This is a genomic window from Xanthomonas sp. NCPPB 1754, from assembly GCF_041475725.2.
GTDB lineage: Bacteria > Pseudomonadota > Gammaproteobacteria > Xanthomonadales > Xanthomonadaceae > Xanthomonas > Xanthomonas euvesicatoria.
Genome location: NZ_CM192982.1, coordinates 2,241,202 through 2,298,872, shown reverse-complemented (window position 1 = coordinate 2,298,872; position 57,671 = coordinate 2,241,202). Strand labels below are relative to the sequence as shown.

Here is a 57,671-nt window from a genome sequence, read left to right as displayed (position 1 = left end):
CCAATACGGTGGTCGGCACCGGCACCTACAAGGAGGGCGAAGACATCAACGCCGCCGGCGTGCGCATGCGCATCAGCGGCGCCCCGGCGGTGGGCGACAGTTTCCAGATTGGCGCCTCCGGCACTAAGGATGTGTTCTCCACCATCGATGACCTGGTCGGCGCGCTCAACTCCGATACGCTGACCGCGCCGCAGAAGGCTGCGATGATCAACACGCTGCAGTCGTCCATGCGCGACATCACCCAGGCGTCTTCGAAGATGATCGATGCGCGCGCCTCCGGCGGCGCGCAGTTGTCGGCCATCGACAATGCCAACTCATTGCTTGAATCCAACGAAGTCACGCTCAAGACCAGCCTGTCGTCGATCCGCGACCTGGATTACGCCTCGGCGATTGGGCAGTACCAACTCGAGAAGGCCTCGTTGCAGGCCGCTCAAACGATTTTTCAGCAGATGCAGTCCTCGTCGTTGTTCAACATCATCCGCTGATTTTGCCGCAGAAAACCTGGGTTTTCTTCGCTCCTGCGCGTGAGCGCTTGCGCAGGCGGACGGAGTTTATTTTTCGAAGAGTTATACCAACGCTAAAGATTGGCGGGGTGCTGCCGAATAAACCAAACCCCTTGATACACAACGCTTACGTATTTCGTCCCGACGCAGAAAGACAGTAAAAAATACTGAATTTCGCTAAAGGTTCCCGACGCAACGCCGTTATTCATCTCAGCAGCGGCAACGGCCAACTTGATGGCCCCCCTGCGGAGGCTCCAGGCAAGTCCCCCTTGCCGGAAAAATCGCTTAGGAGAAATCAAAATGGCACAGGTAATCAACACCAACGTAATGTCGCTGAACGCTCAGCGGAACCTCAACACCAGCAGCGCCAGCATGTCGACGAGCATCCAGCGTCTGTCGTCTGGTCTGCGCATCAACAGCGCCAAGGACGACGCCGCAGGTCTGGCGATCTCCGAGCGTTTCACCACGCAGATCCGCGGCCTGGACGTTGCCTCGCGCAACGCCAACGACGGTATCTCGCTGGCCCAGACCGCCGAAGGCGCGATGGTGGAAATCGGCAGCAACCTGCAGCGTATCCGCGAGCTGTCGGTGCAGTCGTCCAACGCCACCAACTCGTCCACCGACCGTGACGCGCTGAACTCGGAAGTCAAGCAGCTGACCGCGGAAATCGACCGCGTTGCCAACCAGACCAACTTCAACGGCACCAAGCTGCTGGACGGCTCGTTCTCCGGCGCGCTGTTCCAGGTCGGCGCCGACGCCGGCCAGACCATCGGCATCAACAGCATCGTCGACGCCAACGTCGATTCGCTGGGCAAGGCCAACTTCGCTGCCGCCGTCTCCGGCGCCGGCGTCACCGGCACCGCCACCGCTTCTGGTTCGGTCAGCGGCATCAGCCTGTCGTTCAAGGACGCCAGCGGCTCGGCCAAGAGCGTCACCATTGCCGACGTCAAGATCGGCGCCGGCGACACCGCTGCCGACGTCAACAAGAAGGTCGCCTCGGCGATCAACGACAAGCTCGACCAGACCGGCATGTACGCCTCGATCAAGAGCGACGGTTCGCTGCAGATCGAATCGCTGAAGGCTGGCCAGGACTTCACCTCGCTGTCGGCTGGCACCTCCAGCGCCGCTGGCATCACCGTCGGCGCCGGCATCACCACCGCTTCGGCCGCTTCCGGCTCCACCGCTTCGACCCTGAGCAGCCTGGATATCTCCACGTTCTCCGGCTCGCAGAAGGCCCTGGAAATCGTCGACAAGGCGCTGACCGCGGTCAACTCCTCGCGCGCCGACATGGGTGCGGTGCAGAACCGCTTCACCTCCACCATCGCCAACCTGAGCGCAACCTCGGAAAACCTGTCGGCCTCGCGTAGCCGTATCCGCGACACCGACTACGCCAAGGAAACCGCCGAACTGACCCGCACGCAGATCCTGCAGCAGGCCGGTACCGCGATGCTGGCGCAGGCCAAGTCAGTTCCGCAGAACGTGCTGAGCCTGCTGCAGTAACTGGCAGTGACCTGCCGCCGCAACGCGGCAGTGCTCCGCATCACGTCCAAAGCCCCTCTTCGGAGGGGCTTTTTTTTGTGGCCGCGGCCCGTCCACGCCCGCCATGGACGGTTTGTTGACGCGCGCCGCCGGCCACCACGGGCATGGAACTTGCATCGATAGTCGTCGTGCGCGTGACCCCTCGCCGCCGCTAAAGTCCTCGCGGATGCGGCCGATACCCGTCACGTAATCCCATGCGTCCGTCTGTTTCGGGCGCCCAGACGAGGAATGCAACATGGCATCGGTGATCAGCACTTCTGGCTCCGGATTGGACATCCCTACCGTGGTGTCCACCCTGGTGTCCCGGCAGAAAGACCCCGAGCAAGCACGCATCAACAAGGCCGGCACCGCCGCAACCACGCAGTTGTCGGCGATCAGCCAGATCAAGAGCAGCATGACCACGCTCAAGTCTGCGCTGGACAAGGTGATCAGCAGCGCCGACACCAACGCCTACAAGGCCACGGTGCCGACCGATGCCGGCTTCACCGCCACCACCACCAGCTCGGCGGCGCCGGGCAACTATTCGGTGGAAGTGGTCTCGCTGGCGACCTCGCAGAAACTGGCCTCCGGTGCATTCGCTGCCGATGCCACCGTGGGTAGCGGCACGCTGACGATCGGCTATGGCGATCAGAGCGTCACCGTGGACATCAGCGGCACCGACAAGCTCACCGACATCGCTGCAGCCATCAACAAGGCCGCCGGCGGCAAGGGCGTGACTGCCAGCGTGGTCACCGCCAACGATGGCCAGCACCTGGTCTTCAATGCGGTCGACTCCGGTACCAAGGGCGCCCTGACCATCAGCGCCAGCGACCCCAGCCTGAGCAGCCTGACCTACGGCCCCGGCGTCACCGGCGGGCTGAACCAGACCGTCGCTGCCGCCGACGCGCTGGTACGCGTGGACGGTTTCGAGCGCACGTCCAGCTCCAACACCGTCAGCGACATCGTGCCCGGCGTGGTGCTCACCCTGACCAAGGCCGCTGAAGGCACCAAGTTCAATCTGGGCGTGGCCGCCGACACCAGCGGCCTCAAGGGCAACCTCACCGCGTTCGCCGCGGCCTACAACACGGCCAACACGCTGCTGGCCAAGAGCAGCAGTTATGACGCCACCACCAAGACCGCCTCGGCGCTGACCGGCGATTCGCTGGTGCGCAATCTGCAGCAGCAGCTGCGCGGCCAGGTCAGCGGCAACGTCAACGAACTCAAGGCCCTGGGCCTGACCATCGACAAGGATGGCGTGATGAGTTTCGACGGCGCCAAGTTCGACACCGCCATCGCCTCCGACGGTGGCGCCGCGGCCGAGGTGTTCGGCAAGGACAGCAAGTTTAGTGGCAACCTGACCAAGCTGCTGGACAGCAACGTCAATGCAACCAACGGCACGCTGACCCTGCGCTCGGACAGTTTGAACAAGACCATCAAGGGCTACGAATCGGACCTGGACGATCTCGATGCGCGCATGGAAAAACTCAGCGACCGCTACACCGCGCAGTTCGCCGCGATGGACGCCATGATCAGCAAGTTGCAAGGCAGCACCAGCTCGCTCAGCGGCCTGCTGACAAGCTGATTTCCGTGATGACGATCCTCAAGTCCTGTCAGGGTATTGCCGATACAAGTAAGGCCTATCGTGATTTCGGCCTTGCCTTCCGGCAGGAGCGTCGTCGCAGGAGCGCAGCGCTCCGGGACCAGCGAAGGTCAGCCCATTGAGGAGTCATCCATGTACGGTTCCAATCGTCAGTATGCCGAGCAATATCGCAAGGTCGGCGTGTCCACCAGCGTGACCGAAGCCGATCCGCACAAGCTGGTCTCGCTGCTGTTTGCCGGCGCTTGCCAGCGCATTCGTCTGGCCCAGGCCTGCCTGGCGCAGGGCGACCAGGCGCGCAAGGGCAAGGCCATCGGCGAGGCTTGCGCGATCGTCGGTCACTTGAACGGCTCGCTCGATCACGAAGCCGGTGGCGAGATCGCTGGTAACCTCTCGGCCCTGTACGACTACGTGATGCAGCGGCTGACCGCGGCCAACCTGCACAACGACGAGACCGCGTTGACCGAAGCGCTGGGGTTGCTCAGCGAAATCGACTCGGCGTGGAACTCCATCCCCCTCGAACAACGCGGCCTTTCCGCCGTTTCGTGAGTCCTGCCATGCATAGCGTGCAAAGCCTTCAAGCAGAAATCGCCGACCTCCGCCTGGCCATGGCGCAAGAGGAGTTCGAGGCGATGCCGCAGATGCTGGACAACCACGACCTGCACCTGCGCGAATACGCGCAGCAGGTGGACATCCAGCAGGACCGCGACGCGCTGCAGGCCTTGCTCACCATGCATCAGGACTTGATGCGGATGATGCGCGAACGGCAGCGCAAGCTGCTGGAACTGATCCGCGCACAGCGCACCTCATCGTCGGCCAGCCGCGCCTACGCGCGGGTCGGACGGATCTGATGAGCGCGCTCGGCACACTCGCGCCATCCGCCGATGCCGAGCTGTTTGCCGACACGCTCAGTTGCCAATTGCAGTTGCCGGCCGGCTTCCGCGCCGGGAGCGATGCGGGCGCGCACAGCGCCGCTGAAACCCTGTTGCGCAGTCTTGGCCAGGTCGAAGACCTGCGTATCGAAGAAACCAGCGAGGACCGCGGCGAACTGCCGCTGCTGGTGCAGCGCATGGACGCCAAACTGGATTTGTTGCTGGCGCTGATCGGCCGCCTGGTGCGCCAGGGCGACAGCGGCCTGAGCCAGGGAATGGTGCACTGGTCGGTGCGCGGGATCCGCCTGAGTTGCGCAACCAGTCACCCGCCCGGCACAACCGGCGCCGTTTGCCTGCAGCCGTCCGACTGGCTTCCTGAACTTGTACAGCTTCCTGCCACCGTGCTGGCGAACGCGAGCGATGGCCACGATGTCTGGCTGTGGCTGCGGTTTACCCCGCTCGCGCCAGGCCTGCAGGATGCGCTGGAACGCCACCTGTTTCGCTTGCACCGCCGTCAGATCGCCGACGCCCGCCGCCAGCGTTGATCCGATAGTTGGCGCCGGGCGCCGGGTCAGCTAAGGTGCCCTTTACTGAAAAAGGTCTCTTCTGCGCCGTGCGAGTCATCATCGTCGACGATCACACCCTTGTCCGTGCCGGCCTGTCCAGGCTGCTGCAAACCTTCGCCGGCATCGATGTCGTGGGCGAAGCCAGCAATGCGCAACAAGCCCTGGACATGACGTCCCTGCACCGGCCCGACCTGGTGCTGATGGACCTGTCTTTGCCCGGCCGCAGCGGCCTGGATGCCATGACCGACGTGCTGCGCGCCGCGCCGCGCACGCACGTGGTGATGATGTCGATGCACGACGACCCGGTGCATGTGCGCGATGCGCTCGATCGCGGCGCGGTCGGCTTCGTGGTCAAGGACGCCGCACCACTGGAACTGGAATTGGCGTTGCGCGCCGCCGCCGCCGGGCAGGTGTTCCTGAGCCCGCAGATCTCGTCCAAGATGATTGCGCCGATGCTGGGCCGCGAAAAGCCGGTCGGCATTGCCGCGCTGTCGCCGCGTCAGCGCGAGATCCTGCGCGAAATCGGCCGCGGCCAGAGCAACAAGGAAATCGCCGCCGATTTGGGCATCAGCGTCAAGACCGTGGAAACCCACCGCGCCCGCATGATGGAATCGCTCGGATGCCGTCGCGCCAACGATCTGGTGCTGCTGGCCGCCAAACATCACAACGAGTTGGTCTGACGCGCCATCCGGGCAAGCGTGGGCCAGCGACGCTGAAAACAGTGACGGGATTCCGGCGGGCACGCTTGAGCCCGCCTGCAACGTCAGGAAGTTCCTGACAAACTGTCGGGAAAATCATGAGTCACCTCACCTGACTCCCTGATTAGAAACCCGTCGCGTTGTCCTGCAAGATGCATTCCATCGCTGCTGCGTGCAGCGCCCATCGGAAGCGCTTCCATGAAGACGACCATTTCCGCCCAGCTTGGCCAGCAACTGCACCTCACCCCGCAGTTGCTGCAGTCGATCCGTCTGTTGCAATTGGACGGCATGCAATTGGAACTGGAAATCCGTCGTGCCCTGGAAACCAATCCGTTGCTGGAGTTGGAAGAGCTGGCCGATAACGGGGATCAGGCCGCCACCGACAACGATGGCGCCAGCGATATCGCCGCGTTCGACGAACTGCCGGAAAGCACGATGTGGGACGTGCAGGGCGGCAGTTGGAACGATGGGGACGACGATCGCATGCAGCGCGTGGCCGCCGGCGAGTCGACCGACCCGCATGTGCGCATCCTGCGTGAGCTGGCGCTGGACCTGGACGAGGCGGCATTGGGGGCCGCTGCGTTCTGGCTGGAGCAGACCGACGACGCCGGTTATCTGACCGAAGCACTGTCGACGCTGCAACAGCTGGGCGCCACCCGTCTGGGCATGACCGTGCAGGCGGTGGAAGCGATCCGGCAGCGGTTGCTGCACGGCGACCCGGCCGGCTTGGCCGCCTGCGACCTGCGCGAGTGTCTGCAGGCCCAGTTGAGCGCCCTGCCCGGCCGCGTGCCGGCACGCCACCTGGCTGCGCGCATCCTCGACGGCGATCTGGAGCTGCTGGCCGCGCACGACTACACGGTGCTGGCACGCGCACACGATGCCGAAGTGGACGATGCCCGCGAAGCGGTGCGGCTGATCCTGTCGCTGCAACCTCGCCCCGGCGACGACCTGCTGCAGGAAAACAATGCCAGCGTGATTCCGGATGTGCTCGCCTGGCACGCCGACGACAGCTGGCGCGTCGCACTCAACCCGGCCACCACCCATCGCGTCAGCATCAATCCGGTGCACGAACGCGCGCTGGCCGACGCCGGCGAGACCGCGCAGCCGTTGCGCGACATGCTGCAGGAAGCGCGCTGGCTGACCCGCGGGCTGTCGATGCGCTATGAGACCCTGCTGCGCGCCACGCGTGCCATCGTCGAACGCCAGGCCGCCTTCCTGGCGCGTGGCGAAGAAGCAATGGCACCGCTGACGCTGAAGGAAATCGCCGACGAGATCGGCATGCACGAATCGACCATTTCGCGCATCACCACCGGCAAATACATCCAGACTCCACGCGGCACCTTCGAGCTCAAGCACTTCTTCGCCGTGCGGCTGGAAGGCGCCAGCGTCTCCGGCCAGGCCGTCAAGGCGATGGTGCGCCGCTTGATCGAAAGCGAGCCGGCCGGCCGGCCGCTGGCCGACGAGGCGATTGCCGGATTGCTGTCGCGGCAAGGCGTTAACATTGCGCGCCGCACCGTGGCCAAGTACCGCGAACAACTTGATATCGCACCGGCACGCGAGCGCCGCCGCACCACTAAACCGCTGCTTGCCCGGGCAGGATAAGGACTACTATGAGCAAACTCACCGTGCTGCTGGTCGACGACCACGAGGGCTTCATCAACGCTGCGATGCGTCATTTTCGCAAGGTCGATTGGCTCAATATCGTGGGCAGTGCCGCCAATGGGCTGGAAGCGATCGAGCGCTCTGAGTCGCTGCGCCCCAATGTCGTGCTGATGGACCTGGCCATGCCGGAGATGGGCGGGCTGCAGGCCACGCGTCTGATCAAGACGCAGGACGATCCGCCGTATATTGTCATCGCGAGCCACTTCGATGATGCCGAGCATCGTGAACACGCTCTTCGCGCGGGTGCTGACAATTTTGTCAGCAAGCTGTCCTATATCCAGGAAGTCATGCCAATCCTGGAGGGCCTGACGGAAGGAGCCAGGAATGAGTGAGTCCCGCATTCTGTTGATCGACAGTGACGCCGTGCGCGCCGAGCGCACCGTGTCGCTGCTCGAGTTCATGGACTTCAATCCCCGCTGGGTCACCGACGGCGCCGACATCAATCCTGGCCGTCACCGCCACGATGAGTGGATGGCGGTGATGGTGGGCTCGGCGCAGGACGCCGCACAGGCCGACAAATTCTTCGACTGGCTGGCCGATGCCAAGCTGCCGCCACCGGTACTACTGATGGAGGGCAGCCCGAGCGCGTTTGCGCAATCCCACGGCCTGCACGAAGCCAATGTGTGGGCGTTGGACACTCCCCTGCGGCATGCGCAGCTGGAAGCGTTACTGCGCCGTGCCAGCCTCAAGCGGCTGGACGCCGAGCACCAGGCCGGTGTGCAGCAGGACTCCGGCCCGACCGGCAACAGCGAGGCAGTGACCCGCCTGCGCCGGCTGATCGACCAGGTGGCCGCGTTCGACACCACCGTGCTGGTGCTGGGCGAATCCGGCACCGGCAAGGAAGTGGTGGCGCGCGCCATCCACCAGCATTCGCCGCGGCGCGACGGGCCGTTTGTGGCAATCAATTGCGGCGCGATCCCGCCGGATCTGCTGGAAAGCGAACTGTTCGGGCACGAAAAAGGCGCCTTCACCGGCGCGCTGACCACCCGCAAGGGTCGCTTCGAGATGGCCGAGGGCGGCACGCTGCTGCTGGACGAAATTGGCGACATGAGCCTGCCGATGCAGGTCAAGCTGCTGCGCGTGCTGCAGGAGCGCAGCTTCGAGCGCGTTGGCGGCGGGCAGACCATCCGCTGCAACGTGCGCGTGATCGCCGCGACCCACCGCAATCTGGAATCGCGCATCAGCGATGGCCAGTTCCGCGAGGACCTCTTCTATCGCCTGAATGTGTTTCCGATCGAAATGCCGGCACTGCGCGAGCGCGTGGACGATCTGGCCATGCTGGTGCAGACCATTGCGGGCCAGCTGGCACGCACCGGTCGCGGCGAAGTGCGCTTTGCCGACGAGGCCCTGCAGGCGCTGCGCAGCTACGATTGGCCGGGCAATGTGCGCGAACTGACCAATCTGGTCGAGCGCCTGGCGGTGCTGCATCCCGGCGGGCTGGTGCGGGTGCAGGATCTGCCGGCGCGTTATCGCGGCGATTTCGCTTCGGCCATTCCGGTCGAGCTGCCGCCGGAGCCGGCGTTGGTGGCAGCACCGGTCGAAGTCAGCGCCCTGCCGAGCAATGTGGTGACGCTGCAACCGAAGACCGCCGATGCCGAACCGGCCGCCACGTCCAGCCTGCCGGACGATGGCATCGATTTGCGCGGGCATATGGCCAATATCGAGTTGGCGTTGATCAACGAAGCCCTGGAACGCACGCAGGGCGTGGTGGCGCATGCCGCTCAGCTGCTGGGCCTGCGCCGCACCACGTTGGTGGAGAAGCTGCGCAAGTACGGCATCGATCGCGAGCAGACCGAGCTGGCCAACTGAGCCAGCACACGCTCGGGTTCCGCTCGCTGGCATAGCGCTTGCTTCAGCAGGATCACTCCGTTCGCAGCTGCCGGCTGCGGCGGAATCCCGACATCCACCCGCACCAGCGAGGCATTGATGCCCATTCCCGTCACCAGTCCGCTGCTGCCGCCGCTGGAAGAGTTCCTGCCCTATCTGGAACGGATCTGGACCAGCCGCATCGTCAGCAACGGTGGCGAGATGCACCGGGCGTTGGAGCAGGCGTTGTGCGATTACCTGGGCGTTCCGCACCTTGCACTGCTGACCAATGGCACCACTGCGTTGATCACCGCCCTGCAGGCGCTGCGCATCACCGGCGAAGTGATCACCACGCCCTACTCGTTCGTGGCTACCGCGCATTCGCTGCTGTGGAAAAGCATCACCCCGGTGTTCGTGGACATCGATCCGGTGACGCTCAACATGGACCCTTCGAAGATCGAAGCGGCCATCACCCCGCAGACCACCGCGATCATGCCGGTGCACTGCTATGGCACCGCCTGCGATACCAGCGCAATCACCCGCATCGCCGATATCTATAACCTCAAGGTGATCTACGACGCGGCGCATGCCTTCGGGGTGCGCGATGACGGCGGCTCGATCCTGCGCCACGGCGACCTGAGCGTGTTGAGCTTCCATGCGACCAAGGTCTTCAATACCTTCGAGGGCGGCGCGATTGTCTGCCCCGACGAAAGGACCTATCAGCGCATCGGGCATCTGAAGAACTTCGGCTTCGTCGACGAAACCACGGTGGTGGCACCGGGCATCAACGGCAAGATGAACGAGATCAGCGCAGCGTTTGGTCTGCTGCAGCTCAAGCACATCGATGAGGCCATTGCGCAACGCAGTACCATCGATGCGCAGTACCGGCAACGGTTGAGCGATGTGCGCGGCATCCATTGCGTTGCGCGGCTCGATCACTCCACGCCCAACTACGCGTACTTTCCGATTCTGGTGCAGGACGACTACCCACTGGCGCGCGATGCGCTATACCAATTGATGCGCGAGCACGGCATCCTGGTGCGGCGCTACTTTTATCCGTTGATCAGCGACTTCCCGATGTATCGTGCCCTACCCTCGTCGGCGCCGGCATGGTTGCCGGTGGCGCGCTCAGTGGCCGCGCAGGTGCTGTGCCTGCCAATCTTTCCTGGCTTGAGCAGCGATCAGGTGGATACCATCGCCGATCTCATCGCCGGCCAACAGGCGACGTGACCGTATAACGCTGCAGCTGCATTTCAACCTCACATCTCTACAACAGGCAACCAGGCGAGCTCGCATGACCCAGGCAACATTTATCGAGAATTTCCTCTCCGCCACCGACTTCCAGGAGCCGGTGGAAGTGACGATGGACACCGTGCTGCTCGAGCTCCCGGAATGGGATTCGCTGGCGGCGCTGGGCGTGATCGTGATGTTCGACATGGAATACGGCAAGACCATCACCGGCGAAGATCTCGCCGTTGCCATCACCGTCGGCGATCTTTACAAACTGACCGAGGCGTAAGCACCATGCCGACCTCCACGCTGCATAACGTCCGCTTTGCCGGCATGGCGACATGCGTGCCAAAGCGTGTAGTGTCCAATCTCACCGATTGCCGTCCGCAGATTCGCTCCGAGCGCGAGCGGCTGGTGCGCAACATCGGCATCGAGACCCGGCGGATGGCATCGGAATGGCAGTGTTTTTCCGACCTGGCCTTCGATGCGACCGAGGTGCTGCTGGAAAAGCTGCAGTGGAAGCGCGAGGAGATCGATGCATTGATCGTGGTGACCCAGTCGCCGGATTACCCGATTCCGGCCACCGCCATCATCCTTCAGGACAGGCTGGGGCTGTCGCATGCCACGGTCGCCTTCGACGTCAACCTGGGCTGCTCGGCCTACCCGTTTGGCATCAACCTGCTCGGCTCGATGATCGCTGCCGGTGGCGTCAAGAAGGGCCTGCTGCTGGTCGGCGACCGCAGCGCCAACCTTGAAGACCCGATCTTCTCCGACTCCGGCACCGCCACGGCGCTGGAGTTCAGCGCCGACGCGCCGCCGATGTATTTCGACCTCAACAGCGATGGCAGTGGCTACAAGGCCATCATCCTGCCGGTGGGTGGTCACCGCGAACCGGTCGGCATCCAGCACTTGGTGCCGTATCGCGACGAGGCGGATGGTGCCTGGAAGCGTGGCGTGGACCTGATCCTGGACGGCGTGGCAGTGCTGAGCTTCTCTACCCAGCGCATTCCACCTGCCGTGCAGAAACTGCTTGAGTACACCGGCGTGGCCAAGGAAGACATCGATTACTTCGTGTTTCACCAGGCCAACCGCATGATCAACGAGACAATTCGCAAAAAGCTCGGCCTGCCGGTGGAAAAGGTGCCTTCGACACTGCGCGACTTCGGCAACACCAGCGGCGCCTCGCTGCCGGTGACCATGACCGCGCGCATTAATAAGGAACTGGAATCGGGCCGCAAGCGCGTGCTGCTATGCGGCTTCGGCATCGGGCTGTCGTGGGGCACCTGCCTGGTGGATATCGAGGGCGCGGTGTTTCCTGATTTGATCGAGTCATGACGGCCACACCTGCAGCAACCACTGATGCGTTCGGGCTGCAAAACAAGACCGTTCTAGTGACCGGCGCGTCGTCGGGCATTGGCGCTGCAGTCGCCACGTTGTGCGCGCGTCTGGGCGCGAGGGTGGTGCTCACCGGCCGCGATATTGCGCGACTGGATGCGGTTGCGGTCGCGTTGCAGGGCAATGGGCATGCGGTGGTGGCCGGCGATCTGACCGAAGAAGACACCCGTACACGTCTGATCAACGCTGCAGAACGGTATCACGGGCTGGTTTCCTGCGCAGGCATCGCGGCGCTGGTGCCGTTCCGCATGGCCGCAGAAAAGCATCTGCAACAAATGCTGTCGGTGAACTATCTGGCACCGATCGCGCTGACGCAGCAGTTGCTGGTCAAGCGCCGCCTGAGCGAAGGCGCATCGCTGGTCTATATCTCGGCATTGTCCGCACGCGCGGCGCCTCAGGCCGCCGCCGGCTACGCAGCATCCAAGGCAGCGCTGGAAGCTGCGGTCCGCACGCTGGCGCTCGAACAGGCCAAACACGGCATCCGCGCCAACTGCATCGCGCCAGGCTACGTGGACACGCCCATGCTGAAGAAATTGGGCGCCGCAGCAGACCTGGACGACAAGATCGGACTGACGCCGCTGGGGCGCATCGACCCGGACGACATCGCCAAAGGCGCGGTGTATCTGCTGTCGGGGGCCAGCCGCTGGATTACCCGCAGCGCCTTGACCATCGATGGCGGGATTTCCCTGCCCATCCGCCTATGAGCATTGACACTACCATGGCAGCAGAAGATCCTGTTTCCGCGCTGCTGCGCGACCTATATGGCCTGCACGGCAAGACCGTATTGGTGACCGGCGCATCCAAAGGCATCGGTGAAGCGGTCGCACGTGCATGCGCCGCCGCAGGGGCACGCCTGATCGTCACCGGGCGCGATGCGGAACGTCTGCAAACCACGCTGGCATCGCTGCACGGCGATGGCCATCGCCTGTTTGCTGGCGACCTGAGCGATGCGGCTGTCGTGCAACAACTCGCTGCCGATTGCGGGCCCGTCGACGGTGTGGTGCACAGCGCCGGCATTCGCGGGCTGTCGCCGATGAAGCTGGTAAGCGAAAAATTCCTGCGCGAGATCATGGACATCAACTATCTGGCGCCGGTGATGCTGACCCGCCACCTGTTGGCGCGGCAATCACTGCGCTCCGGTGGCTCGGTGATTTTCCTGTCGTCCATCGCCGCGTTGACCGGTACTGTCGGCGTTGGTCCGTATGCAGGCTCGAAGGCCGCATTGCTGGGTACTTTGCGACCGTTGGCGCTGGAGCTAGCACGTCGGAAAATCCGCGCCAACGCGTTGTGCCCCGGCCTGGTCGAGACCTCATTGATCAACGAGGACAAGGCCTGGTTCGAGGAAAGTCGCAAGCGCTATCCGCTGGGCATCGGGCAGCCGGAAGACGTTGCATTGGCATGCCTGTACTTCCTCTCCGATGCCAGCAGCAAGGTCACCGGACAAGCCTTCAGCATGGACGGAGGCGTGGAATTCGCATGACATCCGCTACTCCCGCACCGCCTTATCACCTGCTGATCGTTGGCGCAGGTGGCTACGGAAGAGATATCGCATCGCTGGCATACCATGAGGATCCGGCTTTCGGCGTCGAATGGGACATCAAGGGTTTTCTGGACGACCGCGCGCATCTGCAGGGTACATCGCGGTGGCCGATCGTCGGCGACCCTGTCACCTATCAACCCGTCGAAGGCGATATTTTCATCTGCGCGATCGGCAACCCGGTGGAGCGACGCCGCTACGCTCAGGCGCTGATCGAAAAGGGCGCGGACTTCATCGTGTTCCACCCACCTCCTTCGCGCGAGGCATCTGCCGGTTACATCGGGCGCGGCGGCGTTTTCGATTCGCGCGTGTCCATCGGCTCGGGCAGCCGGCTCGGTGAGTTCGTCACTGTGCTCTCTACCTCGATCATCGCGCACGAAGTCAGCATAGGCGACTACGTACAGATCGGCAGCTTCGTCTTCATTGGTGGCGGCGTGGTCATCGGCAACGAGGTGACAATTCATCCGCATGCCACCATCATTCCCGGCATCACAATCGGCGACGGCGCCATCATCGGCGCCGGCAGCGTGGTGGTAAAAGATGTTCCCTCCAACAGCACCGTGGCTGGCAATCCTGCGCGCGTCATCTTCAGTAGGTAGCGCGCAAATATGCACTTCAGGAGGTAGGAGATGAGACGCCACGCACTTGACGTCAAACACTACACCAGCCCGCATACCTTCGAGCTGGAGCAGGCGCGGCTGTTCGGCCGATTGTGGACATTTGTCGGTTTTTCATCATTAGTGGCCAAACGTAATCAGTTCTTCGCGCGCCAGGTTGCTGGTGTGCCAGTGCTGGTGCAGCGCACCGATGCCGGAATTCGCGCCTTTATCAATCAGTGCCCGCATCGTCAATCGGCGATCCAGATCGACAGCCATGGCAAGCGGCCGTTGGTGTGCCCGTATCACGCATGGTCGTTCGGACCGGAGGGCGAGTTGCGTGGCCTGCCCAACCCAGGTCTGTACCAATTCACCGCCGAAGAGAAGGACGCCATCTGTCTGCGCAAACTGCACCTAGAGCAGGTCGGCCAGCTGTTGTTCGTCAATCTCTCCGAACAACCCTTGCCGCTGACCGAACAGTTTTCACCCGAGTACCTGGAGCAGCTGCGCCTGGCGTCCTCGCATCTGGACTCGCAGATCATCTACAGCTGCCATCGGGTGCGCTACAACTGGAAGTTGAACATGGAAAACGTCAAGGACTATAACCACGTCCCTTTCGTTCACCCCAAGACCTTCGGCCCGTTGATGACGAGTACGGACAAGGCGGCACGCACCCAGGAGTCTGGGTCCGACGCTGCTTCGCCGGTGAAACAACTACTACAGTCCAAGGCCGTTCCCGCATTGAGCGAGCTCAGCTTCCCGGTCAAGGCGCATATCACAGCGCAAAGTAGCTGGTTTCGTTCGCTATGCGACCGCTACGGCGAGGATGAGGCCTACTACAACTGGTTCGTCTACCCTAACGTCAACTTCTGCAGTGTGCGCGGCGACTATTTCCTGCTTCAGCAATACGATCCGGTTTCGTCATCGGAAACCGACTACCACCTGTGGGTAATGACAGCGCAGCGCAAGCACGAGCGCACCGACTTCACGGCCCTGTTGAGCGATCTGATCCGCGGCGAGCGTACCGTCATCGCGGAGGATACTGTCTTGTTGGAACGCATGCAGGCCGGTTTCGGACCGCACTCCGACCACATCACGCACGGCGATTACGAGATTCAACTGGTGCGCCAGCATCGTTGGTACCGCGGCGCGGTGCTGGAGGAAACGCATTGACCTCACTCATCCTGCTGGGTCAGGACGATGCGCTAACGCAGGCGGTACGCGCGGCAAACGCATGCGGATTGGTGCACACCGTGATCGAACTGAAATCGGCCGACCGTCACAACTTCGAGCTGGACGACATCTTCGCGCGCTTCCCGACGGCAGACAGCGAAGTTTTTGTCGCGCTGGACGCACGGGCGGTGAACTACGCACGCCACAAGCTGGTCGCGCAGCTGCGGCTTGCCGGCTATCGATTGGCGAACCTGATTTCGCCAACGGCCATAGTCGATGACGATGTGCGTTTGGCAGGCAATGTCTACATCGGACCCGGGTGCAACGTTGCTCCTGGCACGCGCATCGGCGTCGGTTGTTGGCTCGATCGCCAGGTCGTGATCGAGTCCGATGTCCGCCTGGGTGCCTGCACAACTCTACATGCAGGCGTCTCGATTGGGCGAGCTGTGGACATCGGGCAAGGCAGTACACTGGGCAGCGGCAGCATCGCAGGCGCTGGCACGAAAATCGGCCGTCATTGCGAGTGGCTGCTGCCCGGCGTATTGCCCATCACCCTCCCGGACCGTTCCTTCTACGATGCGCTGATGCCCCAGGGAGCACGCATTTTGTGATTGACCTAATCATTCAAACAGCCCAACAAACTTTGCCTTTCCCGAGAACATGTAATGACGCTGGATGAGTACCAACGGATGAGCATCAATCCCGACGGGGACGACCGCATCCTGCGTGAATGCCTTGTTGCCTGCGCGGACTCGTATGCGCGCGAGCCGAACTTTTGCGTGCCGAAAGAGGCGCGTCGGGTGTTGGAAGAGAAAGGAAAGAGGGTGCAGGTGGTCCTGCTCGGCAGCAAGCTGTTCGGGAGCGTATTCGTACGAGAGGCAGCATCACGCGTCGACATCGTCGGCGTCGTGGACGACTACAAGGTCGATAGCGGCCAGACCTTCCACGGCATCCCTTTCATTACGTCCGCGACTCTGATCCATTGGGCACGCACCCGCCAGATTGTCTGTGTTAACACGTGTCGCTTCGACTACTCGCGTCGTTACTTCAAACACCTCACGTTTGCAAACAGCATTCCTCTACTCAACTACGAGCAGGCCATCCGTTGGCTAGGCATTACGGCATGCAGCGATCACCGGGTAGACGACTGGGGCAGTTACATCGTCCGCAACTTGCCGCGCTTCGATGCCCTGGCTACGCGCCTCGGCGATCCATACTCTCGCTTCACGCTGTTCAGCGTGCTGCTGGCGCATTTGAGCTGCAATCCGGAATGGCTCCTCCACGCAGCCAAGCCATATTCGAGTCTGTATTTTCGATCAGGTCTGTTCGTGCCTGGTTTGAAGGAATGCTTTGCCGACTGCGGTGCGTCGATCGCCGAATCAAGCCGCGCCTTCCTGGATAGCGTGGATGAACGATTTGAAAAAATATGGATGATCGAGCCCGACCAGATCAATGGCAGCACACTCCGTGAATTCATCCAGACCCGTTCTTCTCTGTCCGGCGATAATTGCAAAATTGAGTTAATTGCGTGCGCTTTGGGAGAAGCAGATGGCGAACTGCCGTTCCTGCATGAAGGCGGACATGGCGGCCAACTGGTGCCGGTGCCGTCTGGGCAGGCACACTGCCACAACGTGTCGGTACGCCGCCTGGACGACCTGCTCGATCGCACACCGACACTCATAAAAATGGACATTGAAGGAGCGGAGCTGGGGGCCTTGCGCGGTGCCAGTGCGCACATCGCAACGGGACGTCCAACGTTAGCGATTTCCGCGTATCACCGCTCCTCGGACTTACTTGATCTGGTCGACGCAATTGAAAACATCCGCGACGATTATCGTATCGGCCTGCGCCACCACACCGAGGACCGATGGGATACCTGCCTTTACTTCTATTAGGTCATCCGCCTCAAGCAATCTGACCTTTCCCAATAAACAAAGCAGCCTCTTTCCTCATGCGTAATGGCTGCAAGACGGAATTGAATGTCGAGAACAGCTGCACTTTTATACGAAGGTCGTCATACGGAATTGTCATATACCCACAGCGGATACCACATGCAGCCTTGAATAGGAACCAAGCCAAATGGCGTTAGCAATCGGTTCGATCGAGCGAGCCACCATCAAGTACCCTGGACTGGATCCGGCGTGTACTAAGCTTGTCGGTTGGGGAGCCGGACAGTTCTTCCGCGATTTCTATCCGGCCATCGCCGAACGGTTGAACCTGGCGTACACCATCTGTCCGCGGCAGGAAAATCAGGGCGCGACGGTCCATGGAATCCAAGTCAGGCCGCCCTCTGCGCTGAATGACGAATCCACCGACGATGTGCTGATTGTCATCTTCTCTAATCACTACCCGGAGGTGATGAATCAGATCGCAGCGGCGCATGGCCACTTCCGCACGGTGCGCGCAGTCGATTACGACCAGAGCAGCATCGTGACGCTGCAGGAGTTGCAGAAGCTTGCCGGCCTGTTGCCGGACCTGCGCATCTCGCGTCGGCTGATCTCGCCGGAGGCGGGAATTTTCGTCCAGGGTCTTGCGTCCGACTTCACACCACTGGTGCTGGCCTGGAATCGGCTGCATTTTCCTGATGTCTATCAGTGCATGGTGACATGGGACCATCAGTCCGAGGAGCTCCTTGATCGCTGCCGTCCCTGGCTGGACAAACTGATCCTGGTGCCGCAGCCGGAGAACCTTGGCCTGCATTACCGCAACGCCGTACTCAGGTCGGCGCGGTTGGGGGCCGAGCACCTGGCCGAGCATGGAATACCGGTCGCCGTGCGCTGCCGCAGCGATAACGTGCTTACCGGATCGGTCCACAAGGTCATCGATACGTACTTTCGCGCCAAACGCAACCAGGGAAAGATTGCTGTGTCGTTGGCGGCTTCCTGGCAGCACATGCCGTTCCACTTTTCGGAAAAAGCCATGTTGGGCAGGACCGATGACATGGTGGCGTTATGGTCGACCCTGGAAGACCCGCGGCCAGCCAGTTATGCGGACGATGAATTGTCGCCGACACTTGAACTCGCACCGGAACGACATTTCCAGGAGCTCAGCCAGTACACCTTCGAGTCTTCGTTGTGGCGGGACTATGCACGCCGTCTCGGATTCCCTACAGACACCTTGGCCGACGGCTATCGCTTTGCGCAGTCGCGGCTGCTTGCCCTGGAACCGCATATGAGTTGGAGTTCGCTGAAGTTTGTGCCTTTGTTCAACGTGGTGCGCGACACCAGCTATTCCTTCTCGATGGACAGCTGGAACCGCCTGTTAACAGATCCCGAGGCGGCGCTGGAGGCTGCGGAAGCAGTCAGCCGGCTGGCGCTCAATTCGACCGACTTCTGGCAAGGACGAGCGGGCTGACCGCTCCGAACGGCCAATATATCGGTTGCCAGGAGGCTTCCATGACTTACGCCATCATCATCCCCGCGCGGCGCGACTCTTCGCGCCTGCCCGGAAAACCGCTGATCGAGTTGGGCGGCGTGCCCATGATCGTGCGCACCTATCAGCAATGCGCCAAAGCGGCGCCAGCCGAGCGCATTCTCGTCGCCACCGATTGCGATGTGATTCAACGTACCTGCGAGCAGGCCGGCATCCGCACCTTGATGACCTCCAGCGACTGCCTGACCGGCACCGATCGTGTTGCCGAGGTCGCGCAGCAGCTCGATGTGGACACCTATATCAATGTGCAAGGTGACGATCCGCTATTCAATCCGCAGGACGTGCGTCTGCTGATCGACGCTGCGGCAGCTTCACCGAATGATGTCATCAACGGTTACTGCCCTGTCGCCAACATCGACGAGTTCCGTAACCCGAGCGTGCCCAAGGTGGTGGTTCGCCCGGATGGGCGTCTGCTGTACATGTCGCGCGCGGCGATCCCGGTCACCAAGCAAGGCGAGTTCCGGCGCGCCTGGCGGCAGGTGTGTGCGTACGCGTTTCCCAAACAAGCCTTGCAGGCGTTTGCGTCGGTATCTTGCAAGACCACGTTGGAAGACATTGAGGACATCGAGATCCTGCGTTTTCTGGAACTTGGCTTTGAAGTGCGTATGGTGCAGATGAGCAACCAATCGATCGCGGTGGATACGCCGGCTGATGTCGTGCGGGTGGAAGCAGCACTACGCATGACGCAGCTCGGCGAGCGGAACGCGCCATGACGCAGGATAAGATGCCCCACACGCCGCCCGGCGTGCATTCGCCCATCTGTGGCACTTCCGATCTCAGAAATGAAGAACATGCCCGGGCGTATTCGCCACGCCGCTTCTTCGACCAGTTACTGACGACCAACGCCCCATTGATAGTGGACGTGGGCGCGCATCGCGGGGAGTCGATTCAGCACTTCAAGTCGATCTATCCGGATTGCCAGTTGTATTCGTTCGAACCGGACCCGCAGAATTTTGCCGAACTGGAAAAAGTGGCTGCTCAGTTCGGCACGACCACCATGTGCGTTGCGTTGGGCGAGAAGGAAGAAGTCGGTCATTACTACCGGCAGAGCATCTCGCACCTGGGCGGGTTGCTGCCGGTCAATGCGGATTCCACCGACTCGCTTGGCTATGCGCGGCAGGCGTCGAACGAGGAGATTGTGGTCAGCAAGACCACTCTCGACAACGCCTGCGCCGCGCTGGGAATCGCACAGATAAATATTCTCAAGATCGATGTGCAGGGGTTTGAGCGTCAGGTGCTGGAAGGCGCGACTGCGATCCTGCAACACACCGACTGCGCAGTGATCGAGATCGGCCTTTACGATTTCTACGGCAAGACCAACAGCTTCGTCGAGGTGGTCAACCTGATGCAGGCGGCCGGCTTTTCGTTGTGGGACATCGCCAAGCTGTCGAAGAATCCTAAGAGCTTGCGCACTGATTGGATCGAAGTGGTTTATCGCAAGGAATCAGCACAGTCGCAATATCTGCCGCAGCCATGAACGCAGCCGGAAACCTGCCAGGCGGTCTATGCCGACGTCGACGTGTGCAAGCATGCTAACGATCAGTCATTTAACGTCATGAGCCACGCTGTTGACGCGGCGAAAAATTCGACTTGCCAGCCTATCCTATCCTGGGCAGTGTCATGGTTTGGTGTGCGCGTCGTGCATCGAAACGTCCTTTAGATCTCGACGGATATCATCCTATCGACGCATCTCAGCAGTATTCTGAAGCGAGGAAACCACCATGGAAATCTCGGGCAAGACAACGATTGTTCCGGTAGGAACTCAATTTGCGAATGTCGGCGTTGCAGCCAACGTTGTTACGCAAATTGTCTCTCCTGCCACCAACCAGTACGGCCTCGTGATTCGCACATGTAGTCTGAGCGGCGCTTCGTCCGCAATAGGCCTTGCCGTCTACGCAGATACTTCGGCACCATCCGGATATGGGGACGGAACCAAAAGGGTGATATTTCTCGGCGTTGCTCCTCCCTCAGACCACTTCCCCTACCAGGTCTACCTACCTCCCGGCTATGGCGTTTGGCTGGTAACGAACGGAAACGGCAGTATCAACATAACCTATGACGTCCTGGATAGACTGCCCACCGGCCTTTGACTGTTCACCGGCCCAGATCTCGAGTGCATTGCGCTATCAATGCGTCCATCGTTGACATGCAGGAGACCTGGATCACAGCACTCGTAATCCTGCAACCTTGTCTGGACATCACCACTCACCGGTCGAGGGTATTTTCATCGCCCACACCCGTTCAGGCGAGCAAGCCAGGCACGGGGCATTGATGTGGCGTTCTTCGTTGGACGATCCATCTGCCGCGCAAGCGATGGGCTTGATGAGTGCTGCCGAATTCCGGTGGCACGCCGCCAAACGCCACTGCCTGCTCTTGAATGCCAAATGGCCCGTAACCAAGCGCGTTGCCTACTTCAGGAGCCAGGCAGGACGGAAATGGTCGCCGATGGGCAGCACGGTAGCAGCGCAGCCATTCCTCCCGATAACGACGCGTCATGCTTCGAGCGGCATGCATATTGCATCGGTTCGGCCAATCCGATGCTCGCTGCCTTCCGCGTGATCGGACCAATTCGCGTTGGCACTGCATCCAGCATCGGATAATTCTTGAATGATCAACTCGAACCACCACCCGTGAGCTCTCCTGCCCTAGTCAGCATCGTCATGCCGACCTACAAGCCACGCTATTTCGCGCAGGCGCTGGACAGCGTGCTGGCGCAGACTTACACGGTGCTGGAGCTGGTGATCTGCGACGACAACGCCGATGGCGCCATCGAGGCCGTGCTGGCTTCGAGGCTGGCTGACGCCCCATTTCCGATCCGCTACCACCGCAATACCCCCCGCCTCGGCGAACTCGGCAGCACGGTCAAGGGGATCGGCCTGGCGCAGGGCGAGTACGTCAAGTTCCTGCACGACGACGACGTGCTGGAGCCGGACTGCGTCGCGCAGCTGGTGGGCGCAATGGAGCGCAACCCCGGCACCGCGCTGGCGTCCTCGCGCCGGCTGCGGATCGACGACGACGGTGCGCCGTTGCCGGACATCCTGGCCACCAGCTTCCCGTTTGCCGAGGATGTGCTGATCGACGGGCCCGAGCTGGTGTCGTTCCTGGCCGACCACGCCATTAACTTCATCGGCGAGCCGAGTTGCGTGCTTGCACGGCGCGCCGACCTGATGGCGCTGGGTGGCGAGCTGATGATGTTGAACGGCAAGGCCATCCACTGGGTTGGCGACCTGGCGATCTACGTCAAACTGCTGCGTCGCGGCAACCTGGCCTTGCTGTCCAGCCCGCTCACGCAGTTCCGCGTGTCCAGCGCGCAGTTCAGTCAGGCCGGCCGCGATCAGCCCGGTATCGGCGATCAAGGCCACGACGACCTGCGCCAGGGCATCCGCCAACTCGGCTGGCGGCGCGAGGGCGGCGACAACCGCCAGGTGCGTGTCGCCCCGCTTAGCCCGCACAAGGCGCGGGTGTTCAAGTCGGTGGATCTGGTCAACGCCTTGATGCAGAGCGCAGGAATGGCCGAGCGCGTGTCGCCGGCCACCTGGCTGGGCGTGCGCCATCCCAGCGATGTGCAGCGCGCGTTGATCGAGGCCCGCTTGCAGGCGCATGCGGGCGGCCCGCGGATCGCAGTGATGGTGGTCGACAGCGACGGCGATGCGGCAGCGGTGGCCGCAACCCAGGCCAGCCTGGCGGCGGTGGCGTGTTATCGGAACCAGCAGACCTGGGTGATCAGCAGCTCGCCGCAGCAGGCCGCCGACCACGGCGGGCGCGGTGTGCTGATCGGTCCGGACGGCTTGGTGCCCGCGCTCAATCGGACCATCGCCACGCAACAGTCCATCGACTGGGTGCTGCTGGTCCAGGCCGGCAGCCTGTTCACCGCCAGTGGCCTGCTGATGCTGGCGCTGGAGATGCTCGCGCTGCCTGACACGTGTCAGGCCATCTACGCCGATGAAGTGGTCGCGCTGGACGGCGGTCAACTGGGGCTGGCGATGCGGCCGGCGCTGTATCTGGACATGTTGCTCAGTTCACCGTCGACGATGTCGCGGCATTGGCTGTTCCGGCACCAGACGCTAGTGGCCGATGGCGGCTTTGCAACCGAAACGAGCGACGCCTTCGAACTGGATTACCAGCTTGGGCTGGTCGAACGCTACGGCCTGGCCTGCATCCAGCACATCGCCGAACCCTTGCTGGTGGCATCGGCCACCACGCGGCATGGCGACGAAGACGAGCAGCGCGCCATCAGCCGCCATCTTGCCGCGCGCGGGTACGTGGACGCGGTGGTGAGCAGCAACGGCCCCGGCAGGCACGCGGTGGACTACCGTCATGCACAGCAACCATTGGTCAGCATCCTGGTGCTGGTGGATGGACGCCTGGCGCAGGTGCAGCGCTGCCTGGAAAGCGTGCTCGCCAACACCGGCTACCCGCACTACGAGCTGCTGTTGCTGGATCGCGGCGACAGCGCCGAGCCGGCGCTGTGCGACTGGCTGGCGGGCATCGACAACCTCGGCCTGCAGCAGATCCGCGTGCTGCGCTTCGAAGGCGACCCCTCGCGCGAGGCAGCCTGCAATGCGGCAGCCGAACAGGCACGTGGGGAGGTGTTGCTGTGGTTGGCGGCCGGTACGGCAGCGATCAAGGCTGATTGGTTGGCGCAGCTGCTCAACCACGCGCTGCGCCCGGAGGTCGGCGCGGTGGCCGGCAAGCTGCTGCGCGGCGACGGCACCGTGCATCACGCCGGCCTGCTGCTGGGCCTGGGCGCACCGGCAGCACGCGCCTTCGCAGGTGCGGCGTTCGACGAATCGGGCTATCTGCAGCGCCTGCAACTGGATCAGAACTACAGCGCGCTCAGTGGCGAATGCCTGATGCTGCCGCGCCAGCTGTTCCTGGACGCCGGCGGCTTTGCGCAGGAACCGGCATTGGCGCAATGGAGCGACGTCGACCTGTGTCTGCGCCTGCAGCAGGCCGGCTATCTCAATGTCTACGCCGCGCGCGCGCAGCTGTTGATCGACCCGCCCGACGCGACGCCCGCCACTGCACTCGACGAAGAAGCGATGTATGCGCGTTGGCTGCCGGTGATGGCCAACGACCCGGCCTACAACCCGGGATTTTCGCTGGACCCGGGCGCCGGCTTCCAGCTGGCCGACCCGCGCGCCAGTTGGCGGCCGCTGCAGTCGTGGCGACCGCTGCCGACGATGATCGCCCTGCCCGCCGATATCGAAGGCTGCGGCCACTACCGGGTAATCCAGCCGCTGCGCGCCCTGCGCGAAGCCGGCATGGTCGAAGGCGTGCTGTTCAACGGCTATCTGGAGATCAGCGAGCTGGCACGCCAGGATCCCGACGTGGTGATCCTGCAACGCCAGGTCGGCGAGCCGCGACTGGAAGCGATGCGGCGCATGCAGGCGCTGTCGCGTGCGTTCAAGGTCTACGAGCTGGACGACTACCTGCCCAACCTGCCGCTGAAGAACGCGCATCGCGAGCACATGCCCAAGGACATCCTCAAGACCGTGCGGCGAGGGCTGGGCATGGTGGACCGCTTCGTGGTGTCCACCCCCGCCCTGGCCGAGGCGTTCGCCGGGTTGCATGGCGATATCCGCGTGGCCGAAAACCGCCTGCCGCCGCATTGGTGGGAACAGCTGCCCGTGCGGGCCGAACGCCAGGGTGGCAAGCCGCGGATCGGCTGGGCTGGCGGCGCCAGCCATACCGGCGACCTGGAGCTGATTGCCGACGTGGTGAAGGAGCTCGCCGGCGAAGTGGAATGGGTGTTCATGGGGATGTACCCATTTGCGCTGCGCCAGCATATTCACCAGTTCCAGCCGGGTGTGCCGATCGATGAGTACCCCGCCGCGCTGGCGGCGCTGGACCTGGATCTGGCGCTGGCGCCGGTGGAGCAGAACCTGTTCAACGAATGCAAGAGCAATCTGCGGCTCCTGGAGTACGGCGCCTGCGGTTACCCGGTCATCGCCAGCGACGTGCGCTGCTACCAGGGCAGCCTGCCGGTGACGCTGGTGAAGAACCGCTACCGCGACTGGATCGGCGCCATCCGCGAGCACTTGGCCGACCTGGACGCAGCACGCGCCAAAGGTGCGGCCTTGCGCGAGGTGGTGCGGCGCGACTGGATGCTCAGCGGCAGCAATCTGGACACCTGGCGAGCCGCCTGGTTGCCGGACTAATGCGGATGCGCTGCTTCAGCTGACCACCCACCGGGTTGCCCTCATCCGGCGCTGCGCGCCACCTTCTCCCGCAGGCGGGAGAAGGAACACCTGGCTGCGGGAGAAAACAAGCCAATCGCTGCGACGCGGCCGCGACCGGAACGCCCCCGCGCCGGAATCCCGGCGCCATTTCGGCACGCCGCTTGCATTGGTGTGGATGCCTCCCTGGCTGACCGCACCCATGAGCGATTCCGTCACCTCCATCCTCTCGCAGATCCGCAGCTACCAGACGCAGATGGGCCAAGGCCCGATGGGCGCGGTGGGCGATGCGGCGCGTAGCAACCAGATCCAGGGCCTGGCCGGCGCACAGGGAACACCGGCGACGCAGGCACCGAGCTTCAGCGAGACCTTGCGCGGCGCCATCGGCGGCGTCAACGAGGCCCAGCAGAAGGCCGGCGCGCTGTCCAAAGCATTCGAAATGGGCGACCCCAATGCCGATCTGGCACGGGTCATGGTCGCCTCCCAGCAGTCCCAGGTGGCCTTCCGCGCCACCGTGGAAGTCCGCAACCGTCTCGTCCAGGCTTATCAGGACGTCATGAACATGCCGCTGTAAAGGTTGACGACACATGGCACTCGCGATCAGCAAAGAAAACATGAACCAGAACGCCGAAAAGGCGGGGCAATGGTTCGACCGTGTCCGCAGCCTGCAGATCACCCGCAAGCTGACCATGATGGCGATGATCGCCCTGGCGGTCGCGGCCGGTCTGGCGGTGTTCTTCTGGTCGCAGAAGCCTGGCTATCAGTCGCTGTACACCGGCCTGGATGAGAAGGGCAATGCCGAAGCGGCCGACCTGCTGCGCACCGCGCAGATTCCCTACAAGATCGACCAGGCCACCGGCGCCATTTCGGTGCCGCAGGACCGTCTGTACGACGCCCGCCTCAAACTGGCCGGCTCCGGCCTGACCGGCAAGGAAACCGGCGGCGGTTTCGAACTGATGGAAAAGGACCCGGGCTTCGGCGTCAGCCAGTTCGTGGAAAACGCCCGCTACCAGCACGCGCTGGAAACCGAACTCTCGCGCACCATCGGCACCCTGCGCCCGGTCCGCGAGGCCCGTGTGCACCTGGCCATTCCCAAGCCCAGCGCCTTCACCCGCCAGCGCGATGTAGCCAGCGCCTCGGTGGTGCTGGAATTGCGCGGCGGCCAGGGCCTGGAGCGCAACCAGGTCGATGCCATCGTCAATCTGGTGGCGTCCAGCATCCCGGACATGACCCCCGAACGCGTGACCGTGGTCGACCAGAGCGGCCGCATGCTCTCCATTGCCGACCCGAACAGCGACGCGGCCCAGCACGCCGCCCAGTTCGAACAGGTGCGCCGCCAGGAAAGCTCCTACAACCAGCGCATCCGCGAGCTGCTGGAGCCGATGACCGGCCCGGGCCGGGTCAATCCGGAAACCAGCGTGGACATGGACTTCTCGGTGGTCGAAGAAGCCCGCGAGCTCTACAACGGCGAGCCGGCCAAGCTGCGCAGCGAGCAGGTCAGCGACACCAGCACCAGCGCCACCGGCCCGCAGGGCCCTCCGGGCGCCACCAGCAATAGCCCCGGCCAGCCGCCGGCACCGGCCGTGGCCGGCGCGCCGGGCACCCCGGCGGCCGCCAATGGCCAGGCCGCGGCCCCGGCCACGCCGACCGAAAGTTCCAAGAGCGCCACGCGTAACTACGAATTGGACCGAACCTTGCAACACACCCGCCAGCCGGCCGGTCGCATCAAGCGCGTCTCGGTGGCGGTGCTGCTGGACAACGTCCCGCGCCCCGGCGCCAAGGGCAAGATGGTCGAACAGCCGCTCACCGCTGCCGAGCTCACCCGTATCGAAGGCCTGGTCAAGCAGGCAGTGGGGTTCGATGCGGCACGCGGCGACACGGTGTCGGTGATGAATGCCCCGTTCGTGCGCGAAGCGGTGGCGGGCGAGGAAGGCCCGAAGTGGTGGGAAGACCCGCGCGTGCAGAACGGTCTGCGCCTGCTGGTCGGTGCGGTGGTGGTGCTGGCGCTGTTGTTCGGTGTGGTGCGCCCCACCCTGCGTCAGCTCACCGGCGTGACCGCGGTCAAGGACAAGCAAGGCAAGGCTGGCAAGGATGGCACTCCACAGAGCGCCGACGTGCGGATGGTCGACGAAGACGACGACCTGATGCCCCGCCTGGAAGAAGACACCGCGCAGATCGGTCAGGACAAGAAGACCCCGATCGCTCTGCCAGACGCCTACGAAGAGCGCATGCGCCTGGCGCGCGAGGCCGTCAAAGCCGATTCAAAACGTGTCGCACAAGTCGTGAAGGGATGGGTCGCCAGTGAAGCCTGATACACAACCGATGACTGGAGTGCAGCGCGCCGCGGTGCTGTTGCTGTCGCTGGGCGAGAGCGACGCGGCCGAAGTGCTCAAGCACATGGACCCCAAGGAGGTGCAGAAGATCGGCATCGCCATGGCCACCATGACCGGCATCTCGCGCGACCAGGTCGAGAAGGTGATGGACGAGTTCAACGGCGAACTGGCCGGCAAGACCTCGCTGGGCGTGGGCGCCGACGACTACATCCGCAACGTGCTGATCCAGGCGCTGGGCGCCGACAAGGCCGGCGGGCTGATCGACCGCATCCTGCTGGGCCGCAACACCACCGGCCTGGACACCTTGAAGTGGATGGACCCGCGCGCGGTCGCCGACCTGGTGCGCAACGAACACCCGCAGATCATCGCCATCGTCATGGCGCATCTGGACAGCGACCAGGCCGCCGAGGCGCTGAAGCTGCTGCCCGAGCGCACCCGCGCCGACGTGCTGCTGCGCATCGCCACCCTGGACGGCATTCCGCCGAATGCGCTGAGCGAGCTCAACGACATCATGGAGCGTCAATTCGCCGGCAACCAGAACCTGAAGTCGTCCAACGTGGGCGGCATCAAGGTGGCGGCCAACATCCTCAACTTCCTGGACACCGGCGCCGACCAGGGCGTGCTGGGCGAGATCGGCAAGATCGACGCCGACCTGGCCGGCAAGATCCAGGACCTGATGTTCGTGTTCGACAACCTGGTGGACCTGGACGACCGCGGCCTGCAGACGCTGCTGCGCGAAGTCTCCGGCGAGCGCCTGGGGCTGGCCTTGCGCGGCGCCGACGTCAAGGTGCGCGAAAAGATCACCCGCAACATGTCCCAGCGCGCGGCCGAAATCCTGCTCGAGGACATGGAAGCGCGCGGCCCGGTGCGCCTTGCAGACGTGGAAGCGGCGCAGAAGGAAATCCTCACCATCGTCCGCCGCCTGGCTGACGAAGGCGCCATCAGCCTGGGCGGCGCCGGTGCGGAGGCCATGGTATGAACGAGGTGGTCACCCGCTGGCTGGCCCCGGACCTGCAGCTTGTCCCAGCCCTGCCGGAACCGGACTACGAAGAACCGGCCATGCTCGAGCCGGTGCTGCGCCCGCCGACCCTGGAAGAGATCCAGGCCATCGAAGATGCCGCCCAGCACGAAGGGTTCGCGCGTGGGCATGCCGAAGGCTTCGCCCAGGGCCAGTCGGAAGTGCGCCGCCTCACCGCGCAGATCGACGGCATCCTGGACAACTTCACCCGCCCGCTGGCGCGGCTGGAAAACGAAGTGGTCGGCGCGCTCGGCGAGTTGGCCGTGCGCATTGCCGGCCAGCTGGTCGGCCGTGCCTACCAGGCCGACCCGCAACTGCTGGCCGACCTGGTCGGCGAGGCGGTCGATGCGGTTGGCGGCGCCGGCCGCGAGGTCGAAGTGCGCCTGCACCCGGACGACATCACCGCGCTGCTGCCGCATCTGGCGCCCAGCAGCACCACCCGCGTGGCCCCGGACATGAGCCTGAGCCGCGGCGACCTGCGTGTGCACGCCGAAAGCGTGCGCATCGACGGCACCCTGGACGCGCGCCTGCGGGCTGCGCTGGAGACGGTCATGCGCAAATCCGGAGCGGGCCTGTGAGCGCCCTGTTCGGTGCCACCCCGGCCGATTGGCTGGATGCACGCAATCTGCGCCTGGCCACGCGCCTGGGCACCCTTGGCCTGGAGCCCACCGCCGGTCGCACCCTGATCCGCGAAGGCATCCTGCGCCGCGCGGTCGGCCTGACCCTGGAAGCGACCGGCTGCGAAGCGCCGATGGGCGCGACCTGCAAGGTCGAGGTCGATGGCGGCTGGGTCGACGCCGAAGTGGTCGGCTTCGCCGGCGAACGCACTTACCTGATGCCCAGCGCCGAACTGCATGGCCTGCTGCCCAATGCCCGGGTGGTGCCCTCGCGGCGCCGCGGCGGCGTGGAAGTGGGCGAAGGCCTGCTCGGCCGCGTCATCGACAGCGACGGCACCCCGCTGGACGGCAAGGGCCCGATCCGCGCCGAAGGCAGCATCGGCATGGCCGGCGTGTCGATCAACCCGCTGGCGCGCGAGCCCATCACCACCTCGCTGGACGTCGGCGTGCGCGCCATCAACGCCATGCTGCCGATCGGCCGTGGCCAGCGCGTAGGCCTGTTCGCCGGCTCCGGCGTCGGTAAATCGACGCTGCTCGGCATGATGACCCGCTTCACCTCGGCCGACGTGATCGTGGTCGGGCTGATCGGCGAACGTGGCCGCGAAGTGCGCGATTTCGTCGAAACCACCCTGGGCGAAGAAGGCCTGCGCCGCGCCGTGGTCGTGGCCGCACCGGCCGACCGCCCGCCGTTGGCGCGCCTGCATGGCGCCTACCGCGCCACCGCCATCGCCGAATGGTTCCGCGACCAGGGCTTGAACGTGCTGCTGCTGATGGATTCGCTGACCCGCTTCGCCCAGGCGCAGCGCGAGATCGGCCTGTCGGTGGGCGAGCCGCCGACCACCCGCGGTTACCCGCCGTCGGTGTTCGCCAAATTGCCGGCGCTGGTGGAACGTGCCGGCAACGGCGCCAAGGGGCGCGGTTCGATCACCGCCTTCTACACCGTGCTGACCGAAGGCGACGACCCGCAGGACCCGATCGCCGATGCTGCCCGCGCCATCCTGGACGGCCACATCCTGCTCTCGCGTCGGGTGGCCGACAGCGGCCTGTATCCGGCCATCGACCTGGAATCCTCGGTCAGCCGCGTGGTGCAGGACATCGCCGACGACACCTGGCGCCTGCGCATCCGCAAGCTCAAGCGGCTGCTCTCGGCTTACACCGCCAACCGCGACCTGATCGCCATCGGCGCCTACCAGCGTGGCAGCGACCCGGCCACCGACGAAGCGCTGGCGCGCTGGCCGGAAATCGTCGAATTCCTCGGCCAGGACGTGCACAAGGCCTCGCTCCTGAGCGACAGCCTGTCCGCCCTGCAACAACTGGTCGAACCCGAGAACTAATCCATGATGCAGTCCAAACGGATCGACCCACTGCTGCGCCGCGCGCAGGAACAGGAAGACAAGGTCGCCCGCGATCTGGCCGAGCGCCAGCGCGTCCTGGAAACCCACCAGTCGCGCCTGGAAGAATTGCGCCGCTACGCCGAGGAATACGCCAACAGCCAGATGGCCGGCACCAGCGCGGTGGCGCTGAGCAACCGCCGCGCCTTCCTGGACCGCCTGGACAGCGCCGTGCTGCAACAGGCGCAGACCGTGCAAAGCAACATCGCCAAGGTCGAAGCCGAGCGCACCCGCCTGCTGCTGGCCAGCCGCGAGAAGCAGGTGCTGGAGCAATTGGCCGCCAGCTACCGTGCCCAGGAAAACAAAGTGATCGAACGCCGCGACCAGCGTGAGATGGACGACCTCGGCGCGCGTCGTTCGCGCCTGGCCCGCAGCCAAGACACCCACGGAGAATCCGCATGAACCCCTTGTCCGCCTTCGCCGCCGGCCTTGGTGCGCTTGCCGGCGCCGGCAAGAAATCCAGCTACAGCGACCCGTCGTCCGAACCGGACGCGGGCCAGGACCAGTTTGCGCGCATGCTCAATCCGGCCAACACGCCGAACCAGGCCCCGCCGCAGGCACCCGAGCGCGTGCCTGCCAAGCAGGCCGCGCCCAGGCCCAACCAGCCCGACAAGAACCGCGGCGACGAGGACACCCACGACGATGCGGCCGGCGATGCCACTGCCCGGCCGCGGGCGCAGGACGGCGATGCCAAGCAGGCCAAGCCAGGTGCCGCCAAGGACGCGGCAACCACCGACAAGAGCACAGCCGCCACTGCCAGCAAGACCGGCAAACCGGCCAAGGCCGCCGCGACCGGCGAAGACGCGCCCGCAGAAGCAGCCACCGCGACCGATGCCGGCTGGCCGCCGGCTGGCCTGGGTGGCTTCGGCATGGGCCTGCTGGCGCAGGCGCTGCCGGGTGGCGACGTGCTGGCGGCCGCAGCCGCCGCACTGACGGCCAGCATGGCCGGCGCCAACGGCGCTGCGGCGACCGCCACCGCCCTGCCCACCGATGCAGCCGCAGCCGCCGCCACTGCAAACGCCGGCGCCGCCCTGCCCGCATTGGGAGCGCCGGTGCCGGCCGCTGCTGCAGGCGCCAAGCCGACCTCGACCACCGCCGTAAGCGGCGATGCACAGACGGCCGCGTTGATGAGCATGGCCGCCAAGGCGCTGGAGCCGGCCGCCGACGACAGCGCCGCTGCCGCAGCGCCGGACGCCCCGGCGTTCGTGTTGCCGACCACCACCGCGCCGGCACTCACCCGCCTGCAGGATGCCGCACCGATCTTCAGCGCCTCGCCCACGCCTACCCCGGACCTGGGCAGCGACACTTTCGACGATGCCATCGGCGCGCGCATGAGCTGGCTGGCGGACCAGAAAATCGGCCATGCCCACATCAAGGTGACTCCGAACGAGATGGGTCCGGTCGAGGTGCGCCTGCATCTGGAGGGCGACAAGGTCAATGCCAGCTTCACCGCCGCCAACGCCGACACCCGCCAGGCGCTGGAACAGAGCCTGCCGCGGCTGCGCGAAATGCTCGGCCAGAATGGCTTCCAGCTTGGCCAGGCCGACGTCGGCCAGCAACAGCAGCATTCGGCGGGCAATCGCAATGGCGGCAACGACAGCGGCAACGGCCTGACCCTGGACGACGCCCCGCCCGTCGGAATTCCGTCGGTGGTGTTACGCCAGCGTGGATTGCTGGACGCCTACGCCTGAGACGACGTGCCGGGCATACCCCGGCGCCGCCGATCCTCGCGCTCGGCCGCTGGCCGATGACGCCCTTCCACCCCCGCGGCGCAAGGCCTGCGGGGGTTTTCTGGTTTCCATGCAGCCTGCGCCAGGAAACCGACGCGGTTTTGGCATGCCAGTTGCATTGACAGGGTGAGCATTCCCCTGGAGCAGACTGTGGCAGCGGCCGAAAAAACCAAGAAGACCGACGACAAAGACGACAAGGGCGAGAAGAAGAAGGGCGGCAAGAAGCCCATCCTGCTCATCGCCATCGGCGTGGTGGTGCTGGCAGCCGCTGGCGGCGGCGCCTGGTTCTTCCTGGGCCACAAGGGCGAGGAAAAAGGCGGCAAGCACGACGCCCCCAAGGTGGCCGAAGTGCCCAAGCCGGCGCAGTACTTCCCGATGGACCCGGCGATCGTGGTCAACCTGGCCGACCCCGGCGATGGCCCGCAGTACCTGCAGGTCGAAGTGCAGCTGGTCACCCGCGACCCCGAAGAGCTCAAGCTCATCACCGAGAACGCGCCGGCCATTCGCGCGCACCTGCTGATGCTGCTGTCGCAGGTCAAGGCCACCGACGTGGCCGACCTGGCTGGCAAGCAGAAGCTGCAGAAGTCCGCCCTGGCCGAAGCGCAGAAGGTCATGACCAGCGAGACCGGTAAGAAGTGCGTCGAAGAATTGCTGTTCACCAGTTTCGTGACCCAGTAAGGCCTGCCAGATGAGCGTCAGTGATCTGCTTTCCCAAGACGAGATCGATGCCCTGCTGCATGGCGTGGATTCGGGCGCGGTCAACACCGAGCCGGAGCCGCTGCCCGGCGAGGCGCGCCAATACGATCTGTCCAGCCAGGACCGCATCATCCGTGGGCGCATGCCGACCCTGGAGATGGTCAACGAGCGCTTCGCGCGGTTGTGGCGGATCGGCCTGTTCAACCTGATCCGGCGCTCGGCCGACCTGTCGGTGCGCGGCATCGACCTGGTCAAGTTCAACGAGTACATGCACTCGCTGTATGTGCCGACCAACCTCAACCTGATCCGATTCAAGCCGCTGCGTGGTACCGGGCTGATCGTGTTCGAACCCACCCTGGTGTTCACCGTGGTGGACAACTTCTTCGGTGGCGACGGCCGCTTCCACACCCGCATCGAAGGCCGCGAATTCACCGCCACCGAGATGCGCGTGATCCAGCTGATGCTCAAGCAGACCTTCGCCGACCTGAAGGAAGCCTGGGCGCCGGTGATGGACGTGGACTTCGAGTACATCAACTCCGAGATCAACCCGCACTTCGCCAACATCGTCACCCCGCGCGAGTACGTGGTGGTGTGCCGGTTCCATGTGGAGCTGGAAGGCGGCGGCGGCGAGATCCACATCACCCTGCCGTATTCGATGCTGGAGCCGATCCGCGAACTGCTCGATGCCGGCATCCAGAGCGACCGCAACGACCGCGACGACTCCTGGAACGTGATGCTGCGCGAGCAGCTGGACACCGCCGAGGTCACGCTCTCCAGCGTGCTGGCCAGCAAGCGCATGAGCCTGCGCCAGCTCACCGGGTTGAAGGTCGGCGACATCCTGCCGATCGACCTGCCCGCCCAGGTGCCGCTGTGCGTGGAAGACATCCCGTTATTCACCGGCGAATTCGGCGTTTCCAATGGCAACAACGCCGTCAAGATCACCGCCGTACGCCCGCCCGGCGTGCAAGCCCCACGCGCCGTTCCCTCCCAGGACCCCAGCAAATGATCAACTCCGACATCCTCGACGCCTCGCCTGCCACCTTCGACAGCCTGCAGGCCGAGCAGGACCAGAACGCCGCCGACCTCAACCTGGACGTGATCCTGGACGTACCGGTGACCCTGTCGCTGGAAGTGGGCCGCGCACGCATCCCGATCCGCAACCTGCTGCAGCTCAACCAGGGCTCGGTGGTGGAACTGGAACGCGGCGCCGGCGAACCGCTCGATGTCTACGTCAACGGCACCCTGATCGCGCACGGCGAGGTGGTCGTCATCAACGACCGCTTCGGCATTCGCCTGACCGACGTGGTCAGCCCCAGCGAACGCATCCGGAGGCTGCGGTGATCGGCCTGCTGGCCACTGCCGCGCCGGTCGCGGCCAAGGCGACCGGGGTTGGCGCGCAGGCGCCGTCCTCGCCCGGTCTGTTTGGCGCAGTCTTTGCATTGCTGTTGGTGCTCGCGCTGATCGTCGGCCTGGGCTGGTTGCTCAAGCGCATGCCCGGCAGCGGATTCCGCAGCACCGAGGGCCTGCGTTTGGTGACCAGCCTGGCAGTCGGTGCCAAGGAACGTGTGGTGGTGGTGGAGGTGAACGGCCAGCAGTTGTTGCTGGGCGTCACCGCCGGCGGCATCAGCACCTTGCACACCTTGCCCGAACCGCTGCCGCCCACGCCCGCACCCACCCTGCCCACTTTCAAGCAACTTCCCAATTTCGCCCAGCTGCTCGCCCAGAAGCTGCGCAAGGACCCGTGACATGTTGAGCCGTTGGAATCGTTGGGGGCGCAGTGTGCGCCTGGTGCTGATCCTGCTGGTGATGAGTTGCCCGCTGCTGGCCGCGGCCAGCCCGGCCGCGCTGCCGGCAATGGCGCAGGCCGCGGCACCGGCGGCGACCCCTGCCGCGGTACCGGCCGGTTCCAATCAGTTGCCGTCGCTGCCGAACGTGAGCGTGGGCCGCATCGGCGACCAGCCGGTGAGCCTGCCGTTGCAGACCTTGCTGCTGATGACGGCGATCACCCTGCTGCCGTCGATGCTGCTGGTGCTGACCGCCTTCACCCGCATCACCATCGTGCTGGGCCTGCTGCGCCAGGCGTTGGGCACCGGCCAGACCCCGTCCAACCAGGTACTGCTGGGCCTGGCGATGTTCCTGACCGCGCTGGTGATGATGCCGGTGTGGCAGAAGATGTGGGGCGCCGGACTGCAGCCGTACCTCAATAACCAGATCGATTTTTCCACTGCCTGGACGCTCACCACACAGCCGCTGCGCGCCTTCATGCTGGCGCAGATCCGCGAGACCGATCTGATGACCTTCGCCGGCATGGCCGGCGACGGCAAGTACGCCGGCCCGGACGCGGTACCGTTCCCGGTGCTGGTGGCCTCGTTCGTGACCAGCGAGCTGAAGACCGCGTTCGAAATCGGCTTTCTGATCTTCATTCCGTTCGTGATCATCGACCTGGTGGTGGCCAGCGTGCTGATGTCGATGGGCATGATGATGCTGTCGCCGATGCTGATCTCCGCGCCGTTCAAGATCCTGCTGTTCATTCTGGTGGATGGGTGGGTGCTGGTGGTGGGGACGCTGGCTGCGAGCTTTAATGCGTCGTAGGTGTGGACGCGCGGTGCGCGCGGTAGCGCTTGTCAGTTAGTTGAATGTGTCTTGTTGAAGCCGCCGCGCAGCACAGCTGTAGTGGCCAGGCGCTTGCGGCCTCGTGCTTAGTTGTTGCTTGTTGCCTCTTGATTTTAGGTTCTAGGTTCTTGCTTCTCCGGGGCCCCATACCGCAGCGGCAGGCCATTCGGGTCAAACCCCGCAGGGGCGGCGCGCATGGATGCGCGACGTTTTTCAAAGGGACATGGACGTCCCTTTGAAAAATTCCCGAATGGCCTGCGGACCCGGAGCGCCGCAGGCGCGGAGGGCGCGAGGACGGGGTGTGCTTTCTTTTGGTTACTTTTCTTTGCACAAGCAAAGAAAAGTGACTCGCGCCCGCAGGGCGTGAAAGCATTTGATCTGTATCCGGATCAAATGGACGAACAAGAGCTACAAGCAAGTGCAAGGCTTTCGTCCCCCTTCGGGGGGCGAGTTACTTTCTTTGCTTGTGCAAAGAAGAGCTTTACAGCAGCCGAAGGCTGATCAAGTAACCAAAGAAACACACCCCGTCCTCGCGCCTTCCGCGCTGCGCGCTCCAGGTCCGCAATCCAGGTAGAAATTTTTGTAAGGGACATCCTTGTCCCTTACAAAAACGTCGCGCATCCATGCGCGCCGCCCTCCGGGTTGTATCTACCCGGCTTGCCGCTGCGGTATGGGGGCCCGTAAAGCCGACAGCAAGGCAACAGCAAACCAAAGCCAGAGCACAGCGACAGCGACAGCGACAGCGACAGCGAGTGCAACACGAGGCAACTCAGATCCCCGTTCGCCAACCAATCCCGAACCACGAATCCCGAATCCCCGCCCCTTTGGCACCCCACTTGCATCAGCACCTCCCATGAGCCCTGAAATCGCCCTGACTGAATTGCGTGGTGGCCTGGTCACCGTCCTGTGGATCGCCGGGCCGATGTTGCTGGCCGTGCTGGTGGTCGGCGTGGTGATTGGCGTGGTGCAGGCCGCCACCCAGTTGAACGAGCCGACCATCGCCTTCGTGGCCAAGGCGGTCGCGCTGACGGCCACGCTGTTTGCCACCGGCAGCATGCTGCTGGGGCATCTGGTGGAGTTCACCATCGCGCTGTTCCAGCGCATTCCACACCTGATCGGCTAGCGGGCCAGACCGGATGGATTCTGCAACCCAGATGGTGATCGATGGCCAGCGCGCGTTCGCGATGGTCGGGGCGATCATGTGGACCATGCTGCGCACCGGTGCGTTGCTCACCGCCATGCCGTTGATCGGTACGCGGGCGGTGCCCGGACGGGTGCGGGTGATGCTGGCCGGGACGCTGGCGATGGTGCTGGCGCCGATCCTGCCGCCGGTGCCGGAGTGGGACGGCTTTACCGCCCAGGCAGTGCTGAGCATTGCGCGCGAGCTGGCGGTCGGGGCCAGTATGGGCTTCATGCTGAAGCTGATTTTCGAAGCCGGCGCATTGGCCGGCGAACTGGTGTCGCAGTCCACCGGCCTGTCGTTCGCGCAGATGTCCGACCCGATGCGCGGCGTGACGTCGGGGGTGATCGCGCAGTGGTTCTATCTCGGCTTCGGGCTGCTGTTCTTCGCGGCCAACGGGCATCTGGCGGTGATCGCATTGCTGGTGGACAGCTACAAGGCGTTGCCGATCGGGACCGCGTTGCCCGATGCCGGCGCATTCGCCGAAGTGGCGCCCACCCTGTTCCTGCAGATCCTGCGCGGCGGGTTGACCCTGGCCTTGCCGATGATGGTGGCGATGCTGGCGGTCAACCTGGCCTTCGGCGCGCTGGCCAAGGCGGCGCCGGCATTGAATCCCATGCAACTGGGCCTGCCGCTGACGGTGTTGCTGGGGCTGTTCCTGCTGTCGAGTTTCGCCAGCGAGTTCGCCCCGCCGGTGCAACGCATGTTCGATACCGCCTTCGATGCCGCCAGAGAGCTGACGGCCTGACCCACCCTAGACAATGGCCGACCACTGCAAGCACGGCAGGCCGCCAACTTGCCGGCGCCGCCACCACTCCGACGGGGCCACCCCGCCGGCACCCTTCCAAACCGTGACACGCATCAAGTTTCTGGCCGCGCAGCCGCTAAAGCCCCTACACGATTGACGCTGCGTATCGTCGTCCAACACTTATCCATCCCACGGGAATCGATGCTTACTGTGCCTGCGCTGTTGGCCCCGATGCGATTGCAAGGCGCTCGCCTGTGTGCGAGGGCGTGGCTGTTGCTGGCAGCGGTGCTGATCTGCGGCACAAGTTGGGCGCAAACCTACAGCTTCCGCGATTACGCCCAGGCCGATGGCCTGCAGGGCATGACCGTCAACAGCCTGCTCGAAGATCGCCAGGGCGTGGTCTGGGTCGGCACCGAGCTGGCGCTGCACCGTTTCGAACGCGAACACTTCACCCCGGTCGGCAAGGAGAGCGGGCTGGATGCGCGCTATATCCGCGCGCTCGGGTTGGATGCGGCCGGACGTCTGTGGGTGTCCAGCGCCAATGGCCTGTTCGTGCGCGAGGGCAACGACTTCGTGCAGGTGCTGCGCGAGGGCAAGCCGATCCGTGCCGACAGCGGCAATGTCGTTGCCGCCTACGCCGATGGCGTGGTGGTGGTCAGCGAAAACAGCCTGCTGCGGGTGTCACCCAATGCCGCAGGCGGCTGGTCGGTCAACCCCCTGCCCTTGCAGCTGGACGATGGACGGCTCTTGCCGGCCGGCAGGGCCTTGCTGGCCGATGGAACCGCGTTATGGGCCAGTTGCGGCCAGCACGTCTGCCGGATCGATGCCGGCGGCAGGATCACCCTGCTGTCCGAGGACGATGGCGTGCCCGAACGGCAATGGCGCGCGATCTTTCGCGATCACCTGGGCACCTTGTGGTTGCGTGGGGGCGGCCTGGTGCTCTCACGCGCTGCCGGCGAGCGCGTGTTCCGCAATCGTCCGGCGCCGGCGGGCACCCGATTCAACACCCTCTCCGGTGCCACGACGCTGTCGGAAGACGCGCAGGGCCGCCTGCTGACGCGCTCGGACCGCGGCCTGGTGCGCTGGGAAGGCGACCACTGGCGCTACTTCGGCCAAAGCCAGGGGCTGCAGATCAGCCCCATGGTTGGCCCGTTGATGATGCAGAGCACCGGCCACCTGTGGATCGGCACGCGCGGCCTGGGTGTGCAGCGCTGGCTGGGCTACGGCACCGTCGAACACTGGGACGAAAGCCAGGGGCTGGCCGAAGCGCCGACCTGGGTGAGCCAGCGACTGCCCAGCGGTGAGCTGTTGGTCGGTGGCGATGCCGGTTCCAATATGCTCGATCCGCGTAGCGGGCGCATGCAGCCGTGGACGCTGGAAAACGGCCAACCCCTGCTGCAATCCATTTCCATTGCACTGTCGCCGGACGATGGTGCGGCCTGGGTGGCGCGCTCGTCCGGAGCCGTGGCGCGGCGCGACCCGCGCAGCGGCAAGACCACCGATGTGCTGCAGCTCGACCTGCCGATCAACAGGCTGATGTTCGATACGGCCGGCACCTTGTGGATCACCACCCCGCGTGGGCTGTACCGCGTACAGCGCGGCACGCCGCTGCGGGCCGAGCGCGAAACGGCCCTGCCGGCAGCCTTCGTGGGCGATATCGACCTGGATCCGCAGGGGCGGCTGTGGGCCAGCACGCGCGAAGGCCTGTTCCTGCAGGCAAAAGACGGCAACTGGCAGCGCGTGCAGGTGCGCGGCGACCTGCCCAGCCAGGATTTCTTCCTGCTCGATTTCAGCGCCGATGGCGAGGTCTGGCTGTCGCTGCGCGATACCGGGCTGTGGCATGGCCGGCTGCAGGCCGACGGCGTGCTGACGCTTGCCGCCGTGGACGACCCGCTGGTGGCGCGGGTGATGCCCTTCATCCTGCGCCACGACAGCAAGGGCCGGCTGTGGCTGGGCAGCAGCCAGGGCCTGGATGTGTACCAGAACGGTCGTTGGTCGCGGGCCACGCGCACGGAAGGGCTGTTGTGGGACGACATGTCGGCCAATGCATTTTTCGAAGACACCGATGGCAGCGTCTGGCTCGGCAGCAGCCGTGGCCTGACCCACCTGCTGGATCCCATGCGCCTGTTCGCCGCACCGCCGCTGCGGGTGGACATCCTGCATGTGCGCCGCGGCAGCCAACCGCTGCTGCCGCAATCCCGGGTGGAGTGGTCGCAGGTGCCGCTGGATGTGGAGCTCAGCACCCCGGGGGCGGAAGGCGGCCCGGACCGCATCAGCTTCCGGTACCGGGTCGAAGGCCATCAGGCCAGTTGGACCAGCACCTCGCTCAGCCACCTGACCTACCCGCTGCTGCCGCCAGGCAGTTACACGCTGGAAGTGCAGGCAATGGATGCCTACCAGCGCAGCAGCAGCCCGATCACCCGCTTCGGGTTCGAGCTGGTGCCACCGTGGTGGCGGGGCGTTCCGGCGATTGTCGGGTACGTGCTGCTGAGCATCGCGGCGGTGATCGCGCTGCTGCGTTGGCGCACCGCCAAACTGCTGCGACGCAAGCGCGAACTGGAGCAACTGGTGGCCAAGCGCACCGCCGAGCTGGAACAGGACAAGCGCGATCTGGAAGCGGCGCGCGCCGAACTCTCGCTCAAGGCCACCCACGACGAACTCACCGGCCTGCTCAACCGCGCCGGCATCCTGGCCGCGTTGCGCGAGATGCTGCTGCACGCCGAACACACCGGGCGTCCGCTGGCGGTGGTGTTGATCGACCTGGACCACTTCAAACTGGTCAACGACCAGCATGGCCATCTGGCCGGCGACGCCGTCCTGGCCGGGGTTGGCCGCCGCATGGACACGCTGATGCGCGGCGAGGACCGCATCGGCCGTTATGGCGGCGAAGAATTGCTGGCGCTGCTGCCAGGCCTGAACCTGGATGCCACCCATCGGCTGGACGCCCTGCACCACGGCATCTGCGGCGACTACCCCATCGATGGCGGCTGGCTGCATGTCACCTGTTCGGTTGGCGTGGCCTGGTTCCAGCGTGGCGAAACGCTCGAGCAACTGCTGGCTCGCGCCGATGCGGCGCTGTACAGGGCCAAGCGCAGTGGCCGCAATCGCGTCGATTACGACCACGTGCCGCTGGATACGTTCGATCAGGTGTGACGGCAGCGCAACTGAGCTTGCCGCGCGTTGCACCCGTTCGACCCGCATGCCGGAGACGCACAAGCGCCGACAATCGATTGCAACGCCTGGTCAAGCGCAAGCGTGCGCCTGCCCATCACCGCGCCATGCAAAGCCCGGCAGGGACGACAGGTGAATCGCGCTTGCGCACCCGTGTGACCTGCGTCCTACAACACGCCAGCAACCAGCCGCGTATGCCAGTTCCTCACGCCGTCGTGCTCGCTGAAGCATTAAAGGATTACGCGTTGGCAGCCGCTAGTGATTCCAATGCGGCCTGCAACGCGGGGCTGCCAAGGCAAGCCTGAGACACCGCGCGAGGGGCGCGGACCGCATTGCCGATGCGTGGGAGACTGCAACGTCCGTGGGGTTTGAGCACCGCCAATGGAGGTCGTCGCACCGGCGTGCACCGTTTGCCGTCGTGGTGCTGTTGGCATTGCTGTCGTTGGCCGACCTGGCCGGTGCGCAAAGCGCCAGCATCCGCCGCTATGCCCACGACCAGGGCCTGCTCGGGCTTGCCGGTACCTGCCTGCTGCAGACCCGCGCCACCTTGCTGTGGGTGTGCACCGAGAGCGGGCTGTATCGCTACAACGGGCGCATCTTCCAACAGGTGCCGCTGGATGGCCTGCGCAACGAGCCCACCACCTCGATCGCCGAAACCGCCGATGGGCGGTTGTGGGTGGCCGGCTTCCAGGCACTGTTCGTCGGCGACGAGCACGGCTTCCGCAAACTGCAGCCCGATGAAGCCGAGCACCTGGGGGACCAGATGCAGCTCGCCAGCCTGCCCTGGGGCACGGTGCTGGCCAATGGCGGCACGCTGGAAATCCTGCAGGGCCGCGCCAACGATCGCTGGCACAGCGAACCGTTGCTGGACACCGCAACCCGGGTACGCGTTCCCGAGTTGTCCAAGTCGCTGAGCCTGTCGGTAGACGGCGACACGCTGTGGGTGGGCTGCGCACGCAAGCTGTGCGCCATCGATGCGCAGCGCAAGGTGCAGGTATTCGGACCCGAACACGGGGTGCCGGACGACCGGTGGTACAGCGTGTTGCGCGACCACGACGGCGGGCTGTGGGTGCGCGGTGCGGGCACCCTGCTCTATCGCGCACGCGGGGCGAGTGCCTTCAGTGTTCGCTCGCTGCCGTTGCTGGATGGCAGCACGGTCGGGCGGCCGGCGGCACTGGTGATGGACAGCGAAGGACGCGTGCTGGTGCGTCGTAACGACGGCCTGGCGCGTTGGGAAAACGGCCACTGGCGCACTTTCGGCGCAGACAATGGGCTACCACCCGGCAGCAGCGACGCGATCCTGGTGGACCGCGACGGCGATATCTGGATGACGGTGGACGGCGAAGGTCTGGTGCGCTGGGCCGGCTACGAATGGATCGAAAACTGGGACGCCTCGCAAGGCATGCCGGCCGCGCCGACCTGGTCGATCGCCCGCGACACGCAAGGCGCACTGCTGGTCGGCAACGAGCACGGCATCGGCCGCCAGGCCGAGCCGGACAAGCGCTTCGTCCCGGCCCTGCAAAGCGCCGGGATCCAGGTCGTGGGCATGCAGCGCAGCGCAGACGGCAGCTTGTGGACGCTCAATTCGGCCGGTTTCCTGCGCCGCACCTGGCCGGATGGGCGCAGCGCGCAGATCGCCAAGTTGCCGCGCACTGCGCGCCGCCTGCTGATCGACCGCCAGAGCCGGCTATGGATGCTCAGCGCCGGCGGCTTGTTCGTGATCGAACACCCGCTCGACGGCGGCAGCATGCAGGCCGTGGCCGACGTGCCTGCCATCGCCTACACCGACATCCAGCAAACCGCCGACGGCACGCTGTGGGTTTCCAGCTCCAACGGCTTGTTTCAGCTGCGCGATGGGCGGTGGTCCAAGGTCAGGGTCAAGGTCAACGGCGTCGCGCCGGAGCCATGGATCGCCAAGTTCCATATCAGCGACAGCGGTGAGGTGTGGCTGGCGTTCTATCGCCCCGGCCTGTGGCACGGCATGTTGTTGCACGACGGCCTGGACCTGCAGGAAATCAGCGACGAGGCGCTGCGCGATGTCGGCGTGTACCTGCTGCGCAGCGACAGCTTCGGCCGGGTCTGGGTGGGTCATGCGCGCGGCGTCGAAGTCTACGACGGCGAGCGCTGGGCGCATCTGTCGCAGTCGCAGGGGCTGATCTGGGATGACGTTTCCGAAGCCGCGTTCGCCGAAGATCCGGACGGTTCGGTGTGGATCGGCACCGCACGCGGGGTGAGCCACGTGAGCGACCCGGCGCGCCTGTTCGACGAACGCCAACCCAGCGTGCGCATCGACAGCGTCAGCCGCGGCGGCATGCCGGTGCAGCGCGGGCAGCTGCTGGGCTGGAGCGACAAGCCGTTGCACATCGAGCTGTCGACGATGGAGGTCTACGACGACCCCAGCCGCCTGACGGTGCGTTATCGCCTGCTCGGCCTGCACGACCAATGGATCCAGAGCGACAACCTGTCCATCGACCAGCCACCGCTGCCTTCCGGGCACTTCCGCCTGCAGGTGCAGGTGCTGGACCGCTACCGTCGCACCGCCTCGCCGATCGCCGACCTGCCCTTCGCGGTCGCACCACTGTGGTGGCGCAGCCCGCCAGCGATCGCGCTGTACGTGTTGATCGGCGGCGGCCTGCTGATCGGCCTGTGGCGCTGGCGGCACCGCCATCTGGTGGCGCGCGAACGCATGCTGGCCGAATTGGTGTCCGAGCGCACTTACCAGCTGGAGCGCGAAAAACGCGAACTGGAAAACGCACGTGCGGCGCTGGCCTTGAAGGCCAGCCACGACGCGCTGACCGGCCTGCTCAACCGTTCCGGCATCCTGGAAGCGATGGCCGAAGAACTGCAGGGCTGCGCGCACGGCGAGCATCCGCTGGCGGTGGTGTTGATCGATCTGGACCACTTCAAACAGGTCAACGACGAACATGGGCACCTGGTCGGCGATGCGGTGCTGGCCAAGGTGGGCGCGCGGCTGACCGCCTGCCTGCGCGATTCGGACAAGGTGGGCCGCTACGGCGGCGAAGAATTGCTGCTGTTGCTGCCAGGCATGAGCCAACAGAGCCAGCACCGGCTGCGCGCCATCCACGAAGCGCTCAGCATTGCGCCCTACGAGGTGGGCGCCGCACGCCCGCTGCAGGTGACCTGTTCGGTGGGCGTGTCCTGGTTCCGTGTCGGCGACACCGCCGCCTCGCTGCTGGTGCGTGCGGACGAGGCGCTGTATCGGGCCAAGCGCTCCGGCCGTAACCGGATCGAGCCGGAGGAACCGGAAAGTTCGGTGGCATGAGCCGCGCAGGCGGCCAGGCCCGGCGGGCACACGCAGGCAGGCAGCGCACGCGTCTCATCGGCAAGCCACGGCGCACCGGCAGTCGATGCGCGACCATGCCGTGATTGCGTATGCCGACAGCGCACGCAGGGCGGCCGCAGGACCTTCGAGCGTGCCGTCTCTGGCGGCAACGCCGGGTTGATGGCCTTGGCCGCTTCCCCGCGCTCAAGAAGTCGGCCAAGGGGTCGCTAGGTCTTGGGCAACGCGTCTTTCGACGTGGGAAGTGGATAGGTGGTCGGAACCTACAACCCTGGCATGGTGATGCTGTCGCTGGTAGTGGCCGTGCTGGCTTCCTACACCGCGCTGTATCTGGCCGCACGCACCACTGCCAGTCGTGGCGGCATCGCAGCCGCGTGGCTGGTGGGCGGCGCCATTGCCATGGGCATCGGCATCTGGTCGATGCACTTCGTCGGCATGCTGGCGTTTCGCCTGCCGATTCCGGTCGGCTACGACCTGGCGCTGACGTGCTATTCGATGCTGGCGGCGATCCTGACCTCGGCGCTGGCGCTCTGGCTGACCTCGCGCGCGGACCTGCCGTTGCTCCGGTTGGGCCTGGGCGCGCTGTTGATGGGACTGGGCATTGCGCTGATGCATTACATGGGCATGGATGCGCTGCGCATGGTGCCGGCCATTCGCTACGACCCGCTGCTGTTCGGGCTGTCGATCGCCATCGCCATCGGCGCCTCTGCCGCCGCGTTGTGGATCGCGTTCCGGCTGCGCCACGATGGGCAGCGCTCCAGCCTGCGCCTGATCGCCGCCTCGATCATGGGCGTAGCCATCGTGGGCATGCATTACACCGGCATGGCCGCCGCCCGGTTCGCGCCCGGTAGCGTGTGTGGCGCGGTGGCCGATACGCATCTGCCGTTGTCGTGGCTGACGGCGGTGGTGGTGCTGGTGACCTTGGTCCTGCTGATGCTGGCGCTGGTCATTTCGTTGCTGTCGCGCCGCTTTCAGCAGCGCACCGATGTGCTGGCGCAGTCGCTGGCCAAGGCCAATGCCGAACTGGCACTGGCCACGCTGCACGACCCACTCACCCGGCTGCCGAACCGCATCCTGCTGCACGAGCATCTCGTGCAGAACATCGAACGCGCCCAGCGCCAGGGGCAGCGCTTTGCGGTGATGCTGATCAACCTGGACGGGTTCAAGGTGATCAACGACGGCTATGGTCATGCGTTGGGCGACCGCCTGCTGGTGGTGGTGGCCGAGCGCTTGAACGCGCACCGGCGCGCGCATGGCAGCCTGGCGCGGCTGGGCGCAGACGAATTCGTGCTGGTGGCCGACATCGCCGACCCGGAAGATGCCGCTGCGCTGGCCGCGCACCTGGTGCAGGCGCTGGCGGTGCCTTTCCTGGTGGCCAACCACGAGCTGCGCCTGAGCAGCAGCATTGGCATTGCGCTGTACCCGGAAGACGCCGGTAGCGAGCACCAGCTGCTGACGCATGCCGATGCGGCAATGACCCATGCCAAACATGCCGGCCGCAACCGCTACAGCTTTTTCGAACGCTCGATGACGGCCACCACCCGCGACCGCCTGCAGCTGCTGCAGGAACTGCCGCGCGCGCTGGAACTGGGGCAGTTCGTGCTGCATTACCAGCCCAAGTACTGCGCCGAGGACGGCCGCCCGATCGGCGCCGAAGCGCTGATCCGCTGGCAGCACCCCGAGCGCGGCCTGGTGCCGCCGGACAGCTTCATTCCGCTGGCCGAACGCAGCGGCATGATCGGCCTGCTCGGCAGCTGGGTGCTGCGGCAGGCCTGCCGCCAGATGCGCGACTGGCGGCAGGCCGGGCACGGCGACTGGCGGGTGGCGGTCAACCTGTCGGCCCTCCAGCTGGCCTCGCCCAGCCTGCTGGACGAAGTGGCCACCACGCTGAGCGAATATGCGCTGGCCCCTGGCCAGCTCACCCTGGAAATCACCGAAACCATGGCCATGCGCGACGCCGAGGCCTGCCTGCGCACCCTGGGCCAGCTCAACGCGCTGGGCGTGCGTATCGCCATCGACGACTTCGGCACCGGCTATTCCAACCTGCTCTACCTGCGCAAGCTGCCGGCGCACGAGCTCAAGATCGACCGCAGTTTCGTCCAGGCCATGGACGGCAGCGCCGAAGACATCGCCATCGTGGCGGCCGTGGTCGCGCTGGCGCACACCATGCGCCTGCAAGTGGTGGCCGAAGGCGTGGAAACCCTCGCCCAGCGCAACACCCTGGAACGGCTGGGCTGCGACCAGCTGCAAGGCTATCTGCTGGGCCGGCCGATGGACGCCGAACGCTTCATCGCCACCGTGGTCGCCCAGCGCGACGGCCCGCGCCGCCTGGTCAGCTGAGCCGCTTGCTGCAGCCCCGGCGTCTGGCCTACGGTGCAACCCGCAGCCACCGCTTTTCCGAATCCCGAATCCCGAATCCCGAATCCCGATTCCCAGCTCCACAAACTGGAACGCCGCTTGCATCGGTTGGATTAATCCCCCACCGGCACCTCCATGTCCGAGTCCGAAGACGGCGGCGAGCGTACAGAGCTTCCCACCGAAAAACGCCTACGCGAGGCCCGTGAGCAGGGCAACATCCCGCAATCGCGCGAGTTGTCGACCGCAGCGGTGTTCGGTGCCGGCGTGTTCGCGCTGATGGTGCTGGCCCGCGGCATCGGCGATGGCGCTGCGGTGTGGATGAAGACCGCGCTCAGCCCGGACCCGAAGCTGCGCGAGACCCCGATGGCGCTGTTCGGCCATTTCGGCGATCTGCTGCTGCAGTTGCTGTGGGTGATGCTGCCGCTGATCGGCATCTGCCTGGCTGCCGGGCTGGCCGGCCCGCTGATGATGAGCGGCCTGCGCTTTTCCGGCAAAGCCATCATGCCCGACCTCAGCAAGCTCAACCCCGCCAACGGGATCAAGCGCATGTGGGGCAGCAACAGCCTGGCTGAGCTGATCAAGTCGGTGCTGCGCCTGCTGTTTGTCGGGCTGGCCGCCAGCTTCTGCATTTCCAAGGGCCTGCACGGCCTGCGCTCGCTGGTGAACCAGCCGCTGGAACAGGCCATCGGCAACGGGCTGGACTTCACCAAGAGCCTATTGTTCTACACCGCCGGCGCGCTGGTGCTGCTGGCCGCCATCGACGCGCCGTACCAGAAGTGGAACTGGCTGCGGAAGCTGAAGATGACGCGCGAAGAGATCAAGCACGAGATGAAGGAAAGCGAGGGCAGCCCGGAAGTGAAGGGCCGCATCCGCCAGATGCAGATGCAGATGTCGCAGCGCCAGATGATGGAAGCGGTGCCCAAGGCCGACGTGGTGCTGATGAATCCGACCCACTACGCGGTGGCGCTCAAGTACGAAGGCGGCAAGATGCGCGCCCCGATCGTGGTGGCCAAGGGGGTGGACGAAATGGCCTTCCGCATCCGCGAAGCCGGCGAACAGCACCGGGTGGCGATCGTCACCGCCCCGCCTTTGGCACGCGCCTTGTATAGGGAAGCGCAAATCGGCAAGGAAATTCCCGTGAGACTCTATTCGGTCGTGGCCCAGGTGCTCTCCTACGTCTACCAGCTGCGTGGCTGGAACGGCGGCCCGATGCCGGAATTGCCCTCGCTCGAGGTGGATGAGTTCGGCAAGGGAGCCAGCGCATGAGCGCCCGCCCCGCCCCGATGAACGCCCGCCGCGTGATGGAGCTGCTGCGCAACGGCCTGGGCGCCCCGCTGGCCCTGATGGCCATGCTGGCCATGCTGATGGTGCCGCTGGCCGCACCGGTGCTGGATGCGCTGTTCACCTTCAACATCGCCATCTCGCTGATGGTGCTGCTGGCGGTGGTGTACGTGCAGCGCCCGCTGGAATTCACCATTTTCCCGATCGTGCTGTTGATGACCACGATGCTGCGGCTGGCGCTGAACGTCGCCTCCAGCCGCGTGATCCTGATCAACGGCCAGGACGGTCACGCCGCCGCCGGCAAGGTCATCGAGGCCTTCGGCCAGTTCGTGATCGGCGGCAATTACGCCGTGGGTATCGTGGTGTTCGCGATCCTGACCATCATCAACTTCGTGGTCATCACCAAGGGTGCCGGACGCGTGTCGGAAGTGACCGCGCGCTTCATCCTGGACGCCATGCCCGGCAAGCAGATGGCCATCGACGCCGACCTCAACGCCGGTTTGCTGACGCGCGAGGAGGCCAAGGCCCGCCGCGAGGAAGTGCGCGAGGAAGCCGACTTCTACGGTGCGATGGACGGTGCCAACAAGTTCATCCGCGGCGACGCCATCGCCGCCATCCTGATCCTGTTCATCAACCTCATCGGCGGCATGGCGGTGGGCATGCTCCAGCACGGCATGAGCTTCATGGATGCCGCCTCCACCTACACGTTGCTGTCCATCGGCGACGGCCTGGTGGCGCAGCTGCCGGCCCTGCTGGTTTCGTCTTCGGTCGCCTTGCTGGTGACCCGCGCCTCGCGTGCGCAGGACATGCGCGGGGCCATGGTCAGCCAGGTGTTCGGCCAGCACCGCGCCTTGGCGGTGGCTGCGGCCATCCTTGGCCTGGTCGGCCTGGTGCCCGGCATGCCGAACGTCGCGTTTTTGACGCTGGGCCTGGTCCTGGGCGTGATCGCCTGGAAGCTGTACAAGCGCAGCCTGGCAAAGCCGGCGGCCGGCGATCCGGCGGCCGATCCGCAGGCGGCGGCCGCGGCGACCGCCGCCCAGGCCAGCGCCGAGCTGAGCTGGGACGAGCTGCGCCCGATCGACCCGCTGGGCCTGGAAGTGGGCTACCGGCTGATCCCGCTGGTGGACAAGAACCAGGGCGGCGAACTGATGGCGCGCATCAAGGGCGTGCGCCGCAAGCTCACCCAGGACATCGGGTTTCTGGTGCCGCCGGTGCATATCCGCGACAACCTGGAACTGTCGGCCAATGCCTACCGGCTACTGGTGCATGGCGTGCCGGTGGCCACCGCAGAAATCTATTCCGATCGCGAACTGGCACTGGACCCGGGCGGTGCGCTCGGCCAGCTCGACGGCATCCCCGGCAAGGACCCGGCATTCGGCCTGGACGCCACCTGGATCCAGCCGCACCAGCGCGCCTATGCCGAATCGATGGGCTACACCGTGGTCGACCCGGCGACCGTGGTCGCCACCCACCTGTCGCACCTGATCCGCGAGCATGCGCCCGAACTGCTCGGCCATGAAGAAGTGCAGCAATTGCTGGCCACGCTGGCCAAGACCGCGCCGAAGATGGTCGAAGACCTCACCCCGAAGGCACTGCCGCTGTCGGTGGTGGTGCGCGTGCTGCAGAACCTGCTGATCGAGAAGATTCCGGTGCGGCAACTGCGCAAGATTGTCGAAGCGCTGGTCGAACACGCCCCGCATAGCCAGGACCCGGCCACCCTCACCGCCGCCGTGCGTACCTCGCTGGGCCGCTTCATCGTGCAGGAGATCGCCGGCATGTCGGCCGAGCTGCCGGTATTCACCCTGGCCCCGCAGCTGGAGCGCGTCCTGCAGGAATCCACCCATGGCAACGGCGTGGCGCTGGAGCCCGGGCTGGCCGAACGCCTGCACCAGAGCCTGGCCGATTGCGTGGGCAAGCAGGAAGCCCGCAACGAACCGGCGGTGGTGCTGGTGCCCGGCCAGGTGCGCGCCGCACTGGCCCGTCTGGTGCGCCACAGCGTGCCCAGCCTGTCGGTGCTGGCCTACAGCGAAGTGCCAGAAGACAAGCGCCTGAAGCTGGTCGGCACGATCAGCTGAGACCGCCCAACCACAACGCACCCATCCCCCGCCGGGCTTGCCGGGACGGCCAGTCCCGCCCGGGTGCGCTCCTACGACATCCAAGGCGATGCGGAAATATGCCGCCCACGCCGACACCACCGTAGGAGCGCACCTGGGCGCGACCGCCTTTACCGGACAGCCCGTCGCGCCCAAGTGCGCTCCTACCAAGCCATTCCCGTGCCCGGCCGACATGCCAGCCAGCGATGGATACCTGCCGCAACCGACCACCGCACCCGGCGTCGGAAAGCCGCCACCGGCCCGGACCTCCAATCGATTGCGTGGCGCTGGCCGCTGCGAGGCGTTCCCAATGCGCCCGGCTAGACGTCCGGCCTGCGAGTTCAGCGGTCCGCAGAAAGACGCCAGCGCCGCACCGCCCCGGAAAAACGTCAATCGATTCAGTGACTTGACACCTTCCAACCGGGCCAGACGCACAGCGCCCACCCCGCCCTGATGCTCCGGCGCCCCGCGCCGGAACGCTGGCACCGCGTTTTGGCACACCGCATGCATTAGCTCTGCCGAGACCACAGCCAGCACCACCGCTGCGGAACTGGACGAACGAACGGGACAGGCAACTCATGACGCTGGCAACACACCCACATTCATCGCACACCCGTCCGGCGTCCGGCGGGTCCCGTTCCTGGAGGCACTTCGTATGAAGATCAAACGCTTTGTCGCCCCGGACATGCGCACCGCATTCCGCATGGTGCGTGAAGAACACGGCCCGGACGCGGTGATCCTGTCCAACCGTCGCACCGCCGAAGGCATCGAGATCGTCGCTGCCAGCAATTACGACGAAGAGCTCGTGCAGCGCGCCCTGGAAACCGCGCGCTCCGACACCCCGGCCCCCGCACAGCACCAGCAGGCTCCCGCTCAGCCGGCGCCTGCCCCGCAAGCCCCGGCCAAGCCCGCTGCACCGGTGCACGCCCTGCTCAAGCCGTCTGCCGACGCCGAGGCAAGCCAGCGCCAGCGCGTCGCCAGCGCCGCCGACGACATGATTGCCGCCATGGCGCTGCGCCAGCCGGTCAGCGTGCCGCGCCAGGCGCCGGTCGCCGCGCCGGTGCGTACCGCCAGCATCCCTTCGCCCGCTGCCCAGGCACTCGCCCACGCGGTTGCCGTCACCGCCGCGCCGCGCCAGGAACACGCGCTGTCGGCCGTACCGGAACAGTTGTTCGCCGACTTTTTGACCACGGCCCCGGTGCAGCGCCCGGCCGTCCCGGCCACGGCGGTGCAGGCGCCCGCGCCGGTCGCGGCGGCAACGGTCACCGCCCCGGCGTTTGCTGCCGCAGGCCAGGACGACGACGCCTTCGCCGACGAAGCCGACTTCGATCTGGACGACGCCCTTCCGCAGATCCTGCCGCCGGCCGCGCTGCCGCCGATCGTGGTCGCCCCGCCCGCCCCCGCTGCGCTGGCCGCAGTGCCGGTGGCGGCCGCGCCGATCCCGCAGAACGACGAAGAACTCAAGCAACTACGTGGCGAGCTGGCGCTGATGCGGCAGATGATCGAGCGCGAAATGAACCGCCTCACCGACGAGCGCCTGCGTGGCTCGCCGGTGCGCGCCCAGGCGCTGGAACTGATGGACGACTACGGCTTCGACGCCGGCCTGACCCGCGATATCGCCCTGCAGATCCCGGCCGATACCGAATTGCACCGTGGCCGCGGCCTGATGCTGGGCTTGCTGTCCAAGCGGTTGCCGGTGTCCCCGGTCGACCCGCTGGAACGTGGCGGCGTCATCGCCCTGGTCGGCCCGACCGGCGCCGGCAAGACCACCACCATCGCCAAGCTCGCCCAGCGCTTTGCCGCCCAGCACGCCCCGCGCGACGTGGCCCTGGTCACCACCGACACCCAGCGCGTGGGCGGCCGCGAACAGCTGCACAGCTACGGCCGCCAGCTCGGCATCGCGGTGCACGAGGCCGACAGCGCCGAAAGCCTGCTGGACCTGCTCGAGCGCCTGCGCGACTACAAGCTGGTGCTGATCGACACCGCCGGCATGGGCCAGCGCGACCGCGCCCTGGCCGCCCAGCTGAACTGGCTGCGTGCCGCCCAGCAGGTCACCTCGCTGCTGGTACTGCCTGCCAACGCCCATTTTTCCGACCTCGACGAGGTCGTACGCCGCTTCGCCCACGCCAAGCCCCAAGGCGTGGTGCTGACCAAACTCGACGAGACCGGCCGCTTCGGCAGCGCCTTGTCGGTGGTGGTCGACCACCAAATGCCCATCACCTGGGTGACTGACGGACAGCGGGTCCCTGACGACCTGCACCGCGCCAATGCCGCCAGTCTCGTTCTTCGCCTTGAAGATTTGCGGCGCGCTGCCGATAAGCCCTGTACTCCGGAGCACAACCATGCAGTCGCGTGAATACGCCAAACTGACCAACGCCTTCCCCCTGTCGGCGACCCGTCCCGAGCCTTTGGGCCCGGTGCGCACCATTGCCGTGACCGGTGGCAAGGGCGGCGTGGGGAAAACCAACATCTCCGCCAACCTGGCCGTGGCGCTTGCCGACATGGGCAAACGCACGCTGCTGCTGGACGCCGACCTCGGCCTGGCCAACCTGGACGTGGTGCTGGGCCTGGCGCCCAAGTACACCCTGGCCGACCTGATTGCCGGCCGTTGCACGCTCGATGAAGTCATCATCGAAGGCCCCGGCGGCGTGCTGGTGGTGCCGGCCGCCTCCGGTCGCCGCCACATGGCCGAACTGGCCCCGGCCCAACACATCGGCCTGGTCAACGTGTTCTCCGAACTGGAACGCGACCTGGACGTGATGGTCATCGATACCGCCGCCGGCATCACCGACAGCGTGCTGACCTTCTGCCAGGCCGCCCAGGACACCGTGGTGGTGGTCTGCGACGAGCCGGCCTCGATCACCGACGCCTACGCGCTGATCAAGGTGCTCTCGCGCGAACGCGGCGTGGACCGCCTGCAGATCATCGCCAACATGGTGCGCGACCCCAACGAAGGTCGCTTGCTGTACGACAAGCTCTCGCGCGTGTGCGAAAAGTTCCTCGGCGATGTGTCGCTGAACTATCTCGGCCATGTGCCGCAGGACGACTGGCTGCGCCTGTCGGTGCAGCGCCAGCAACCGGTCATCAAGGCCTACCCCGCCAGTCCGTCGGCGCAGGCCATCGCCGAAATCGCACGCCGTACCTCGCGCTGGCAGGCCCCGACCGTGCCGCGCGGCAACGTCGAGTTCTTTGTCGAACGCATCATCCAACGGGGAGTGGCCGCATGAGCACCGCTACCGCAACCACGGCCAGCGCGCAGTACCGCGCCGTGCAGCGCAACAACGCCAACGACGTGGTGACCCAGCACGCCGACCTGGTCCGCCGCATCGCCCACCATCTGGCGGCGCGCCTGCCGGCCAGCGTGGAAGTGGACGACCTGATCCAGGCCGGCATGATCGGCCTGATCGAAGCCTCGCGCAGCTACGACTCCGAACAGGGCGCTTCGTTCGAAACCTATGCCTCGATCCGCATCCGCGGCTCGATGATCGACGAGATTCGCAGGGGCGACTGGGTGCCGCGTTCGGTGCACCGCCGCGCCCGCGACGCTGCCGCCGCCGTGCGCAAGATCGAACAGAACACCGGCCGCGCCGCCGCCGCCACCGAAGTGGCCGCCGCGATGGAAATGCCGCTGCCCGATTACCTGCGTCTGATGGAAGATGCCGCACGTGGCCAGGTGCTGAGCCTGGAATCGCGCATCGAAGATCACGGCGAGCTGGACACCACCGCCAAGGGTGGCCCCAACCCGCAGCAGATGATGGAGCGTGGCGAATTTGGTCGCGAGCTGGGCAAGGCCATCGGCCAATTGCCCGAGCGCGAGCAGCTGGTGCTGTCGCTGTACTACGAACAGGAATTGAACCTGAAGGAAATCGGCGCCGTGCTGGGCGTCAGCGAATCGCGCGTGTGCCAGATCCATGGCCAGGCGGTGGTGCGTTTGCGTGGCCGCCTCAAAGTCTTCGAACTGGCCGATGCCGGCGTCGAAGTCGACGACTGAATTTTTCGCGTAATTTTTCGTGTTAGGAGCTTGATGTGAACAAGAACATGCGGATCCTGATCGTGGACGACTTCTCGACGATGCGACGTATCGTCAAGAATCTGTTGGGCGATCTCGGCTTTACCAACACCGCAGAGGCCGAAGACGGCAACAGCGCCCTGGCGGCGTTGCGTGCCGGCCCGTTCGATTTCGTGGTCACCGACTGGAACATGCCCGGCATGACCGGCATCGACCTGCTGCGCAACATCCGCGCCGACGCCAAGCTCAAGCACCTGCCGGTGATGATGGTGACCGCCGAAGCCAAGCGCGAGCAGATCATCGAAGCGGCCCAGTGCGGCGTGAACGGCTACATCATCAAGCCGTTTACCGCCCAGACGCTGGAAGAAAAGTTGGGCAAGGTGTTCGAACGTCTGGCGGCGACCGCCTGATGAACGCGACCATGGAAACCGATGCCGAACGTGCCGCGTTGATCGAGCGCCTGCAGAACGCACTCGATGCACTGGAAAGCGGTGACCAGGTCGCCTGGCGTCGCGAGGTGGATCATCTCGCCGCCCTGCGCACGCGCCCGATGATGCAGAGCCTGAGCCGGCTCGCCCGCGAACTCGGCCAGGCGCTGGGCGAGCTGCCCACCATCCCCGAAGAAGCCGGCGAACTGGACGATGCCTGTTCGCGTCTGGACCACGTGGTGGAAATGACCGAAAAGGCCAGCCATCGCACGCTGGATCTGGTCGAAGAATGCCGCGAGCTAGCCAACCAGCTGCGCAACGGCGGGCTCAATCAGGACCAGGGCGCGCTGCTGGAAAAGATGCGCCACAACCTGACCGAGCTGTCGCTGGCGCAGAGCTACCAGGACCTGAGCGGCCAGATCATCCGGCGCGTGGCCGGTATCGTGCGGCGCGTGCATGAAGGCTTCGGTGCGCTCGGCCTGCCGCCGAAGAACATCGAACCGAAGAAAGACGACGGCGGTCTTGCCGGTCCTGCAGTCAAGGGCCTGGACCGTCACGCGGTGTCGCAGGACGATGCCGACGACCTGCTGTCCGGATTGGGGCTGTAACCATGAGTGCTGTTCCAGACGATATTGCTGCCGATTTCATCGTCGAGGCCCAGGAAATCCTGGATCGCCTCGGCGAACAGTTGGTCTCGCTGGAACAGGCGCCAGAAGAAGCCGACCAGCTCAACGCGGTGTTCCGCGGCTTCCACACGCTCAAGGGCGGCGCCGGCTTTCTGGCGATCAAGCCCATGGTGGAGCTGTGCCACGCCGCTGAAGAAACCCTGGGCATGGCGCGCTCGGGCCAGGCGGTGCTGCAGGCGCATCACTTCGATGCCGCGCAACAATCGCTGGATTATCTGCAGGCCATGCTGGATGCCATGGGCTCGGGCGAAGCCGTGCCGCACGCACCGGCCACGTTGATCGCGCAGTTCGACGCCAAGAGCGCCCCGCCGGCGGTCAAGGCCGCGCCGCAGGCGGCCGCGGCCAAGCCGGTTGCCGCCGCACACGGCGACGATGCGCATGCGCCCGCCCCCAAGGCGGCCGGCAAGGGCGCGGCCAAGACCGGCGCCGAAGCCGAACAGACCGTGCGCGTGGACACCAAGCGCCTGGACGCCATCGTCAACCTGATCGGCGAACTGGTGCTCTCGCGCAACCGGCTGAAGACCTTGCGCACCCGCCTGCGCGACGAAGAACTGGACCGCGCAGTCAGCACCCTGGATATCGCCACCGCACGCCTGCAGACCGCGGTCATGCGCACCCGCATGCAGCCGGTGAGCAAGGTGTTCGCGCGCTTCCCCAAGGTGGCCCGCGACGTCGCGCGCACCCTGTCCAAGGAGGTGGAGCTGGAACTGATCGGCGCCGAAACCGAGCTCGATCGTAATCTGGTCGAAGCCCTGGCCGACCCGTTGGTGCACCTGGTGCGCAACGCAATCGACCACGGCATCGAATCGCCTGCCCTGCGCGAAGCCACCGGCAAACCGCGCAGCGGCCATGTGCGCCTGTCGGCGCAGCAGGAAGGCGACTACGTCAGCATCGAAATCCAGGACGACGGCGCCGGCATCGACCCGGAGCGCCTGCGCGAAATCGCCCGCAACAAGGGCCTGATCGACGCCGAAGCCGCCGCGCGCCTGAGCACCGACGAGTGCTTGCATCTGATCTTCATGCCGGGCTTCTCGACCAAGGTGGAAGTCACCGACATCTCCGGCCGTGGCGTGGGCATGGACGTGGTGCAGTCGCGTATCCGCGAACTCAGCGGGCAGATCCAGATCCAGTCTGAACTGGGCCGCGGCAGCCGCTTCATGATCCGCGTGCCGTTGACCCTGGCGATTCTGCCGACCCTGCTGGTGCAGGCCGGCGAAGCGGTCTACGCATTGCCGCTGGCGCGCGTGGTGGAAGTGCTGCATGCACCGCAAACCTCGCTGGGCTGGTTCGACGGCCGCGCCGTGCTGGACCGCCGCTCGCACACCCTGCCCCTGATCGACCTGCGCCGCTGGCTGGGCGTACCGGCCGAACAACCGCCGCTGCTGACCGTGGTGTTGCTGCAGGCCGGCGAAACCCGCTTCGGCCTGGTGGTGGACCAGGTCCGCGGCCGCGAGGAAGTGGTGATCAAACCACTCCCTCGCGCCCTGCGCGGCCTGCCCGGCTACGCCGGCGCCACCCTGATCGGCGACGGCCGCATGGCGCTGATCCTGGATGTGGATGGATTGCGCTCCAGCGATCATTGAGGTTCGGGATTCGGGATTCGGGATTGGGAGAAGCGGGAATCGGGAATCGGGAATCGGGAATCGGGAATCGGGAATCGGGAATCGTCAAAACGATCCTTGTTGCCTGATCTAACGACAACGGCCGCGTACTGCGGCCGTTGTCGTTTCACTAGCAGCATTGCTGCGCGCGCCGGTAAGTTGGTGTGCTGGTCTAATGCTCGTAGACACCTCGATGGGGTTGCGCCGACGTCCCCCCAATTTTGAGTAGCACCTCAGTTTGGAGTCCAATTCCCTACCCCAAGGAGATTGGACGTGAAGAAGCGTTTTTCTGAAGAACAGATCATCGGCTTCCTGCGCGAAGCTGATGCCGGTGTGGCGATCAAGGATCTGTGCCGGCGGCATGGCTTCAGCGAGGCCTCGTATTACCTGTGGCGCAGCAAGTTCGGCGGAATGAGCGTGCCCGACGCCAAGCGGCTCAAGGATCTTGAGGCCGAGAACGCGCGGCTAAAGAAGTTGCTGGCCGAGCAGTTGTTCGAGAACGACCTGATCAAGGATGCGTTGCGAAAAAAGTGGTGAGCGCACCGGCGCGTCGTGCGCTGGTGCGCGAGTGGATCGGGCGTGGTGCCAGCGAGCGTCGCGCCTTGGCGGCGATCGGCATGAGCGCCAGCGCGCTGCGCTATTGCCCACGCCAAGACCGCAATGGCGAACTGCGCGAGCGCATTCTTGCGTTGGCGCATCGCCATCGCCGCTACGGCGTGGGGATGATCTATCTCAAGCTGCGACAGGAAGGACGCCTGGTGAACTACAAGCGCGTGGAGCGGTTGTATCGCGAGCAGCAGCTACAAGTGCGGCGCCGCAAGCGCAAGAAGGTGCCGGTTGGCGAGCGTCAGCCGCTGCTGCGGCCAGCGCAGGCCAACCAGGTGTGGTCGATGGACTTCGTGTTCGACCGCTCCGCCGACGGCCGAGTGATCAAGTGTCTGGTGATCGTGGACGACGCAACGCACGAAGCGGTCGCCATCGAGGTGGAACGCGCGATCTCCGGGCACGGCGTTGCGCGCGTGCTGGATCGGTTGGCACACAGTCGCGGTTTACCGAAGGTGATCCGCACCGACAACGGCAAGGAGTTTTGCGGCAAAGCGATGGTCGTCTGGGCACATGCCCGTGGTGTGCAACTACGGCTAATCCAACCCGGCAAGCCAAATCAAAACGCCTATGTTGAATCGTTCAACGGCCGACTACGCGACGAATGCCTCAACGAGCACTGGTTCCCGACGTTGCTGCACGCGCGCACCGAGATCGAACGCTGGCGACGCGAATACAACGAGGACCGACCGAAGAAAGCAATTGGCGGCATGACGCCGTCCGCTTATGCCCAACATCTGGCAAACACCGATATCATCAACCCCGGACTCTAAACCCGACCGCTACTCAGGGCGGGGGGACGTCGCGAGGCGCGCAGCAGCAGGCTGTCGGTCTCGTAGAACACGGTGAGGTTGGTCTGGTTTCTGGCGCTGCCCGGCATGGAGGTCTTGCCGGCCTCGGTGCCATCCTCCAGCCGCACCGCCGCCTTGCTGGCATCGTTGTAGGTGTAGTTGAACTGCACACCGAGACCGAATGGCAGCGTGTGCTGCGCGTAGAGCTCCACACCCTGCGAGACCGCGTCCTGGCCGCCGGCCTGGGTGCTGTAGTTCT

At 65.2% G+C, this 57,671-nt stretch carries 51 protein-coding genes and 1 pseudogene (2 of these 52 only partly in view); 51 read left to right on the top strand and 1 reads right to left on the bottom strand.

Features of this window, described 5'->3' with window-relative positions; translation table 11 throughout:
• From flgL to ACCQ15_RS09855, 51 genes are all read left to right on the top strand, one after another.
• Positions 1–485, top strand: the final stretch of a protein-coding gene (gene flgL / locus ACCQ15_RS10105) for a flagellar hook-associated protein FlgL (RefSeq protein ID WP_003482970.1). 721 nt of this gene lie to the left of the window's left edge; only the last 485 of its 1,206 coding nucleotides appear in the window; its start codon lies off the left edge, out of view; the stop codon is at positions 483–485.
• A gap of 318 nt (positions 486–803) precedes the next feature.
• The gene (locus ACCQ15_RS10100; protein ID WP_016848727.1) at positions 804–2,003 is read left to right on the top strand and encodes a flagellin; all 1,200 of its coding nucleotides are present in this window, start codon (positions 804–806) and stop codon (positions 2,001–2,003) included.
• 274 nt (positions 2,004–2,277) lie between these two features.
• Entirely contained in the window at positions 2,278–3,603 is a 1,326-nt protein-coding gene (gene fliD / locus ACCQ15_RS10095; RefSeq protein WP_372381468.1) for a flagellar filament capping protein FliD, read from the top strand.
• A gap of 150 nt (positions 3,604–3,753) precedes the next feature.
• Entirely contained in the window at positions 3,754–4,167 is a 414-nt protein-coding gene (gene fliS / locus ACCQ15_RS10090) for a flagellar export chaperone FliS (protein ID WP_014090121.1), read from the top strand.
• 8 nt (positions 4,168–4,175) lie between these two features.
• Positions 4,176–4,469 carry a hypothetical protein gene (locus tag ACCQ15_RS10085; protein WP_008575949.1) on the top strand — a complete coding sequence of 98 codons (294 nt, stop codon included), beginning with the start codon at positions 4,176–4,178 and terminating at the stop codon, positions 4,467–4,469.
• Positions 4,469–5,035 carry a PilZ domain-containing protein gene (locus tag ACCQ15_RS10080; protein ID WP_372381467.1) on the top strand — a complete coding sequence of 189 codons (567 nt, stop codon included), beginning with the start codon at positions 4,469–4,471 and terminating at the stop codon, positions 5,033–5,035. Before ACCQ15_RS10085 ends, ACCQ15_RS10080 begins: the two co-directional genes overlap by 1 nt.
• A gap of 68 nt (positions 5,036–5,103) precedes the next feature.
• Positions 5,104–5,736 (top strand): response regulator transcription factor, encoded by a 633-nt coding sequence (locus ACCQ15_RS10075; protein ID WP_003482986.1) that lies wholly within the window; start codon positions 5,104–5,106, stop codon positions 5,734–5,736.
• A 216-nt stretch (positions 5,737–5,952) separates the two neighbouring features.
• Positions 5,953–7,356, top strand: a complete 1,404-nt coding sequence (gene rpoN, locus ACCQ15_RS10070; RefSeq protein ID WP_372381466.1) for an RNA polymerase factor sigma-54 — start codon at positions 5,953–5,955, stop codon at positions 7,354–7,356.
• A gap of 8 nt (positions 7,357–7,364) precedes the next feature.
• Positions 7,365–7,748 carry a response regulator gene (locus ACCQ15_RS10065; RefSeq protein WP_003482992.1) on the top strand — a complete coding sequence of 128 codons (384 nt, stop codon included), beginning with the start codon at positions 7,365–7,367 and terminating at the stop codon, positions 7,746–7,748.
• Entirely contained in the window at positions 7,741–9,225 is a 1,485-nt protein-coding gene (locus tag ACCQ15_RS10060) for a sigma-54 dependent transcriptional regulator (protein ID WP_280297634.1), read from the top strand. The genes ACCQ15_RS10065 and ACCQ15_RS10060 overlap by 8 nt, the downstream gene beginning before the upstream one ends.
• Before the next feature lie 117 nt (positions 9,226–9,342).
• Complete coding sequence (locus ACCQ15_RS10055; protein ID WP_014090118.1) at positions 9,343–10,452, top strand: DegT/DnrJ/EryC1/StrS family aminotransferase; 1,110 nt, start codon at positions 9,343–9,345, stop codon at positions 10,450–10,452.
• 64 nt (positions 10,453–10,516) lie between these two features.
• The gene (locus tag ACCQ15_RS10050) at positions 10,517–10,741 is read left to right on the top strand and encodes an acyl carrier protein (RefSeq protein ID WP_011347283.1); all 225 of its coding nucleotides are present in this window, start codon (positions 10,517–10,519) and stop codon (positions 10,739–10,741) included.
• A gap of 5 nt (positions 10,742–10,746) precedes the next feature.
• Complete coding sequence (locus tag ACCQ15_RS10045; RefSeq protein ID WP_011347282.1) at positions 10,747–11,787, top strand: ketoacyl-ACP synthase III; 1,041 nt, start codon at positions 10,747–10,749, stop codon at positions 11,785–11,787.
• A complete protein-coding gene (locus tag ACCQ15_RS10040; RefSeq protein WP_014090117.1) occupies positions 11,784–12,551 on the top strand; it encodes an SDR family NAD(P)-dependent oxidoreductase in 768 nt (255 codons plus the stop codon). Before ACCQ15_RS10045 ends, ACCQ15_RS10040 begins: the two co-directional genes overlap by 4 nt.
• Positions 12,548–13,327 carry an SDR family NAD(P)-dependent oxidoreductase gene (locus ACCQ15_RS10035; RefSeq protein ID WP_372381465.1) on the top strand — a complete coding sequence of 260 codons (780 nt, stop codon included), beginning with the start codon at positions 12,548–12,550 and terminating at the stop codon, positions 13,325–13,327. Before ACCQ15_RS10040 ends, ACCQ15_RS10035 begins: the two co-directional genes overlap by 4 nt.
• Positions 13,324–13,983, top strand: coding sequence for an acetyltransferase (locus ACCQ15_RS10030; protein WP_011347279.1), 660 nt, complete (start codon positions 13,324–13,326; stop codon positions 13,981–13,983). Before ACCQ15_RS10035 ends, ACCQ15_RS10030 begins: the two co-directional genes overlap by 4 nt.
• Before the next feature lie 30 nt (positions 13,984–14,013).
• Entirely contained in the window at positions 14,014–15,153 is a 1,140-nt protein-coding gene (locus ACCQ15_RS10025) for an aromatic ring-hydroxylating oxygenase subunit alpha (protein WP_218507266.1), read from the top strand.
• A complete protein-coding gene (locus tag ACCQ15_RS10020; protein WP_011347277.1) occupies positions 15,150–15,764 on the top strand; it encodes an LbetaH domain-containing protein in 615 nt (204 codons plus the stop codon). The genes ACCQ15_RS10025 and ACCQ15_RS10020 overlap by 4 nt, the downstream gene beginning before the upstream one ends.
• Before the next feature lie 54 nt (positions 15,765–15,818).
• Positions 15,819–17,048: an FkbM family methyltransferase gene (locus ACCQ15_RS10015; protein ID WP_014090114.1), complete on the top strand. Its 1,230-nt coding sequence runs from the start codon at positions 15,819–15,821 to the stop codon at positions 17,046–17,048.
• A gap of 184 nt (positions 17,049–17,232) precedes the next feature.
• On the top strand, positions 17,233–18,507 hold the full coding sequence (locus tag ACCQ15_RS10010; RefSeq protein WP_014090113.1) for a hypothetical protein: 1,275 nt from the start codon (positions 17,233–17,235) through the stop codon (positions 18,505–18,507).
• 41 nt (positions 18,508–18,548) lie between these two features.
• Positions 18,549–19,298 carry a 3-deoxy-manno-octulosonate cytidylyltransferase gene (locus ACCQ15_RS10005; protein WP_014090112.1) on the top strand — a complete coding sequence of 250 codons (750 nt, stop codon included), beginning with the start codon at positions 18,549–18,551 and terminating at the stop codon, positions 19,296–19,298.
• Positions 19,295–20,062 (top strand): FkbM family methyltransferase, encoded by a 768-nt coding sequence (locus ACCQ15_RS10000; RefSeq protein ID WP_228729387.1) that lies wholly within the window; start codon positions 19,295–19,297, stop codon positions 20,060–20,062. The genes ACCQ15_RS10005 and ACCQ15_RS10000 overlap by 4 nt, the downstream gene beginning before the upstream one ends.
• A gap of 244 nt (positions 20,063–20,306) precedes the next feature.
• Entirely contained in the window at positions 20,307–20,675 is a 369-nt protein-coding gene (locus ACCQ15_RS09995) for a hypothetical protein (protein ID WP_129111546.1), read from the top strand.
• 570 nt (positions 20,676–21,245) lie between these two features.
• On the top strand, positions 21,246–24,746 hold the full coding sequence (locus ACCQ15_RS09990; RefSeq protein ID WP_372381556.1) for a glycosyltransferase: 3,501 nt from the start codon (positions 21,246–21,248) through the stop codon (positions 24,744–24,746).
• A gap of 220 nt (positions 24,747–24,966) precedes the next feature.
• Positions 24,967–25,338, top strand: a complete 372-nt coding sequence (gene fliE / locus ACCQ15_RS09985; protein ID WP_372381464.1) for a flagellar hook-basal body complex protein FliE — start codon at positions 24,967–24,969, stop codon at positions 25,336–25,338.
• Positions 25,339–25,351: 13 nt separating this feature from the next.
• Positions 25,352–27,076 carry a flagellar basal-body MS-ring/collar protein FliF gene (gene fliF / locus ACCQ15_RS09980; protein WP_011347269.1) on the top strand — a complete coding sequence of 575 codons (1,725 nt, stop codon included), beginning with the start codon at positions 25,352–25,354 and terminating at the stop codon, positions 27,074–27,076.
• A 10-nt stretch (positions 27,077–27,086) separates the two neighbouring features.
• Positions 27,087–28,076, top strand: coding sequence for a flagellar motor switch protein FliG (gene fliG / locus ACCQ15_RS09975; RefSeq protein ID WP_005918162.1), 990 nt, complete (start codon positions 27,087–27,089; stop codon positions 28,074–28,076).
• Positions 28,073–28,693, top strand: a complete 621-nt coding sequence (locus ACCQ15_RS09970) for a FliH/SctL family protein (RefSeq protein ID WP_011347268.1) — start codon at positions 28,073–28,075, stop codon at positions 28,691–28,693. The genes fliG and ACCQ15_RS09970 overlap by 4 nt, the downstream gene beginning before the upstream one ends.
• On the top strand, positions 28,690–30,066 hold the full coding sequence (locus tag ACCQ15_RS09965; protein ID WP_005918170.1) for a FliI/YscN family ATPase: 1,377 nt from the start codon (positions 28,690–28,692) through the stop codon (positions 30,064–30,066). The genes ACCQ15_RS09970 and ACCQ15_RS09965 overlap by 4 nt, the downstream gene beginning before the upstream one ends.
• Before the next feature lie 3 nt (positions 30,067–30,069).
• Positions 30,070–30,525, top strand: a complete 456-nt coding sequence (gene fliJ, locus ACCQ15_RS09960) for a flagellar export protein FliJ (protein ID WP_005918178.1) — start codon at positions 30,070–30,072, stop codon at positions 30,523–30,525.
• Entirely contained in the window at positions 30,522–31,814 is a 1,293-nt protein-coding gene (locus tag ACCQ15_RS09955; RefSeq protein ID WP_277575066.1) for a flagellar hook-length control protein FliK, read from the top strand. The genes fliJ and ACCQ15_RS09955 overlap by 4 nt, the downstream gene beginning before the upstream one ends.
• Before the next feature lie 165 nt (positions 31,815–31,979).
• Positions 31,980–32,531 carry a flagellar basal body-associated FliL family protein gene (locus ACCQ15_RS09950; RefSeq protein WP_008577202.1) on the top strand — a complete coding sequence of 184 codons (552 nt, stop codon included), beginning with the start codon at positions 31,980–31,982 and terminating at the stop codon, positions 32,529–32,531.
• A gap of 10 nt (positions 32,532–32,541) precedes the next feature.
• Positions 32,542–33,555: a flagellar motor switch protein FliM gene (gene fliM, locus ACCQ15_RS09945; protein ID WP_008577203.1), complete on the top strand. Its 1,014-nt coding sequence runs from the start codon at positions 32,542–32,544 to the stop codon at positions 33,553–33,555.
• Positions 33,552–33,890 (top strand): flagellar motor switch protein FliN, encoded by a 339-nt coding sequence (fliN, locus tag ACCQ15_RS09940; protein WP_007969679.1) that lies wholly within the window; start codon positions 33,552–33,554, stop codon positions 33,888–33,890. The genes fliM and fliN overlap by 4 nt, the downstream gene beginning before the upstream one ends.
• Positions 33,887–34,294, top strand: coding sequence for a flagellar biosynthetic protein FliO (fliO, locus tag ACCQ15_RS09935; protein ID WP_372381463.1), 408 nt, complete (start codon positions 33,887–33,889; stop codon positions 34,292–34,294). The genes fliN and fliO overlap by 4 nt, the downstream gene beginning before the upstream one ends.
• A gap of 1 nt (position 34,295) precedes the next feature.
• Positions 34,296–35,141 carry a flagellar type III secretion system pore protein FliP gene (gene fliP, locus ACCQ15_RS09930; protein ID WP_005921349.1) on the top strand — a complete coding sequence of 282 codons (846 nt, stop codon included), beginning with the start codon at positions 34,296–34,298 and terminating at the stop codon, positions 35,139–35,141.
• 216 nt (positions 35,142–35,357) lie between these two features.
• Entirely contained in the window at positions 35,358–35,663 is a 306-nt protein-coding gene (locus ACCQ15_RS09925; RefSeq protein WP_128736387.1) for a hypothetical protein, read from the top strand.
• Between the two features lie 352 nt (positions 35,664–36,015).
• On the top strand, positions 36,016–36,285 hold the full coding sequence (locus tag ACCQ15_RS09920) for a flagellar biosynthetic protein FliQ (RefSeq protein ID WP_005917968.1): 270 nt from the start codon (positions 36,016–36,018) through the stop codon (positions 36,283–36,285).
• Between the two features lie 13 nt (positions 36,286–36,298).
• Positions 36,299–37,090, top strand: a complete 792-nt coding sequence (fliR, locus tag ACCQ15_RS09915) for a flagellar biosynthetic protein FliR (RefSeq protein ID WP_008572484.1) — start codon at positions 36,299–36,301, stop codon at positions 37,088–37,090.
• 231 nt (positions 37,091–37,321) lie between these two features.
• Positions 37,322–40,243: a diguanylate cyclase gene (locus ACCQ15_RS09910; protein ID WP_506187857.1), complete on the top strand. Its 2,922-nt coding sequence runs from the start codon at positions 37,322–37,324 to the stop codon at positions 40,241–40,243.
• Between the two features lie 379 nt (positions 40,244–40,622).
• Positions 40,623–43,544, top strand: a complete 2,922-nt coding sequence (locus tag ACCQ15_RS09905) for a diguanylate cyclase (protein WP_372381461.1) — start codon at positions 40,623–40,625, stop codon at positions 43,542–43,544.
• 270 nt (positions 43,545–43,814) lie between these two features.
• Positions 43,815–45,902, top strand: a complete 2,088-nt coding sequence (locus ACCQ15_RS09900) for a putative bifunctional diguanylate cyclase/phosphodiesterase (RefSeq protein ID WP_031422515.1) — start codon at positions 43,815–43,817, stop codon at positions 45,900–45,902.
• Positions 45,903–46,055: 153 nt separating this feature from the next.
• Positions 46,056–47,186 (top strand): flagellar biosynthesis protein FlhB, encoded by a 1,131-nt coding sequence (gene flhB, locus ACCQ15_RS09895; RefSeq protein ID WP_372381460.1) that lies wholly within the window; start codon positions 46,056–46,058, stop codon positions 47,184–47,186.
• 17 nt (positions 47,187–47,203) lie between these two features.
• A complete protein-coding gene (gene flhA / locus ACCQ15_RS09890; protein WP_029819345.1) occupies positions 47,204–49,276 on the top strand; it encodes a flagellar biosynthesis protein FlhA in 2,073 nt (690 codons plus the stop codon).
• Between the two features lie 673 nt (positions 49,277–49,949).
• On the top strand, positions 49,950–51,650 hold the full coding sequence (flhF, locus tag ACCQ15_RS09885) for a flagellar biosynthesis GTPase FlhF (protein WP_014090102.1): 1,701 nt from the start codon (positions 49,950–49,952) through the stop codon (positions 51,648–51,650).
• Positions 51,637–52,521, top strand: a complete 885-nt coding sequence (locus tag ACCQ15_RS09880) for a MinD/ParA family protein (RefSeq protein ID WP_005918202.1) — start codon at positions 51,637–51,639, stop codon at positions 52,519–52,521. Before flhF ends, ACCQ15_RS09880 begins: the two co-directional genes overlap by 14 nt.
• A complete protein-coding gene (locus tag ACCQ15_RS09875) occupies positions 52,518–53,285 on the top strand; it encodes an RNA polymerase sigma factor FliA (RefSeq protein ID WP_008576048.1) in 768 nt (255 codons plus the stop codon). The genes ACCQ15_RS09880 and ACCQ15_RS09875 overlap by 4 nt, the downstream gene beginning before the upstream one ends.
• A gap of 35 nt (positions 53,286–53,320) precedes the next feature.
• Positions 53,321–53,713 (top strand): chemotaxis response regulator CheY, encoded by a 393-nt coding sequence (gene cheY, locus ACCQ15_RS09870; RefSeq protein WP_002813536.1) that lies wholly within the window; start codon positions 53,321–53,323, stop codon positions 53,711–53,713.
• Positions 53,713–54,339, top strand: a complete 627-nt coding sequence (locus ACCQ15_RS09865; RefSeq protein ID WP_005918195.1) for a protein phosphatase CheZ — start codon at positions 53,713–53,715, stop codon at positions 54,337–54,339. Before cheY ends, ACCQ15_RS09865 begins: the two co-directional genes overlap by 1 nt.
• A 2-nt stretch (positions 54,340–54,341) precedes the next feature.
• Entirely contained in the window at positions 54,342–56,000 is a 1,659-nt protein-coding gene (locus ACCQ15_RS09860) for a chemotaxis protein CheA (RefSeq protein WP_011347258.1), read from the top strand.
• 291 nt (positions 56,001–56,291) lie between these two features.
• Positions 56,292–57,394, top strand: a protein-coding gene (locus tag ACCQ15_RS09855; RefSeq protein WP_372166127.1) for an IS3 family transposase whose coding sequence is annotated in 2 segments (ribosomal slippage) — positions 56,292–56,550 and positions 56,550–57,394 — 1,104 coding nt in all. Because the reading frame shifts where the segments join, the coding sequence is not laid out codon by codon here.
• 32 nt (positions 57,395–57,426) lie between these two features.
• Here the strand turns inward: ACCQ15_RS09855 and ACCQ15_RS09850 are convergent.
• Positions 57,427–57,671, bottom strand: a pseudogene (locus tag ACCQ15_RS09850) (TonB-dependent receptor); its annotated part runs 2,665 nt beyond the window's last position; the annotation flags it as partial.

Bases quoted from the DNA above. Each gene is read 5' to 3' on its own strand.
- ACCQ15_RS10100 (WP_016848727.1), top strand. From the start codon at position 804: ATGGCACAGGTAATCAACACCAACGTAATGTCGCTGAACGCTCAGCGG.
- fliD (WP_372381468.1), top strand. From the start codon at position 2,278: ATGGCATCGGTGATCAGCACTTCTGGCTCCGGATTGGACATCCCTACC.
- fliS (WP_014090121.1), top strand. From the start codon at position 3,754: ATGTACGGTTCCAATCGTCAGTATGCCGAGCAATATCGCAAGGTCGGC.
- ACCQ15_RS10085 (WP_008575949.1), top strand. From the start codon at position 4,176: ATGCATAGCGTGCAAAGCCTTCAAGCAGAAATCGCCGACCTCCGCCTG.
- ACCQ15_RS10080 (WP_372381467.1), top strand. From the start codon at position 4,469: ATGAGCGCGCTCGGCACACTCGCGCCATCCGCCGATGCCGAGCTGTTT.
- rpoN (WP_372381466.1), top strand. From the start codon at position 5,953: ATGAAGACGACCATTTCCGCCCAGCTTGGCCAGCAACTGCACCTCACC.
- ACCQ15_RS10065 (WP_003482992.1), top strand. From the start codon at position 7,365: ATGAGCAAACTCACCGTGCTGCTGGTCGACGACCACGAGGGCTTCATC.
- ACCQ15_RS10060 (WP_280297634.1), top strand. From the start codon at position 7,741: ATGAGTGAGTCCCGCATTCTGTTGATCGACAGTGACGCCGTGCGCGCC.
- ACCQ15_RS10055 (WP_014090118.1), top strand. From the start codon at position 9,343: ATGCCCATTCCCGTCACCAGTCCGCTGCTGCCGCCGCTGGAAGAGTTC.
- ACCQ15_RS10050 (WP_011347283.1), top strand. From the start codon at position 10,517: ATGACCCAGGCAACATTTATCGAGAATTTCCTCTCCGCCACCGACTTC.
- ACCQ15_RS10045 (WP_011347282.1), top strand. From the start codon at position 10,747: ATGCCGACCTCCACGCTGCATAACGTCCGCTTTGCCGGCATGGCGACA.
- ACCQ15_RS10040 (WP_014090117.1), top strand. From the start codon at position 11,784: ATGACGGCCACACCTGCAGCAACCACTGATGCGTTCGGGCTGCAAAAC.
- ACCQ15_RS10035 (WP_372381465.1), top strand. From the start codon at position 12,548: ATGAGCATTGACACTACCATGGCAGCAGAAGATCCTGTTTCCGCGCTG.
- ACCQ15_RS10030 (WP_011347279.1), top strand. From the start codon at position 13,324: ATGACATCCGCTACTCCCGCACCGCCTTATCACCTGCTGATCGTTGGC.
- ACCQ15_RS10025 (WP_218507266.1), top strand. From the start codon at position 14,014: ATGAGACGCCACGCACTTGACGTCAAACACTACACCAGCCCGCATACC.
- ACCQ15_RS10015 (WP_014090114.1), top strand. From the start codon at position 15,819: ATGACGCTGGATGAGTACCAACGGATGAGCATCAATCCCGACGGGGAC.
- ACCQ15_RS10010 (WP_014090113.1), top strand. From the start codon at position 17,233: ATGGCGTTAGCAATCGGTTCGATCGAGCGAGCCACCATCAAGTACCCT.
- ACCQ15_RS10005 (WP_014090112.1), top strand. From the start codon at position 18,549: ATGACTTACGCCATCATCATCCCCGCGCGGCGCGACTCTTCGCGCCTG.
- ACCQ15_RS10000 (WP_228729387.1), top strand. From the start codon at position 19,295: ATGACGCAGGATAAGATGCCCCACACGCCGCCCGGCGTGCATTCGCCC.
- ACCQ15_RS09995 (WP_129111546.1), top strand. From the start codon at position 20,307: ATGGAAATCTCGGGCAAGACAACGATTGTTCCGGTAGGAACTCAATTT.
- ACCQ15_RS09990 (WP_372381556.1), top strand. From the start codon at position 21,246: ATGCCGACCTACAAGCCACGCTATTTCGCGCAGGCGCTGGACAGCGTG.
- fliE (WP_372381464.1), top strand. From the start codon at position 24,967: ATGAGCGATTCCGTCACCTCCATCCTCTCGCAGATCCGCAGCTACCAG.
- fliF (WP_011347269.1), top strand. From the start codon at position 25,352: ATGGCACTCGCGATCAGCAAAGAAAACATGAACCAGAACGCCGAAAAG.
- fliG (WP_005918162.1), top strand. From the start codon at position 27,087: ATGACTGGAGTGCAGCGCGCCGCGGTGCTGTTGCTGTCGCTGGGCGAG.
- ACCQ15_RS09970 (WP_011347268.1), top strand. From the start codon at position 28,073: ATGAACGAGGTGGTCACCCGCTGGCTGGCCCCGGACCTGCAGCTTGTC.
- fliJ (WP_005918178.1), top strand. From the start codon at position 30,070: ATGATGCAGTCCAAACGGATCGACCCACTGCTGCGCCGCGCGCAGGAA.
- ACCQ15_RS09955 (WP_277575066.1), top strand. From the start codon at position 30,522: ATGAACCCCTTGTCCGCCTTCGCCGCCGGCCTTGGTGCGCTTGCCGGC.
- fliM (WP_008577203.1), top strand. From the start codon at position 32,542: ATGAGCGTCAGTGATCTGCTTTCCCAAGACGAGATCGATGCCCTGCTG.
- fliN (WP_007969679.1), top strand. From the start codon at position 33,552: ATGATCAACTCCGACATCCTCGACGCCTCGCCTGCCACCTTCGACAGC.
- fliP (WP_005921349.1), top strand. From the start codon at position 34,296: ATGTTGAGCCGTTGGAATCGTTGGGGGCGCAGTGTGCGCCTGGTGCTG.
- ACCQ15_RS09925 (WP_128736387.1), top strand. From the start codon at position 35,358: ATGGATGCGCGACGTTTTTCAAAGGGACATGGACGTCCCTTTGAAAAA.
- ACCQ15_RS09920 (WP_005917968.1), top strand. From the start codon at position 36,016: ATGAGCCCTGAAATCGCCCTGACTGAATTGCGTGGTGGCCTGGTCACC.
- fliR (WP_008572484.1), top strand. From the start codon at position 36,299: ATGGATTCTGCAACCCAGATGGTGATCGATGGCCAGCGCGCGTTCGCG.
- ACCQ15_RS09910 (WP_506187857.1), top strand. From the start codon at position 37,322: ATGCGATTGCAAGGCGCTCGCCTGTGTGCGAGGGCGTGGCTGTTGCTG.
- flhB (WP_372381460.1), top strand. From the start codon at position 46,056: ATGTCCGAGTCCGAAGACGGCGGCGAGCGTACAGAGCTTCCCACCGAA.
- flhA (WP_029819345.1), top strand. From the start codon at position 47,204: ATGAACGCCCGCCGCGTGATGGAGCTGCTGCGCAACGGCCTGGGCGCC.
- flhF (WP_014090102.1), top strand. From the start codon at position 49,950: ATGAAGATCAAACGCTTTGTCGCCCCGGACATGCGCACCGCATTCCGC.
- ACCQ15_RS09880 (WP_005918202.1), top strand. From the start codon at position 51,637: ATGCAGTCGCGTGAATACGCCAAACTGACCAACGCCTTCCCCCTGTCG.
- ACCQ15_RS09875 (WP_008576048.1), top strand. From the start codon at position 52,518: ATGAGCACCGCTACCGCAACCACGGCCAGCGCGCAGTACCGCGCCGTG.
- ACCQ15_RS09865 (WP_005918195.1), top strand. From the start codon at position 53,713: ATGAACGCGACCATGGAAACCGATGCCGAACGTGCCGCGTTGATCGAG.
- ACCQ15_RS09860 (WP_011347258.1), top strand. From the start codon at position 54,342: ATGAGTGCTGTTCCAGACGATATTGCTGCCGATTTCATCGTCGAGGCC.